The 57,671-nt window shown below is 42.5% G+C and carries 51 protein-coding genes and 1 riboswitch (1 of these 52 only partly in view); of the genes, 12 read left to right on the top strand and 39 right to left on the bottom strand.

Features of this window, described 5'->3' with window-relative positions; genetic code table 11:
• Positions 1 to 464: 464 nt before the first annotated feature.
• Complete coding sequence (locus tag E4K67_RS00525; RefSeq protein ID WP_420841510.1) at positions 465 to 1,223, bottom strand: hypothetical protein; 759 nt, start codon at positions 1,221 to 1,223, stop codon at positions 465 to 467.
• A 193-nt stretch (positions 1,224 to 1,416) separates the two neighbouring features.
• On the bottom strand, positions 1,417 to 2,304 hold the full coding sequence (gene galU / locus E4K67_RS00520) for a UTP--glucose-1-phosphate uridylyltransferase GalU (RefSeq protein WP_135544475.1): 888 nt from the start codon (positions 2,302 to 2,304) through the stop codon (positions 1,417 to 1,419).
• Positions 2,305 to 2,474: 170 nt separating this feature from the next.
• Here galU and E4K67_RS00515 point away from each other — a divergent pair, with 170 nt between their 5' ends.
• Positions 2,475 to 2,921, top strand: a complete 447-nt coding sequence (locus E4K67_RS00515) for a putative ABC transporter permease (protein ID WP_338031809.1) — start codon at positions 2,475 to 2,477, stop codon at positions 2,919 to 2,921.
• Positions 2,922 to 2,930: 9 nt separating this feature from the next.
• Here E4K67_RS00515 and E4K67_RS00510 read toward each other — a convergent pair whose 3' ends face one another.
• The gene (locus tag E4K67_RS00510) at positions 2,931 to 4,661 is read right to left on the bottom strand and encodes a methyl-accepting chemotaxis protein (RefSeq protein ID WP_243454284.1); all 1,731 of its coding nucleotides are present in this window, start codon (positions 4,659 to 4,661) and stop codon (positions 2,931 to 2,933) included.
• A 354-nt stretch (positions 4,662 to 5,015) separates the two neighbouring features.
• Entirely contained in the window at positions 5,016 to 5,633 is a 618-nt protein-coding gene (gene clpP / locus E4K67_RS00505) for an ATP-dependent Clp endopeptidase proteolytic subunit ClpP (RefSeq protein ID WP_135544472.1), read from the bottom strand.
• 342 nt (positions 5,634 to 5,975) lie between these two features.
• On the opposite strand from clpP, the gene E4K67_RS00500 reads away from it, so the two are divergent.
• Positions 5,976 to 6,599, top strand: a complete 624-nt coding sequence (locus E4K67_RS00500; protein ID WP_135544471.1) for an ion channel — start codon at positions 5,976 to 5,978, stop codon at positions 6,597 to 6,599.
• A gap of 190 nt (positions 6,600 to 6,789) precedes the next feature.
• Here the strand turns inward: E4K67_RS00500 and E4K67_RS30990 are convergent, their stop codons facing one another.
• From E4K67_RS30990 to E4K67_RS00480, 5 genes are all read right to left on the bottom strand, one after another.
• A complete protein-coding gene (locus tag E4K67_RS30990) occupies positions 6,790 to 6,912 on the bottom strand; it encodes a hypothetical protein (RefSeq protein WP_274594817.1) in 123 nt (40 codons plus the stop codon).
• 442 nt (positions 6,913 to 7,354) lie between these two features.
• Positions 7,355 to 7,693: a P-II family nitrogen regulator gene (locus E4K67_RS00495; RefSeq protein WP_135544470.1), complete on the bottom strand. Its 339-nt coding sequence runs from the start codon at positions 7,691 to 7,693 to the stop codon at positions 7,355 to 7,357.
• Positions 7,694 to 7,850: 157 nt separating this feature from the next.
• Positions 7,851 to 9,080: an ammonium transporter gene (locus E4K67_RS00490; RefSeq protein WP_135544469.1), complete on the bottom strand. Its 1,230-nt coding sequence runs from the start codon at positions 9,078 to 9,080 to the stop codon at positions 7,851 to 7,853.
• Between the two features lie 453 nt (positions 9,081 to 9,533).
• Positions 9,534 to 10,841 carry a DUF445 domain-containing protein gene (locus tag E4K67_RS00485; RefSeq protein WP_135544468.1) on the bottom strand — a complete coding sequence of 436 codons (1,308 nt, stop codon included), beginning with the start codon at positions 10,839 to 10,841 and terminating at the stop codon, positions 9,534 to 9,536.
• Positions 10,838 to 12,061, bottom strand: coding sequence for a DUF445 domain-containing protein (locus E4K67_RS00480; RefSeq protein ID WP_135544467.1), 1,224 nt, complete (start codon positions 12,059 to 12,061; stop codon positions 10,838 to 10,840). The genes E4K67_RS00485 and E4K67_RS00480 overlap by 4 nt, the downstream gene beginning before the upstream one ends.
• A gap of 342 nt (positions 12,062 to 12,403) precedes the next feature.
• On the opposite strand from E4K67_RS00480, the gene E4K67_RS00475 reads away from it, so the two are divergent.
• The 3 genes from E4K67_RS00475 to E4K67_RS00465 all read left to right on the top strand — a co-directional run bounded on the left by E4K67_RS00475 (position 12,404) and on the right by E4K67_RS00465 (position 16,657).
• Positions 12,404 to 12,892, top strand: a complete 489-nt coding sequence (locus E4K67_RS00475) for an NADH-quinone oxidoreductase subunit NuoE family protein (RefSeq protein WP_135544466.1) — start codon at positions 12,404 to 12,406, stop codon at positions 12,890 to 12,892.
• A 40-nt stretch (positions 12,893 to 12,932) separates the two neighbouring features.
• Entirely contained in the window at positions 12,933 to 14,819 is a 1,887-nt protein-coding gene (locus E4K67_RS00470) for an NADH-quinone oxidoreductase subunit NuoF (protein ID WP_135544465.1), read from the top strand.
• Positions 14,820 to 14,914: 95 nt separating this feature from the next.
• On the top strand, positions 14,915 to 16,657 hold the full coding sequence (locus E4K67_RS00465) for an NADH-dependent [FeFe] hydrogenase, group A6 (protein ID WP_135544464.1): 1,743 nt from the start codon (positions 14,915 to 14,917) through the stop codon (positions 16,655 to 16,657).
• Between the two features lie 123 nt (positions 16,658 to 16,780).
• Here E4K67_RS00465 and E4K67_RS00460 read toward each other — a convergent pair whose 3' ends face one another.
• Positions 16,781 to 17,398 (bottom strand): HD-GYP domain-containing protein, encoded by a 618-nt coding sequence (locus E4K67_RS00460; RefSeq protein WP_135544463.1) that lies wholly within the window; start codon positions 17,396 to 17,398, stop codon positions 16,781 to 16,783.
• Positions 17,399 to 17,417: 19 nt separating this feature from the next.
• Positions 17,418 to 17,771, bottom strand: coding sequence for a response regulator (locus tag E4K67_RS00455; protein WP_420841509.1), 354 nt, complete (start codon positions 17,769 to 17,771; stop codon positions 17,418 to 17,420).
• Between the two features lie 86 nt (positions 17,772 to 17,857).
• Positions 17,858 to 17,944: riboswitch (cyclic di-GMP riboswitch) on the bottom strand.
• Between the two features lie 288 nt (positions 17,945 to 18,232).
• On the opposite strand from E4K67_RS00455, the gene E4K67_RS00450 reads away from it, so the two are divergent.
• A complete protein-coding gene (locus tag E4K67_RS00450) occupies positions 18,233 to 19,006 on the top strand; it encodes a TetR/AcrR family transcriptional regulator (protein WP_135544462.1) in 774 nt (257 codons plus the stop codon).
• Between the two features lie 88 nt (positions 19,007 to 19,094).
• Positions 19,095 to 19,847, top strand: a complete 753-nt coding sequence (locus E4K67_RS00445; RefSeq protein WP_135544461.1) for a tRNA threonylcarbamoyladenosine dehydratase — start codon at positions 19,095 to 19,097, stop codon at positions 19,845 to 19,847.
• Between the two features lie 137 nt (positions 19,848 to 19,984).
• Here the strand turns inward: E4K67_RS00445 and E4K67_RS00440 are convergent, their stop codons facing one another.
• The 4 genes from E4K67_RS00440 to hcp form a co-directional block, all read right to left on the bottom strand.
• Entirely contained in the window at positions 19,985 to 20,554 is a 570-nt protein-coding gene (locus tag E4K67_RS00440; protein ID WP_135544460.1) for a DUF5317 domain-containing protein, read from the bottom strand.
• Between the two features lie 22 nt (positions 20,555 to 20,576).
• Positions 20,577 to 21,866 (bottom strand): HD-GYP domain-containing protein, encoded by a 1,290-nt coding sequence (locus E4K67_RS00435; RefSeq protein WP_135544459.1) that lies wholly within the window; start codon positions 21,864 to 21,866, stop codon positions 20,577 to 20,579.
• Positions 21,867 to 22,135: 269 nt separating this feature from the next.
• A complete protein-coding gene (locus tag E4K67_RS00430; protein WP_135544458.1) occupies positions 22,136 to 22,789 on the bottom strand; it encodes a hypothetical protein in 654 nt (217 codons plus the stop codon).
• A gap of 356 nt (positions 22,790 to 23,145) precedes the next feature.
• Positions 23,146 to 24,789, bottom strand: coding sequence for a hydroxylamine reductase (gene hcp, locus E4K67_RS00425; RefSeq protein WP_135544457.1), 1,644 nt, complete (start codon positions 24,787 to 24,789; stop codon positions 23,146 to 23,148).
• Between the two features lie 458 nt (positions 24,790 to 25,247).
• Between hcp and E4K67_RS00420 the strand changes: the two genes are divergently transcribed.
• Positions 25,248 to 25,796, top strand: coding sequence for a gamma carbonic anhydrase family protein (locus tag E4K67_RS00420; RefSeq protein WP_135544456.1), 549 nt, complete (start codon positions 25,248 to 25,250; stop codon positions 25,794 to 25,796).
• A 221-nt stretch (positions 25,797 to 26,017) separates the two neighbouring features.
• Here E4K67_RS00420 and E4K67_RS00415 read toward each other — a convergent pair whose 3' ends face one another.
• From E4K67_RS00415 to trpE, 10 genes are all read right to left on the bottom strand, one after another.
• Positions 26,018 to 26,602, bottom strand: a complete 585-nt coding sequence (locus E4K67_RS00415; RefSeq protein ID WP_135544455.1) for a hypothetical protein — start codon at positions 26,600 to 26,602, stop codon at positions 26,018 to 26,020.
• Between the two features lie 329 nt (positions 26,603 to 26,931).
• Positions 26,932 to 27,678 (bottom strand): MgtC/SapB family protein, encoded by a 747-nt coding sequence (locus E4K67_RS00410; protein ID WP_135544454.1) that lies wholly within the window; start codon positions 27,676 to 27,678, stop codon positions 26,932 to 26,934.
• A gap of 636 nt (positions 27,679 to 28,314) precedes the next feature.
• Complete coding sequence (gene aroF / locus E4K67_RS00405; protein WP_135544453.1) at positions 28,315 to 29,328, bottom strand: 3-deoxy-7-phosphoheptulonate synthase; 1,014 nt, start codon at positions 29,326 to 29,328, stop codon at positions 28,315 to 28,317.
• Between the two features lie 96 nt (positions 29,329 to 29,424).
• A complete protein-coding gene (gene trpA / locus E4K67_RS00400) occupies positions 29,425 to 30,204 on the bottom strand; it encodes a tryptophan synthase subunit alpha (protein ID WP_135544452.1) in 780 nt (259 codons plus the stop codon).
• A complete protein-coding gene (gene trpB / locus E4K67_RS00395) occupies positions 30,197 to 31,381 on the bottom strand; it encodes a tryptophan synthase subunit beta (protein WP_135544451.1) in 1,185 nt (394 codons plus the stop codon). The genes trpA and trpB overlap by 8 nt, the downstream gene beginning before the upstream one ends.
• Complete coding sequence (locus E4K67_RS00390) at positions 31,374 to 31,991, bottom strand: phosphoribosylanthranilate isomerase (RefSeq protein WP_135544450.1); 618 nt, start codon at positions 31,989 to 31,991, stop codon at positions 31,374 to 31,376. The genes trpB and E4K67_RS00390 overlap by 8 nt, the downstream gene beginning before the upstream one ends.
• A gap of 32 nt (positions 31,992 to 32,023) precedes the next feature.
• Positions 32,024 to 32,833 (bottom strand): indole-3-glycerol phosphate synthase TrpC, encoded by an 810-nt coding sequence (gene trpC / locus E4K67_RS00385; RefSeq protein ID WP_135544449.1) that lies wholly within the window; start codon positions 32,831 to 32,833, stop codon positions 32,024 to 32,026.
• Positions 32,830 to 33,852: an anthranilate phosphoribosyltransferase gene (gene trpD, locus E4K67_RS00380; protein ID WP_135544448.1), complete on the bottom strand. Its 1,023-nt coding sequence runs from the start codon at positions 33,850 to 33,852 to the stop codon at positions 32,830 to 32,832. Before trpD ends, trpC begins: the two co-directional genes overlap by 4 nt.
• On the bottom strand, positions 33,842 to 34,423 hold the full coding sequence (locus E4K67_RS00375; RefSeq protein WP_135544447.1) for an anthranilate synthase component II: 582 nt from the start codon (positions 34,421 to 34,423) through the stop codon (positions 33,842 to 33,844). Before E4K67_RS00375 ends, trpD begins: the two co-directional genes overlap by 11 nt.
• Positions 34,423 to 35,889, bottom strand: a complete 1,467-nt coding sequence (gene trpE, locus E4K67_RS00370) for an anthranilate synthase component I (RefSeq protein WP_135544446.1) — start codon at positions 35,887 to 35,889, stop codon at positions 34,423 to 34,425. Before trpE ends, E4K67_RS00375 begins: the two co-directional genes overlap by 1 nt.
• An 872-nt stretch (positions 35,890 to 36,761) precedes the next feature.
• Here trpE and E4K67_RS00365 point away from each other — a divergent pair.
• Positions 36,762 to 38,393, top strand: coding sequence for a hypothetical protein (locus tag E4K67_RS00365; RefSeq protein WP_135544445.1), 1,632 nt, complete (start codon positions 36,762 to 36,764; stop codon positions 38,391 to 38,393).
• Positions 38,394 to 38,523: 130 nt separating this feature from the next.
• Here E4K67_RS00365 and E4K67_RS00360 read toward each other — a convergent pair whose 3' ends face one another.
• The 5 genes from E4K67_RS00360 to E4K67_RS00340 form a co-directional block, all read right to left on the bottom strand.
• The gene (locus E4K67_RS00360; RefSeq protein WP_135544444.1) at positions 38,524 to 40,587 is read right to left on the bottom strand and encodes a methyl-accepting chemotaxis protein; all 2,064 of its coding nucleotides are present in this window, start codon (positions 40,585 to 40,587) and stop codon (positions 38,524 to 38,526) included.
• Between the two features lie 379 nt (positions 40,588 to 40,966).
• Complete coding sequence (locus tag E4K67_RS00355) at positions 40,967 to 42,181, bottom strand: FAD-dependent oxidoreductase (RefSeq protein ID WP_135544443.1); 1,215 nt, start codon at positions 42,179 to 42,181, stop codon at positions 40,967 to 40,969.
• Between the two features lie 26 nt (positions 42,182 to 42,207).
• Positions 42,208 to 42,534, bottom strand: a complete 327-nt coding sequence (locus E4K67_RS00350) for a thioredoxin family protein (protein ID WP_135544442.1) — start codon at positions 42,532 to 42,534, stop codon at positions 42,208 to 42,210.
• Between the two features lie 153 nt (positions 42,535 to 42,687).
• Complete coding sequence (locus E4K67_RS00345; RefSeq protein WP_135544441.1) at positions 42,688 to 44,736, bottom strand: alkaline phosphatase family protein; 2,049 nt, start codon at positions 44,734 to 44,736, stop codon at positions 42,688 to 42,690.
• A gap of 429 nt (positions 44,737 to 45,165) precedes the next feature.
• Positions 45,166 to 46,731 (bottom strand): BCCT family transporter, encoded by a 1,566-nt coding sequence (locus E4K67_RS00340; RefSeq protein ID WP_135544440.1) that lies wholly within the window; start codon positions 46,729 to 46,731, stop codon positions 45,166 to 45,168.
• A 433-nt stretch (positions 46,732 to 47,164) separates the two neighbouring features.
• On the opposite strand from E4K67_RS00340, the gene E4K67_RS00335 reads away from it, so the two are divergent.
• From E4K67_RS00335 to E4K67_RS00325, 3 genes are all read left to right on the top strand, one after another.
• Positions 47,165 to 48,067: a LysR family transcriptional regulator gene (locus E4K67_RS00335; protein ID WP_135544439.1), complete on the top strand. Its 903-nt coding sequence runs from the start codon at positions 47,165 to 47,167 to the stop codon at positions 48,065 to 48,067.
• Between the two features lie 342 nt (positions 48,068 to 48,409).
• Positions 48,410 to 49,405 (top strand): DMT family transporter, encoded by a 996-nt coding sequence (locus E4K67_RS00330; protein WP_135544438.1) that lies wholly within the window; start codon positions 48,410 to 48,412, stop codon positions 49,403 to 49,405.
• 16 nt (positions 49,406 to 49,421) lie between these two features.
• Entirely contained in the window at positions 49,422 to 49,694 is a 273-nt protein-coding gene (locus E4K67_RS00325; RefSeq protein ID WP_135544437.1) for a hypothetical protein, read from the top strand.
• Between the two features lie 282 nt (positions 49,695 to 49,976).
• On the opposite strand, the gene E4K67_RS00320 is transcribed toward E4K67_RS00325, so the two are convergent.
• From E4K67_RS00320 to E4K67_RS00280, 9 genes are all read right to left on the bottom strand, one after another.
• A complete protein-coding gene (locus tag E4K67_RS00320) occupies positions 49,977 to 50,738 on the bottom strand; it encodes a response regulator transcription factor (RefSeq protein ID WP_135544436.1) in 762 nt (253 codons plus the stop codon).
• Positions 50,739 to 50,740: 2 nt separating this feature from the next.
• Entirely contained in the window at positions 50,741 to 51,934 is a 1,194-nt protein-coding gene (locus E4K67_RS00315; RefSeq protein WP_135544435.1) for a histidine kinase, read from the bottom strand.
• A gap of 409 nt (positions 51,935 to 52,343) precedes the next feature.
• A complete protein-coding gene (eutM, locus tag E4K67_RS00310) occupies positions 52,344 to 52,634 on the bottom strand; it encodes an ethanolamine utilization microcompartment protein EutM (RefSeq protein ID WP_135544434.1) in 291 nt (96 codons plus the stop codon).
• Between the two features lie 20 nt (positions 52,635 to 52,654).
• The gene (locus E4K67_RS00305; RefSeq protein ID WP_135544433.1) at positions 52,655 to 53,293 is read right to left on the bottom strand and encodes a phosphate propanoyltransferase; all 639 of its coding nucleotides are present in this window, start codon (positions 53,291 to 53,293) and stop codon (positions 52,655 to 52,657) included.
• 2 nt (positions 53,294 to 53,295) lie between these two features.
• On the bottom strand, positions 53,296 to 54,780 hold the full coding sequence (locus E4K67_RS00300) for an acetaldehyde dehydrogenase (acetylating) (RefSeq protein WP_135544432.1): 1,485 nt from the start codon (positions 54,778 to 54,780) through the stop codon (positions 53,296 to 53,298).
• An 82-nt stretch (positions 54,781 to 54,862) separates the two neighbouring features.
• Positions 54,863 to 55,519, bottom strand: a complete 657-nt coding sequence (locus E4K67_RS00295) for a BMC domain-containing protein (protein ID WP_135544431.1) — start codon at positions 55,517 to 55,519, stop codon at positions 54,863 to 54,865.
• Between the two features lie 11 nt (positions 55,520 to 55,530).
• Positions 55,531 to 56,211 carry a cupin domain-containing protein gene (locus E4K67_RS00290; RefSeq protein ID WP_135544430.1) on the bottom strand — a complete coding sequence of 227 codons (681 nt, stop codon included), beginning with the start codon at positions 56,209 to 56,211 and terminating at the stop codon, positions 55,531 to 55,533.
• Between the two features lie 49 nt (positions 56,212 to 56,260).
• Entirely contained in the window at positions 56,261 to 56,809 is a 549-nt protein-coding gene (locus E4K67_RS00285) for a BMC domain-containing protein (protein ID WP_135544429.1), read from the bottom strand.
• Positions 56,802 to 57,671, bottom strand: partial view of a 4Fe-4S dicluster domain-containing protein gene (locus tag E4K67_RS00280; RefSeq protein ID WP_135544428.1) — the 3' portion only. Its footprint extends 468 nt past the window's final position; 870 of the gene's 1,338 nt are visible here — the last part of the coding sequence; its start codon lies beyond the right edge, outside the window; the stop codon is at positions 56,802 to 56,804. The genes E4K67_RS00285 and E4K67_RS00280 overlap by 8 nt, the downstream gene beginning before the upstream one ends.

The following is a 57,671-nucleotide window of genomic DNA, read 5'->3' as shown; positions in this document are numbered from 1 at the left end:
GAATTATTGAAACCTATTTTGGGCATGCTTCCAAAAAGTATTGTAACTGAAAGTTATACTTTCTGACGAGTATAAAAAAGATCGAGGCCTGTCCCAATAGGGCAGGCCTCGATCTTTTTATTCAGTTTTTCTAGACGAGAAACACAACAACTAAATTATTATTCGACCTTGATACATACAAGGTCTCATATTCACCTTAACATAGTTGCCTATTCAGTTATCCGAGACTTTTAATCCATACCATCATTCCTCAAATTTCACATTGGGAATTTATTTTAAATCTAGGGAATTTATGCTCTAGCTAAGCAATATTTTCGCTGATTGTCTAATTATTCCAACGTTCAATAAGTACAAGAGCCATCGTGCACCTGGGAAACAATTCAGTGTGAATAAATTGCGCAAATAATACTCCATCTTAACTTCGTTTCATTCCTACGCTCAATGCATTAGTATAATAAACTGAATTATGTCCGTTTGGTTGCAAACGGCGTCGCTCCGTATATTTTTGAACTCAGATCATTACGCATAAGGTGCGTATCAAAATCATGAATCCCTTGGTGGAATTGTTCAATCCGCGTTTTATCCTTTGAGTCAAAGGCGTCGCTTCCGCTGTTCAAAAGCACATCCAGGTAACTTGTGAATGTGACTGCTTTGGAAGCATTCGTTTCATTCTTCAACTGCTTGTCCAAGAGCGTTTTATGAAACACAATATACTTTTTAATGTCCTGCTCGTTCATCTGCGGACCCGCGGCTGGTCCATAGAGATAACCGTCTACGTATTGGTGAATGTTCCAAGCACTACCAAAGACTAATGATTTGGCATCATTGCTTAAGGCGGTCTCACCAAAGAACATTGCAACAGACGGTGCCATGTCTAATAGCTTCTCATCTGGTTCCCTATATTTACTTTTGGAACCAGTGTCTCCTTGTGGAGGTGCAGTAATGGTAGTGGCTGGAGTAACTGCTGTCTTAACTGTTCCAGTTGTCTCAGGTGGAGCTATACCGTTTGGCACCGTGCCATTTGCTCCGTTGATCACGGTGGCTCCGCTCGGATCAACGGGTGGGGATTGAATGACTACCTGGTCAGTGATGGCACTTTGTTGCCTAAAAACCTTCCAGACGCTTGGGCCATAGACCCCAGCAGCAACGACAGCACCGGCCAGTACTAACGTCCCTGCTAAAGTCACAATCCTCTTTTTGTCCATAGGTATCAGTGGTTTCATTGGTCTCTTCCCTCCTTAAATTTTATTTATGCTACGTTAGCATTTTACCAATTTTTAGGAGAAAAGAGTGTCGTATTTGCTGTAAGGCTTAGATCATTTTCCGTCATCTGTTTTCGAGATATGCTATAACAAGCTTTCAGTCCATGAATTTCGCGAAGATAAAACAGCATGTCCAAAATATATTTCGGTCATTCTAGCTCTTTGTTTCAGAATTCCGGACCAATACCTGCAGATAATTCATGAGTTTCTCAGAAAGATCTCCCCGGCGCAGGGCATATTCGATGGTCGCTTCTACAAATCCCAACTTGTCTCCGACATCATACCTACGACCTTCGAATTCATACGCAAGAATTTCCTGATACAGACCAAGCTCCTTAATTCCATCGGTGAGTTGAATTTCTCCACCTTTTCCTGGCGGAAGGACGCTCAAAATATCAAATATGTCTGGATTTAAAATATAACGTCCCATTATAGCTAAGTGAGTTTTTGGAGCATCTTCTGGACGGGGTTTCTCCACCATATTCTTGGCACGATAAAGCCGATCAGCAAACTTTTCGCCATCCACAATCCCGTATTTAGATGTATCCTTCAAAGGGACTTCCTGAACCCCTACAATACTGGCTCCATAGCGCTCGTATTGATTCATCATTTGACGCAATGCTGGCACTTCAGAGTAGATGACATCATCCCCTAAGAGAACTGCAAACGGCTCATCTCCAATAAATTTCCGGGCACTATAGATCGCATGCCCCAAGCCTAATGCTTCTTTTTGCCTGACATAATATATATCCGCCATCCTGGCAATATCCTGTACTAAATCTAGCAGTTCGTCTTTGGCATTTTTCTCTAAGAAGGCTTCTAGTTCCATCGAGCGGTCAAAGTGGTCTTCGATAGCCCGCTTATTGCGACCTGTAACAATGATAATGTCCTCGATGCCAGATTTAATCGCCTCTTCCACGATATATTGAATCGTTGGTTTATCGACGATAGGCAACATCTCTTTAGGTTGAGCCTTTGTTGCTGGCAAAAAACGAGTGCCCAGGCCCGCGGCCGGAATCACAGCTTTACGGATTTTACGCATTCCTTTTCTCCCTTCTAACAATAATTAAAGACTTCTATAGCCACCTTATTATTCTGTACTTTACTGGATCTATGCAAAATTGCTAAATTTAATTCTATAATAAATGTAATAAATTTGCAAAAAAGCAAGGGTAATATGCCCTTGCTTTCCATAATATCCCTGTCTTCAAAATGTATCTTCTAGTTTCGTATAACCATACTAAAGCCATGAAAACATTCAAACGCTTCTTAATCTACGGTATTCTTGGCCTTATCCTTGAGGTCATATATACGGGTTTGGCCTCCCTCCTCAAAGGAGATTTCAGAATGCAAGGGTTTACATTCTTGGTGATGATGCCCATTTATGGGCTATCAATCTTTCTTGAACCCTTACATAACTACTTACGGCCTTTCCCTTGGTGGACTCGAGGCCTAGTATATTTAGCCACGATCTGGATGATTGAATATTCTAGTGGTGTTATTTTGGCGGAAGCCTTAGGTGATTGTCCCTGGCAGTACTGTGACAGATTAAGCATTAGTGGGTATATTACCCTGCGTATGGCCCCCGAATGGTTCCTAGCGGGCTTAGGTTTTGAAGTCCTTCATGATTTCTTAGACGAGTTGCCTTTCGAAATTTGATTCGGTAGTTCACAGTTTAAAGTGGTCGACTAACTCCTTCAGATTTCTCGCTAATACATTTAAGTTTTCGGCGGAGGCAAATAATTCTTCGATCGAGGCGTTTTGTTCCTCTGCTGCAGCAGCTGTGGTTTGTGTGCCAGCAGAAGTAGATTCAGCCTGATGCACAACGGTTTGCATGCCAACTTTTATTTGTTCTCCGTCCCGCTGTACTTTCTGTATGGTGTTTTCAATGTCAATAGCTAATCCAGCACTTTCTTCGACAGACTCAAGGATTATGTTAAATTGATGGGAAATCTCTTTTAAGTGAGCACTGCCTTGATTGACACTCTCCACACTAGTTTTCATCTCTCGATGCGCACTCCTAGAAGCCTGTTGCATTTCCTCCACTCTTTGGGAAATATTAATTAAGCTTGTTTGGACTTGTTCCGCAAGCTTGCGGACTTCTTCGGCCACCACCGCAAACCCTCGTCCGCTCTCTCCAGCACGCGCGGCCTCAATCGCCGCGTTTAACGCTAAGAGATTTGTTTGTTGGGCAATGTTATCAATGATTTGAACTGTTTGAGCGATCTCTTCTGACTTTTCATCCACATCTCCAATTACTTTGCTTAGACTGTGAACGTGACTCTCTATTTCATCCATTTGTTTGACCACTTGTCCGAGTGCCACATTACCACTTAGAGAAAGCTCAGCAGAGTTCTTCGAGGCAAGACTTACTTTTTCCGCACGTTGTTCAGTTTGGTTCAGCTGATCAATCACCTGACTCATTCGATCATAGTTTCTTGTCATTTCCTGAACTTGCAATTGAGCATCCGTCGCAATAGCACTGGCAGATGTAGCTACTTGTTCAGAGGATTGTGACGATTGTTCGGCGCCAAGACGCATTTCTTGAGCAGTTCGGACCAATCTATCTGACGTTTCGGCTACGTTCGTCATGATATCTCTCAAGGAAACTACCATGTCACTAAAGGCCTTCTGCAACTCGACTCCTTCACGGTTCCAAGCTTTCCAAGGGGCTTTTTTCTTGCGAGCAATATCCCCTGAGGCAATTTCGTTGGCATTGAGCACTGTATCATACATCATCTTGCTGAGAGCTCGACTCAAAAGCCAGCCGATGAGGACGCTGACTAGCATATCAATCACAACAAGAATGATCGAAAGTTTTGAAGCCTTGGTAAAGATTTGGTTTGTTTTTTCCGTGCTGTTAATCTGTACCTTCTCCATTTTAGAGTCAACCATCTTTTGGAGTATGTCCCCTGCTAACTGGTTTTTGGTCCCAGCTAAGCCGTACATATTAGACAAGGATTCGTCCATGCGACCATCTTCCGCGTTTTGAATTGTTATTTGAGAGGCCACCACATAGTCATTCCAGGCAACTTTAAACTCTTTCCAGTCGGCATCTTCTTCAACTGATCTCTGTATTGCTTCAAATCTGCCCATATGCACGATCATGGCATCCTTTTTTTGTTCAATTTGAGCCATAAAGGTCTGACGTTCTTCAGGAGTACGTGCACTAACTGCTAATACAACATTTGACCTATAGGCCTGGGAATCAAAATGCATTTGTGAGAGTTGATTCATAGGTATCACATCTTGTTGATAAACCTGATTCGAGGTGTCATGCATCTGAGACATCCCATAGATCCCGATGGCTCCGACAAAGCCCGCTGCCAAGGCAATGAACAGCATCAAGGCCGTGACTTGTAATTTAAGGCTCCAATTTTTCAAACTCAACTCTTTCACTCCTCGCCATGTGGAATCTATCTGAATTTACATTATTCTACATAAAAATTAAATTTCCTGTATAAAATTATCTGTTTATAAAATAAACAGCCTTTTCCCCGACGGTCAGCAGAAAGAAGGAAACTCAATATATTCCCATCATGTACACTTATCTGAAAGTGAACTGGTTCATTTAATAATTAGTATCTCTCCATTTGTAGAAGTGGGAATCTCCCGCTTGGAATTAGGACTATACTCCTAAATCTTAAACCTGGGATATTTGAGCTCAAAACAAAAAAAGTGGTATAACAAACTTATAAGTTTGTTATACCACTTTTATCATGTTGCCCAAGGACTGGACCAATCTCATTTATCTTACTTCTTGGTTTCCTTAGTTTGTTCGGATTTTTCTAAAACCTGATCAACTAAACCATATTCTTTTGCCTCTTCGGCAGTCATATAGTAGTCGCGTTCAGTGTCTTTCTCAATTTTCTCTAATGGTTGACCAGTTCTCTCAGAAAGGATTTTGTTCATCTTAGCCTTGGTACGGAGCAATTGTCTAGCGTGAATCTCGATCTCAGTTGCTTGCCCGGAGAGCCCGTGCCCACCGATTAATGGCTGATGAATCAAGACTTCCGAATTTGGCAGAGCGACTCGCTTCCCTTTTGTACCAGAGGCAAGGAGGAAGGCCCCCATGCTGGCTGCCATCCCGACACAAATCGTACGAACATCCGAGCGAATTAACTGCATGGTGTCATAAATAGCCATTCCAGCTGTGATCGAACCGCCAGGACTGTTAATGTACAGATTAATATCTTTTTCAGGATCTTCCGCTTCGAGGAAGAGCAATTGTGCTACGATTAGATTGGATACATCATCATCGATTGCACCGCCGAGGAAAATAATTCTGTCTTTTAGAAGACGTGAGTATATATCGTAGGAACGCTCCCCACGACTTGTTTGCTCCACAACCATTGGGACGAGATAACCCATTTATAATTCCCCCTATTCATCTTTATTAAATAATACTGCATTAAACCTATTATATTCTGACCGATTAGCTTTATTTTATTACAAAGGTCAGGTAAGGTCAAATTATTTAGCATAAATATTTTAAAGTTATTTCACCTAAATCGTATCGCGAACTCCCACTTCCCCAAGTATGATGTTCAACTTTGGTGAACGAGCACTAATTCTCTACTATTTCTCAAAATCCTTCTTTTGATCTATAAACGTAATTAAACAACTTTCTTAGGCGTTCTAAATTTCTTAACCTATGGCCACTATCTGGAATATATTGTTATTATCCATCCACGGAAAGGTGGTCGTTGAAACGTGGATTATTATGGAACCTATCCCTTAAAACCTAGTATTATTCGCGGATATAAGCCTCCTTTTCCAAACTCCCAAAATTGTCCGCCTCCCAGTAACCAGCTCCTTCCCTTGAACCCTTCACTCAAACTTGGCTATTGGGAGTTATTATCTCCTGCCCTAGTAGGAGCTGCTGGAGCACTGTTCTTAAGCTTATTTTCGGACAGTGGCGATGTAACAGAACGCTGTGAGGACAGACTTTTTAAACTCGCTATCGTTTGGTATGGTATTGGTGCTACAGTTTCTGTTTCCTTCGCAGTAACTAATCTCTTAGCGAATCATAAAGCTCCTTCCGAACAGCTACTTTATCCAATTGCAGGAGCCCTTGTCTCAATCATCTTACTTTTTGGCGCAGAATTTCTTCTTCTCTACCGATTTTTCCCTTCCAGTTTTAAGGGAGATGTAGGGGACGATGTATGGACACAATTCTTCTCGTTTATATATTTAAGTATTACTACTTTGGCCACTGCCGATTTAGGGGACATTCTGCCTGCAAATATAACTGCACGGGCCTTAATCGCCACAGAAATAACATTTAACCTCTTTATAATCGCATCAGCAATTCAAATTCTCCTGTCTTCAAAGTAGGGACACGATCAATCCACCGTGTCCCTAGTAGTAATATGACGCAAATGGCACAGTAAACTCGTTCAGCTCAAGTTCAAGGGAATCTTACAATTGGATTAAATCAACAGCAAAAATGGGCACGAGGCATCGTGTCTTTACTCATGAAAATGAGGCCCCAGATAGGGACCTCACCTTGGCACAATATTTTCTCTTAGAAGATAACTCCCAAAGCAATCAAGATCAAAATCGCAATCGCAATGATCCCTACGCCTACACCCGTACCAACAACGGGGGCAACAGGGCGACAACAACAAGCACCACCATATCCGTACATTTTGTTAAACCTCCTTCAAATTCAGGTTATTGAGCACGTGACGTTGACAGTTTAGAATACAATACCCAATGCGATGAGAAGCAAAATTATTACAACTACAATCGCAATACCAGTTCCTACACCACCGCAACCGCAACCACAACCATGTCCACCAGCTCCGAGCATTTTGAATCCCCCTTTCATCGTTTGTACATCATACGCTTATTCACATTTATTTGTTCCATATTTTACCAAAATGACGGGGAGCTTACTCCCCCCTTTCTTTGACATCTTGTCAAAGAAGGCAAAGAAAGCCAGTTACTCCTTTCATAAGAGTAACTGACTTTCTATTTCGAATTATTTTGCCGAGCTCTAACTGGCTTCGCTCGGTAGATTCAGTAGGAGAGAGTTCTAAATATACTGTACCTGAATTCCTCCTACTCAGAGGAGCACTTGGTTAAACTTATAAGGCTTGTTCTCCGGTGGCTCCCGTTCTTATGGTGAAGGCATCTTCCACGGCAGACACAAAGATCTTTCCGTCACCGATCTCCCCAGTTCGAGCTTCTTTGGTAATAACCTGGATAATGTCTTCCACGAATTTATCCATAACGACGACTTCGATCTTCACCTTGGGAATAAGATGTACTGTGTACTCCACACCCCGGTAGATCTGGGTATTCCCCTTTTGTTTACCACAGCCGATTACTTGGGTGACTGTCAAGCCGTTGACCCCGTGATTGCTCAACGCATCTTTTACGCAGTCTAGCTTTCCGGGACGAATAATCGCTTCAATTTTCTTCATATTTAAACACTCCTATGCAATTTGAATTGACAACCTTTTCAAAGAAATAGAGATATTGTCTTAACTGCTCGAGTTCCTGACTTGATTTCTCGACGTTGTGCAAGTTCAAATCGAGCCGTCCCCAGCTTGCCTATTATACGCTCATGTCTAGCGAGCTTTAGACGAATTCCGAATAAGCTCTCTCTCCGTGCAAGGATAGATCCAAACCATTTGATTCCTCTTCCTCGCTAACACGAAGTTTCATCACCAGACCAATTGCTTTCAAAATGATGAACGTCGCCGTCACGGTAAAGGCTATCGTAATTCCAACACTCATAACCTGGATTCCCAAGAGTGACGAATTTCCGTAAAATAAACCATCCGCGCCGGCTGGATTAATAGTCGTGGTAGCAAAGATCCCTGTTGCCAAAGCACCCCAAGTTCCACCAATCCCGTGGCAACCAAACGCGTCTAAGGCATCGTCATAGCCAAATTTCGCTTTCATTACACTAATTGCCAGATAACAGATTGTTCCGCCGATTAGACCGATAAATATTGAGGAAAGCGGAGTTACAAAACCTGCACCTGGAGTTATCGCTACTAATCCAGCCACTGCACCGCTAGCGGCACCGAGCATGGTGGGTTTTCCTCTGTGCAGGCGCTCCACAATTACCCAGGCAATAGCTGCTGCTGCTCCTGCTGTGTTTGTATTCACAAAGGCCATAGCCGCTAAACCATTCGCACCTAAGGCACTGCCTGCATTAAACGCAAACCAACCAAACCATAGGAAACCTGCACCTAAAACAGTCATCGGAACGTGATGCGGCGCCATTGAGTCTTTACCAAATCCTTTGCGTTTACCGAGCACCAGGGCTGCTATCAAGGCGGAGTAGCCAGAACTAATATGCACGACGTTACCTCCGGCAAAGTCCAACGCTCCTAGTTCTCTTAGAAAGCCACCGACACCCCAGACCATATGGGCCAAAGGATCGTATACAAAGGTCGCCCACAACAGCATGAAGAGAATAAAGGCTGGAAAACGCATCCGTTCTGCAATTGAACCACTTATTAAAGCGGGGGTGATTACTGCAAACATCATTTGAAAGGCCATAAATAGAATTGCTGGAATGGTGGCTGCATAATCAGGGTTGGGCTCCATACCAACTCCATTCAACCCCAGCCAGTCTAAGCCTCCAATTAAACCGTAATTGTCTGGCCCAAAAGCCAATGTATATCCCACCAAGATCCACTGCAAAGACATAATACCAATGACGATCCAACTATGCATGAGGGTACTAAGCACATTCTTTTTACGTACCATGCCCCCATAAAAAAGCGCTAAACCAGGTGTCATAAGAAAAACGAGTGCTGTGCAAATCATAATAAAGCCTGTATCCCCTGTATCCATAATCTTTCCTCCTCATCTTCTGTGTTATTAGCGAAACTTAGTTAGCCTGGTCGTGCTGACCATGACTCGAACAAAACGTTCGAAATTAGAGCATCCCATTTATGGTTAGATCCACGATAGTCGAGATCCCTGTTACCTGATGACGGGAAGGGACCTTGCTGAATTGCACTGCAGTGCAACTCAAAATGGCGCTTTGAGCTACTCTTACGAGTATCCTCAAAGCGCCATTGCTTTGCATTAATTTTTTCCTAACCGAGTTGTTTCGGCTGTGCACACCTTATGTTTGATATTCTAGCACAGATGCGAACTGTCTTGCAACACTTTTTCCTAATGAATCTTGTATACCTAACAGGGGTCAGAAGCCAGAATTCAGAACCCGAGATTAGGAGTCAGCCATCTGAGATTCAGATAGGCTAACCGCTATTTCAATATCCTATGTTTGACTTAGAGACTTCATCGGAAATAGTTCATTAAAGTAGGCAAAATAGGGTTATAGACAAACTCTAAAAATAGAAACAAGAAGAGCCCAACGATCCCACCAATCATCGATCCATTAATCCGGATCCATTGGAGGTCGTTACCTGCCTTCTCCTCAACAAATCGGTTGAGATCCTGATCAGTGTAAGCGGTCAAGGTCTCCCTGACCATGCCACCGATTAGGTCATGTTCATTTTGAATTATCCTGCATAAGGTATCCACAAGGAACGAGTTGATCTTTGCCTGAAGTCCCGAGTTATGCTGTACGCTAACCCAGTATTTTTCGACGTAAGGATGAATCGTACGATACAGGGCATTCGGATCCGATGGTGTAGAAGGTGATGCGGCAACCTTGAGGGCTTCCCCAAGTACAGATTCCAGAAATCTGCTAAATACAGCATCGCCCAACAAGTCTTCCTTCCATTGCTCGATTTGAGCGCTAAACCGGGTATCAGACTCTAATTCTTCTGCCCTATTTAGAAGGGTATCCTTTAGGCTGATACGCAAAGGATCTAGCGGGTCTCTAATTTTGCGTAAGGTGAGGAGCAGCTCCACCTGAAGTGCATCGGCGGCTTCGTCGAGGTTTAACCCATCTGACATTTCAACAAAACCTAGCAATGTGCGGAATATTGACCCCCCATTGCCTACTTTTTCTTCTTTAATCTCCTCTAGGTAACGGAGAATAGTCTTACGCGTTTCTCCATCGGAGGCTTTTTCCCAGAGCCCTTCGGCTAAGCGATCCAATCCTAGATCAATAAATCCATGTTTTAACGCCCACCCGCTTAGGCCCTGTATCCTTGGCGCTAAGTTCCAAGTCTTTGCAGTGCTACGGATAAACACGGCTAGTTTCTCTGCTAGTTGGGCCGGTTCCTGTTTTTGAGCATAACGCCGAAGATAGGTCAGAATCGTATCAGTTAGGTATCCTGTTCCACCTGCTTTTTCGACAATCAATAGAAGTCCTTTACTAAATGGAATCCCCTCAATCTTCTTACGAATTAAATTCATGTTTAGTAACTCTGTCTGCACGATTGAGGCAACAGCTACAATCACCTTCTCGCGGTTTCGTGGAATCAGTGCGGTATGATAGCCCCAACCTAGTGGTTTTTTGAAAATCGCTGTTACCGCAAACCAATCGGCAATTCCACCCACTAAGGCTGCTTCCGAGACGAAAAACGTCAACCTGATTGCGAAGTTACTTGGATTGAAATGTTCTAACACCGCAGTACCCATGAAGAAGAGGAAAACGGCGACCAACGTAATATTTGCCTTTCTGTGATAATTCATTTCAACACCATCCCAAGCACGTAGATCAACATTCCGGCCAGACCGCCGACTACCGACCCGTTAATTCGTATCATTTGCAAGTCATTACCCGCTTTGTCCTCAATCAATTCAACAAGCTTGTCATCCGTCAGAGGATCCAACCCTTCACGAACCATGCGTCCTATTGTCTTGTGGTGGAGTCCAATCTGTTTTTCAAGGAGAAGCTTGACCCTCTCATCCACTTTCAATCTAAGGGATTGATTGCCCTCTAATATCCCAAGGTACCCATCCCAATTGTTCGAAAGATTACCCCTCAAGTGTTCAATCACTGCTATTAAAGTCGCATCTTTTTTCTTAAACGCTGAGTTTTCAGGGTTCTGGTCAAGAATGGTATAGATAAACTTGTTAATACTTTCCTGAAGCGAGGATTTTGTCTTAAGTTCTAACACAAAGTGGAGCAAAGAGTCCTTAAGCCACCGCTCAACTGTCCCGTCCTGTAGCGCGGTTTTGACCTTCTCTTGAAGACCATGAGCCAGAACAGCGGGTGCAGGAAGGAACTTTACGACCATTTTACGGGTAGCATTATTGTCACCGTACCTTATTAGGGCGGCATCCATCGTATTTATTAGGGCTGCCTTGACCTCAGGTTGCTCTACATACTCGTTGATTGCTCGACAAATAACCCCCAGAACTTCCGCGAAACCTCCGTGGTCTAATGAAAATTCGATGACTTCTGCCAGAGTTTGCGAGAGATTCATGCTACCCATATTTTCCTGGAGTAAGCCCTGCATACCCTGTGTGAATTCGCCTTGTCCCATATGCCTAACGACATCCTCTGCCAAATTCGTTAGTAAGGGTTCGATGGAAAGCTTAACCTCCGGCTTACTCAAGATCCGTATAAGCACGCCTGAAAAATCCCAAGCGGATAATTTGCGTTGGAGTACATCTTGCGAAAGTAATTCATCTTGTACCATATCTGCTAAGGCCACAAAAATCCGTTCTCGGTTCTGCGGAATTATCTCTGTGCGAATTATTTTGCCCGGTCGAATTCCCAAGGGACGTCGAAAAAGCGCCGTTACAGCAAACCAATCGGCAAGCCCCCCGATCATTCCCGCGCTACATCCACTAGCGATGAGTCCACCAACGAAGCCCCCATGAAACGGATAACTTAGTAAAAATCCAAGGGTAATCCCACCTAGGGTGAGGTTAGCCTTCTTGGTATTATTTATTCTCTTTGTCATTCTTTCTTTCACCTACATTAAACATTATGCGGAAGTGTCTTGGCATTCTACGACGATATGTGTCGTGCAATTCATTTCCATTTATCTATCTTAATCTATTTTTTGTTCTAACACCAGAATGCAAGTCAAAAACCGGGGGTTCCACCAAATTCGACATCCCTCTCTCAGTTGTTCTTCTGAACATCACGAGGGTTACCCTCTTGGAGAGTTTACCAGTCCCTTATTATAATTCCTATAAATATTTTATGTCAATTAGTTCATAGCTCCTTCAAATTTCTAAGTCTAAATTTTGAAGCAATGGGAACACTGAACGTTAGAATCAATACTATAAGGAGGATTTGTATGTGTGACAACACTTCGAGCGATGATAACTATCACCGGCTGGATGACTATATCGACAGCCTCCCCTACAAAAAGGAAAACTTAATTGGGATCCTGCATCAAGCCCAGGAACTCTTCGGCTTCCTGTCCGACAAGTTACAGTTACATATCGCCCAGAAACTTGACATTCCTGCGGCCAAAGTCTACGGGGTCGTGAGTTTCTACTCCTTTTTCACCATGAAACCTCGGGGACAACACACTGCCAACATTTGCATGGGTACAGCTTGTTTTGTGCGAGGTGCAGAGAAGTTACAAAAAGAAGTAGAAAAACAGATGGGGATTAAAACTGGGCAAACCACCGAAGACAATCTCTTTTCATTAGATTCTCTGCGCTGTATTGGAGCGTGTGGTCTTGCCCCAGTCATGATGGTGGATGGGAAAGTCTATGGCCGAATACATGAACCAGAGGAAGTTAGACAGGTCCTTGAAAACTACCGCCCGGAAGATTAGAGTCCGAAAATTTAATGTATTGAAGGAAGGGAAGCCATCGATGAAACTCGAAAATGCTGATGCGCTGAATGCGCTTAAGGCACAAAACCTCAGTCTCCTAAAAAACCGACGCATATCCAACCCTGTCACAATTAAAGATGCACAAGGCCAGCACAGGGACGTTTTGATCTGCGGGGGACCTGGTTGTCACTCTTCAGGCAGTCCTGGAATCGCTGACTTTCTCAAGGAGGAACTAAGTCGACGCGGATTATCTGAACAGGTTCAGATTTTCCAACCTGGCTGTTTTGGTTTTTGCGAAAGAGGCCCGATGATCGAGATTCACCCCGATAACACTACCTATTGTGAGGTTTCCGTTGGGGACGTAGAAACCATTGTAGAAGAACACTTCGTTAAAGGAAACCAAGTAGAACGCCTTCTCTATAAAGATCCGATTACAAAAGAACGATTTGCATCCAACCTCCCCTTTTATAAGGGTCAGCTTCGCATCGCCCTGCGCAATGTCGGTTTTATCGCCCCTGAAAATATTTTAGAATATATCGCTGCGGACGGCTATCAGGCCTTAGTTAAGGTACTCTTCCACATGACTCCACTTGAAGTTATCGAGGTGATCAAAAATAGCGGGCTCCGTGGGCGTGGCGGTGGTGGCTTTTCCACTGGTTTGAAGTGGGAACTCACACGCAAGAGCGAGGCCGAGCAACGATACATTATTTGCAATGCTGACGAAGGAGATCCCGGGGCCTTTATGGACCGTTCTGTCTTAGAAGGTGACCCTCACAGTGTTTTAGAAGCTATGCTCATTGCGGGCTCGGCGATCGGAGCTAGTCATGGTTTTATCTATGTCCGCGCAGAATATCCTGCAGCTATTCATCGGTTAGAAGTTGCTATTGTACAAGCTCGGGAATACGGTTTACTTGGCAAAGGAATTTTAGGTAGCGATTTTTGCTTTGATATTGAGCTCAAATACGGTGCCGGAGCCTTTGTCTGTGGTGAAGAAACAGCACTGATTCATTCCATCGAAGGAGCTAGAGGAGAACCTTCTGTCAAACCTCCGTTCCCTGCCCAAAAGGGGTTATGGGGTAAACCCACCTGTGTTAATAACGTGGAGACTCTTGCCAACATCCCTCCAATTATTTTAAAGGGAGCAGATTGGTTTGCTGGAATCGGTACGGAGAAAAGCAAAGGAACCAAAGTATTTGCACTCGCTGGAAAGGTTCGAAATGTAGGACTTGTGGAAGTCCCCATGGGAACAACCCTGCGTGAAATTATCTTTAACATGGGCGGGGGAATCAAAAACCATAAAACGTTTAAGGCCGCACAAACGGGAGGCCCCTCAGGAGGATGTATTCCAGCCAAATATTTAGATACTCCTATTGATTATGAATCCTTAGCCGCCATTGGATCTATGATGGGATCCGGAGGGCTCATAGTCATGGATGAATACGATTGTATGGTCAATATTGCTAAATTCTTTCTTGAATTTTCTGTAGACGAATCCTGTGGTCGCTGTACTGCTTGTCGTGTCGGTACCAAACGCCTTCATGAAATCCTAACTAAAATTACAGAAGGCAAAGGGACTGAAGATGATTTAGACAAACTTGTTCAGCTCGGAAAAATCGTGAAAACCTCTTCCCTTTGTGGACTGGGACAGACCGCTCCAAACCCAATCCTCTCCACGATCGAGTATTTCCGAGACGAATACCTTGCCCATATCGTCGATAAAACCTGCCCTGCGGGTGTATGTAAGAGCTTGTTGAAGTATCGCATTACCGAAAAGTGCGTAGGATGTACCCTCTGCACAAAACACTGCCCGGCTAATTGCATCACTGGCTCAGGCAAGGAGCGCCACGTCATTGATGAAGAACGTTGCCTAAAATGCGGGGCATGCATGGAGCAATGCCGTGTTGCCGGTGCTATCACCCGTCACTAAACTCGTATCAACTAAAGTTGACCATCGTACCATTCCCGCTTGTAGAAGTGGGAGTCTCACGATTGGATAAAGAACCCCTTGAAGGAGGAACTCCGATGGATATACAGATGACCATTAACGATATCCCTATTACCGTACCAAAAGGCATGTCCATCTTAGATGCTGCCCGCACTATAAACATCGATATCCCAACCTTATGCTACCTTAACCTGCATGAAATGAACATCAATAATCACATTGCTTCCTGCCGAGTGTGTTTGGTCGATATCGAGGGGCGACGAAATCTGGCCCCCTCCTGTTCAACCCCTGTACAAAATGGCATGGTCGTTAAAACAGATACGCCTCTAGCTATCCAGGCTAGACGTACCATGGTTGAACTCCTCCTTTCTGACCATCCAAAATCATGTTTAACCTGTGCCAAGAACCTAGACTGTGACCTCCAATCTCTCGCGGCAGATTTAGGCGTGCGTAATATCAGCTATGAAGGAGAAGAATGTGAGTTTGAGATTGATAAATCTAGTTTAGCCATTATCCGCGACCCCAACAAATGCATTCGCTGCCGCCGGTGTGAAACGATGTGCAACGAGGTTCAGACTGTTGGCGTTTACTCTGCTGTGGGTCGCGGTTTCGAAACTGTGGTTAAAACCGCCTTCGATTTACCTCAACACGACACCTCTTGCACGTTCTGTGGACAATGTGTTGCGGTATGCCCCACTGGTGCTTTGATGGAACTGGATCAAGTCGACAAGGTCTGGAAGGCACTTAACGATCCTACACGCTTTGTCGTCGTGCAAACAGCACCCGCCGTACGGGTTGCTCTTGGGGAGGGATTCGGTTTAGAACCAGGGACGATTGTCACCGGCAAAATGGTTTCGGCATTACGGCGACTTGGTTTCGACCGCGTCTTTGATACAGATTTTGCGGCGGATGTAACGATTATGGAGGAGGCGTCCGAGCTGGTTCACCGCCTAAAAAACGGCGGACGATTACCTATTCTCACCAGTTGCTGTCCAGCCTGGGTCAAATTCTTTGAACATCAATTTCCGGATTTGCTGGACATTCCTTCGACCTGCAAATCTCCCCATGAAATGTTAGGGGTCTTAACCAAAAGCTATTATGCAGAGACCTATGGGATCGATCCTAAGAAAATTACTGTTGTCTCAATCATGCCTTGCATAGCCAAAAAATATGAAGCAGCCCGCCCCGAATTGGGGCAAAGCCAGGTCATGCCGGATGTGGACATCGTCATAACTACCCGAGAACTATCACGTATGATTCGAGAAGCGGGCATTCATTTTGAACATCTCAAAGATGAAGAATTTGATGACCTCCTAGGAGAATCGACTGGCGCTTCCGTGATTTTCGGGACGACAGGTGGAGTCCTCGAAGCAGCCCTGCGGACCGCCTATGAGTGGATAACCGGTGAAACTCTGGAGAAAGTGGAGTTTGAAGCTCTCCGGGGAATGGATGGAATTAAGGAAGCGATCATCCCGATCGCTGGGCGCGATTATCGGGTTGCGGTCACGCACGGTCTAGGACATGCCCGCTATATTCTTGAAAAAATACAAACTGGGGAAGCCCATTATGATGTAATTGAGATTATGGCCTGCCCTGGTGGATGCATCGGTGGAGGAGGGCAACCCTATCACCATGGCAATGTTGAACTTCTTAAAGCCCGTGCCAACGCCATTTATGAAGAAGACCGCTCCAAGCCTTTGCGAAAGTCGCACGAAAATCCAGCAGTTCTCGCTCTCTATAAGGATTACATCGGCGAACCTTATGGAGAAAGGGCGCATCAATTGCTCCACACCAGCTTCACAAAACGCAGGAAAATATAGGGGAGATGGAACGATTCTCACTCCCAGAAAGACAGTTCTTTTTCATACATGCGGAGAGGGAGGAGGACCGGTTCTTGCTTGTACGAACAAGAACCGGTCCCTCCTCCCTCTTCACTTTGATATTTAACAGAAACACTTAATTATTTCAGGATCAAATTGACTCTCACTGCAGTTTCTTAATTCACGATATGCATCTTCCTTATCTACTGAGCTGCGATAAACTCGGCGTGAAGTCATGGCATCATAAGCATCTGCAACAGCTATAATTCGCCCTCCATGGTGAATTTCTGTCCCTTTCTTGCCCACTGGGTAGCCTGAGCCATCCCAACGTTCGTGGTGGTCAGCAATCATTGGGATTACATCCTTAAATCTTTCCGTGTTTCGCAATATATTGACTCCATATTCGACATGTCTTTTAATTTGAATGAACTCTTCGTTTGTTAGCTTTCCTGGTTTTTGCAAAATACTTGCTGGTACCGCGATCTTACCAATGTCATGCAATAGACCTGCAATATACACAGTCTCGACCAGGTTCCGCGAAAACCCCATCTGCCTTGCAGCCTTTCGGGCATAAGTGGCAACCCGCAACGAATGCCCCCTATTATATTCATCGTTATATTCTACAGCAGCGGAAAGAGTGTGGATAAGCTGGATATTTATTTTCGACTGATTAGTATTTGCTTTCAAATTTTTTAAAAACCCTCTATCGAAAAAAAACTCCGAGATATTTGCCTTCAACATTCGCCACTCTCTTTCCTTCTTAAGATATGTTCGTAATTTCCTTTAATAATAAATCCGCTTTAAAAGGTTTTATGATAAAGCCTTTTGCTCCGTACCTAATACATTCCTCGATCATACTTTCTTGTCCCATTGCTGAACACATTAATACTTTTGCATCCGGCGCATAGCGGAGAATTTCTTTTAATGATTCCATACCGCCCAATACTGGCATGGTAATATCCATTATTACCAATTCAGGTTTTAAGTCCCTATATTGGCTGATGGCGTCTTGACCATTTGAAGCCTCACCGATAACTTGATGTCCTCCTCTTTCTAGCACTGACCGAACTACCTTCCTCATAAATATCGAATCATCCACAACCAAAATCTGCATGATATTATCTTCCCTCACTTCCAGGATACAATAGACTAACTGTTATAAAAAAAAACCATACCCAACGGGTATAGCTTAGCAGCACCCTTGGTAGCCCGGCGATCATTACTTTTCAAGGTAGAAGATCCGTGGCTTTGCGTCCTTAGCTTTCGCTAAGTTTGCCTTTTTCAAGCTATATATTAGTTTGGGGCATGAACGACGAAGGTTAAGCTGATATAATTAAAGCTGTATAAACTCGTTCAACTAAATTTGAATATCTGTATAAACATTTCCAAAAATGGCCATTTATACTAGTCTGCTTTTTACAATGTTTTCAGGTAATGGTACTTATTGCAACACAGTGTTCAGTATATTACCATCATTATGTAACTGTCAATATCGTATAATAATTATGTGGTGTTGAACTTGGATTTGCTGCTTTTCTACAGTACTAGATTTTTTCATTGAAGGGGTTGTAGCTATTGGACAGGAAACAATTAAATAGAGATAAGATCCTCGTATGTTCCAAAGATATTATCGAAAGTGAAGGAATACATAACCTGACCATATTAAATATAGTTAAAAAATGCAATATCAGTAAGAGGACCTTTTATGAAATATTTCCATCAAAAAAAATTCTAATTAACGAACTAAAACAAGGAGGTAATGGCCTACAAATCATTGATGAGCGGGAGGACATTATTAAAAAGGCCCGGGAAAGCTTTAGTAAGAAAGGCTACAACAGAATTGACATGGATGAGATAGCGAAAGCAGCTGGGATCCGGCGAACGACGTTATACAAATACTTCAAATCTAAAGAGGAGCTTTTAGAATACTGTGTCAAATATGAAACCGAAATGATCAAACGAGTGGCAGGGAAAACATTATTAAATATTGAAAATCCTGCAGAGGTATTGGAAAAATATATTACAGGTTTTTGTAAATATATAGAAAAGCCTTATCCGAGCACTTTATTTTCAGAAGCCTATAACTACAATAAGAAAATAGATGGGTACTCAAAAGACTTACATCACTTTTTTGTTAATAGTTTAATAAATGTTCTCGAATCTGGCGTCAAAAAAGGTATTTTCCACAGAGATCTGGATGTGGAGGGTATAGCGGTAGTCGTGTTGGCAGCCCTGAGTGGTCTTGATTACTTTAGTAAGATTAACCCTTCACTTGATATTAATGGTAGAATAAAAAATAACGTGCTCGCTCTTTTATTTAATACAATATTGATAAAACAGGAATCATGAACTTGATTAGATGCCTTTTCCTGCTTATATGGTGAATAAGCAGGTTATGTTATGATAAACTAAACACTTAAAATAGGTGGAGGGCAATATGCAACACGAATTCTCAAGAACTGAACTGCTTATTGGAAGCAGGGGTTTAGAAAAGCTCCGTAAAAGTACAATCATGATTTTGGGAATTGGGGGGGTTGGCTCATTTGCAGTTGAAGCTCTGGCCCGTGCAGCTGTGGGACATTTAATCTTAGTTGACTATGATGATATTTGTCTAACGAATATTAATCGCCAACTACATGCTCTCCACTCTACTGTAGGGGAAGCCAAAGTCGAGGTCATGAAACGTCGAATTCTGGAAATCAATCCGGAGGCTAATGTCGAAACGATCAAGGAGTTCTATTCTGACAAGGATGCCGACCGCATGCTTGGACGTAAGCTAGATTATGTGGTTGATGCTATTGATACTGTGTCCAGTAAAGTGAGTCTGGTCAAAGAATGTTTGCACCGTAAAATCCCGTTAATCTCAAGCATGGGGGCTGGAAACCGCCTTACTGCGGCTAACTACAAGGTAACAGACATCTCCAAAACCAGCGGGGATCCGCTTGCCAAGGCGGTACGCAAATTGTCACGCAAAGAAGGTATTACAAAAGGGCTTAAGGTCGTATCGACTACAGATCTACCACTGACTCCGATCTCCTCGCAAGCTGATTGCACAAATAACTGTATCTGTCCTAGTGGGGATGCTCATTGTGCAGAAAAACGCCAAATCCCCGGAAGTATTTCCTTCGTTACATCTGTTGTTGGACTGCTGATTGCTGGGGAAGTTGTGAGGGATTTATTGATAGATTAGCTCCTCAACTTATGACTGAAGCCCGCCCTTTCGGGCAGGCTCGAATTAGTGCGTCATTTTTTTGTCTGTACGTTAAATGTTTCAGGGCAACCCAGTATTGACCTGCTTTTTCCTAACCAGTTTCTTTATCATGGATTTCACGTTGTTTTTCTACATGCAATAGGTCCGATCTCTCGAGGTTGCTGTTGCGTCTTAAACACTAGGATAAAAATACCTATATCAATAAGAACATCCCCGACGCTGAACACTTGTTTTCTTAGTCCCAACACATCGAAATAAAATCGATCCGCCAAAAAGCTAAGATGCGTTGACGAAGTCATCAACCCATGAGTTCCTTGTCCCTCTTGCAAGACATTACGACTTGTCTCAGAAAGAAAAATTGGATCAACTGGCATTAACCCTCCATTCAACCCAATTACAAGGGTGTTCAGCAAAATTCCCAAGGTGATGTAACGCATCCCAGGCAGTGGTCTATTACGCAACGTGAAAATTAGCAATAAAAAATAGGACCCTGTATCAAGCATTGGACTTACCCAACTTGGTCCTAACTTAATTCCTTGAACAGCTGCCCAATATACGCCACTCTGTATCAAGAGAGCTAAAGGGACCAGCCAAAACCCCCGTAGAACGAGCTCTCCTAAGCGACTTAATTTTCCTCCACTTATAAGGCTTACGAGTAAAGCTAGAATCAAAGTTTCTATGAGCATATTTCACCTCTAAAAAGCCGTCCTAATATGTTAAAGCAGTTTGTAATTGGTCAGAACCGACCGTTCGCGCTGTCATTTCACTCGTGACCACTTTGCAAAATATTCCCACGATCTCCGGATCCAATTGAGATCCAGCGACTCTCTTAAGTTCAACAATGGCTTCGTCATGTGTACTGCCTTTGCGATAACTCCGATCCGTAGTAATCGCATCATAAGTATCTGCAACAGCAATGATCCGGGATTCTAATGGGATTTCTTCTCCTTTAATTCCATCTGGATAGCCCTTCCCATCATAACGCTCGTGGTGATGACGTACAACTTCTCCTATATCAAACATAAATTTTATGCCTTTAATAATTGTTTGACCAATAACTGGGTGACTGCGGATAGATTCCCACTCTGAATCCAGTAATTTACCTTCTTTATTCAGAATTAATTCGCTTACCCCAATCTTGCCTACATCATGCAACACAGCTGCGTATTTTAGTGACTGAATCTTTTCCTCACTCATTTTAATTTCTTCTGCGATAGCAACGGCGAGTTTCCCGACTCTGGCAGAATGTCCACTAGTGTAGGTATCTTTAGCTTCCAGCGCCTGGACTAAAGCTTCAACTGTGCTAAGATAATTTTCTCGCATGTCGATGTAAAGTTGGAAAGCGTGTCGAGAAATTAACAGTGGTATAAAGAGCAGTAGCAGCCCCATCGGACCATAATTATTATAAATTAAAGCCAATAAAAAGCCGAGAGGAACGAGTGCCATAAAGTTAGGCACAGACCAACGGATATTACTGACCCATATTGCCGAAGGAGATTTGCCGAACATCATTCCTAAGGCGACTGATACGATGGTAATATTTATTACCAAAAAAACTGAGGCAACTATTAAATAAAGTAGTAACGATAACCAATCAAATCGAAAAGAAGAAGGATTAATAAAATTCATTACTTCATGTGCGATCGCTAAAGACAAGACAAATTGCGATGCATTAAAAACACGTTTAAAAAGAGGCTGTTCTGACCCAGCCTTGCCAAACACAAAGAGTCCAGCCAAAGCCATAGCCGTCAGAGTTACTCCTAAGGGAAACAAAATCAGCGAAGAAAGGAAAATAGCATAACTGACCGTTACGTACCCACCTTTTGGTAGGGCAACAGGTAAAGATTCACTGGTGATTCCTAGAAAAGCAAAGATTAATAGCTGAATTAACAGGGCCATACTCCAATCCGTATGAAGAATGTTCCAACCTAGAATCAGTGTGGCAGAGATAGTTACAAAAGTAAAAAAGATTTTAAATTTCTTCGGTAAACCTTCCATTCGCCACTCCAACCCCTTATATAATCTGGCCGACTACTTTACAATTAGATCTTATACATTGCGCCACCGGCAAGAACGAGAGTAACGAGAACAGTAATAGCTTTGAATAATTTGCTCATTTGCGGTAAACCTCCTTGATCTTTTTTATCAAAGGGACAGTTTAACCGCTTCGCTCGTTTTCCGTTCCGCTGTTTTTTCCGCTCCGCTATGTAGGGAATTAACACAGAGTTCAAATCTAATTGTTAGGTAAGTCGGCCAAAGTTAGCAAGTTAATCGTTTCTAAGAAACCGTAGTTTTCGATTGACAGCATCAAGAGTTGCCTTTACGACTGCTTCACGATCATCGTTTCTGACCAAGGCGCATCCGGTAAGGGATTGTTCCCCTGCGGAGGTGATCATGGTTATAGATACCAGAGCAATCTGTTGTTTAGCAAGTTGCGTAACTCCAACATCCTCAGTGACGAAAATAAATTTATCTAAAGTGAGAGGGGAAAGCGCTTTCAGAGTGGCTTCAACGAACAGACGCAACTTATTATGAGCCGAAGATGGTCCCTGGGCGATTCCTTCAATAATCTTGTCGCCTGTTAACATTTCCACCTTAACTTCAGCCATTCCATTGACAGTTCTGAGTGTCACGCCAATCAATTTGGGACGCGTTGACTCTATAATAGCGAGGGTTACGTCTTCATCATCTTCCACTTGTGCTACGCTGATTTTCTTATGATCAATTTGCAAATCAAATTGAGCTACCAAAATAGATTCTACATCCCTGACGATCTGTTTAGGGACACGTCCTGCGCTGGCTAGTATGTGAACCTCTTCGATTTCGCCTTGATAATTGACTTTAATCCGAGCTGCTATAACAGACTTGATTTGCTTTATTGCCTGCTCCCAGTCTTGAGTTGGACAAGACATCTCTGACATGATAACACTCCTCGGTAATCTAAATTATTTTTTCCATTTACTCTGTAAAGATGTATTTTCGACGTTCGTCTGATTATTCCTCCCTCGTTTTTGTCAAAAGTGGCAAAACCTTCGTCTTTTTCTTATTTAGAACACGTCAGACCAAAAACTTTGATTTTTCGTCCACAATTACTGTTATGTAACATGAAAAATAACTCACATTCCTAAGCAGGTATGCCAGAGAAGTTTAAAGAACCGGCCCCCAACTTGTACTAAGCAGATTGCAAGAGGTACAAGTATGAAGAATCGTCCCCTAACTTACATCAAAAAGCCCCCCTTTACTGAGTTCAGTAAAGGGGGGCTTTCTGGGTGTACTATTAAGCCATGAACATTTTGAGATCCTCTTCAACGCTAGAGATACCTGCAATACCGAAGTTCTCAACTAAGACATTTACGACATTGGGGGACAAGAAGCCTGGTAGCGTCGGTCCTAAGTGAATATTTTTTACGCCTAGGGAGAGTAGCGCTAGTAAGACGATGACCGCTTTTTGCTCATACCAAGCGATGTTATAGGAGATTGGAAGTTGATTGATGTCTTCCAGTCCAAATACTTCTTTCAGTTTAAGGGCGATCACTGCCAAGGAATAGGAGTCATTGCATTGTCCGGCATCGAGGACTCTTGGAATGCCGCCGATGTCTCCGAGGTCCAGTTTATTGTACTGGTATTTTGCACACCCTGCCGTGAGAATCACGGTGTCATTCGGTAGTGCTTTCGCGAAATCTGCATAATAGTTACGACTCTTCATACGTCCGTCACAGCCAGCCATGACGAAGAAACGCTTAATGGCTCCCGTTTTGACGGCATCGACAACTTTGTCAGCGAGTGCCATGACTTGATTGTGGGCAAATCCCCCGATGATTTCTCCCGTCTCGATTTCTGTCGGTGCTGGGCAATTCTTGGCATGGGCGATAAGTTCGGCGAAATCTTTAGGCTTTCCGTCTACGCGCTCTGCGATGTGTTTAACGCCCTCGAAGCCGACCACTCCGGTGGTGTAGACACGATCCTTATACGAATCTTTCGGTGGTACGAGGCAGTTGGTGGTTAAAAAGATTGGGCCGTTGAAAGACTCAAATTCTGTCACTTGTTTATGCCAAGCATTTCCGTAGTTACCTACGAAATTGTCATATTTCTTAAAGGCTGGGTAGTAGTGGGCAGGAAGCATTTCCCCGTGTGTATAGACATCCACGCCAGACCCTTGCGTCTGGATCAGTAATTCTTCGAGGTCCTTCAGATCGTGACCGCTGATCAGAATGGCTGGGTTACTTCTAACTCCGATGTTAACTTTGGTGAGTTCAGGGTTACCGTAGGAAGTAGTATTCGCTTTATCGAGTAAGGCCATCACGTCAACCCCATATTTCCCTGCTTCCAAGACGAGGGCGACGAGATCACCAACGGCGAGCGTATCATCGAGTGTGGCGGCCAAAGCTTTTTCGATGAAGGCGAAGATTCCCGCTTCTTTGTACTCCAGAGTATATGCATGTTCAGCATATGCAGCAATCCCTTTTAGGCCGTAGGTGAGCAGTTCTCTGAGTGAGCGAACGTCTTCATTTTCTGTTGCTAAGACGCCAACTAGTGCGGCCTTCGCTTCGAACTCAGCGGCAGGTGCTGTCCAAGTTGCTGCATCGTGCAAGTTCGCTGGAATTTTACCGCCCACTCTAAGGACTGCTTGTTTAAGATCTTCGCGGAGTTCAAGCCCCTCTTTGATTCGATCTACGAAACGACTTGAATCGAAATTAGCATTTGTAATCGTACTGAAGAGGCTCTCCATGATAAATTTATCGACATCTTTACGGATAAGATGGCGTTCACGCGCTTGAACCGCGTAAACAGAGATCCCTTTTAAAGTGTAGATCAGAAGGTCTTGTAATTTGGCAACATTTTCAGGTTTTCCACAAACTCCTTTAATCGTACAACCGGTTCCTTTGGCTGTTTCCTGACACTGATAACAAAACATACTCATTCTTGTTTCCCCCTAAATTTTATTTAAATTTTCTGTAACTCGACTTGAACTTGACTAAGGTTAGTATAAATCAATCCCGCTCGTGATTCTGTGATTGCAGCGGTTCTTTTGGTGTGAGATAAATCACACTGAGCTTATCTTGGCGATTATTTCCCGATACACCAATACTCCAATAAATTAAGCTTAAAACCAAAAAAGCACGCCGATGGCGCACTGGTTAAACTACTCAAATACAATTTTATAGATCTTAAACCTACATACTAAAAAATGATTCAAAAGCAACTATCTCAGTTACAAACGCAGAGTCTTCTCTGGAGGACTAGAAGAGTGCATATTTAAGTCCTCAATTGCAACTGCTGTATAGGCTACAGTATAATGGAGATTATTAAGAGAGCATTATTAGATACCAAACATCTAACTGAATGGTAACAATAAACCATTAAACGGAGGAATAAGCAATGCTTAATGACCCAACTAGGACACCCAAAATTGCCAGAAGTGTATTTCTTGCTGATGGCTGTAAAATAATTGGAGATGTAACGATCGATGAACAATCCAGCGTATGGTATAACTCAGTCATTCGAGGTGATTTAGCGTTAATCAGTATTGGAAAAAATACCAACATCCAAGATCTGGTAGCTATTCATGTCAGCGAAAATCAACCTGTAATAATTGAGGATTTTGTGACGATTGGTCATTCCGCTATTCTCCACGGATGTAAAATTGGTAAAGGTTCACTTGTCGGAATGGGAGCAATCGTTCTTGATGGTGCCATAATAAATGAGGAAACCTCTATTGCTGCAGGTGCCCTTGTTCCTGGTAACATATCCTATCCACCGCGCGTTATGCTGATGGGAGTACCTGCACGAGTGGTAAGAGAGCTTACTGAGGCGGAAGTATCAGCGATGTTCGCAACTGCTGAACGATATGTGAGCAAAGCAAACGATGCTATGCGAGGTTTGCTCAATGATTCGTTGGTTAAAAAGTTCACTTTATTTTTGTCTTGACCTTGTGATGAAAATAAAAAAAAGGCCTACTAATATATAGATTGCGCCTTGACTCAGACGCTGGGTCGCGAGAAAGTAGGTACCTGCCACTATAAATGCGCCCGCAGCAATGTAATCCCAAATACTTCGATTCGAATTCTTTTTATCGGGACTCTTGTTAGTTTTCTTCATATTTATAATAATTCCCCTCCTTTCATTATTTAAAAGCCACTTGTTACTTTCTACTTTATCCAGATATCTAAATCATCCTTATTTTCAATAATTCTTTCGGCGATGTTTACTCCAACATAATTGAAATAATTTTCACCAGCATTCCGACAGAAATAATTGTGAGCTTCTATATAATTACCACTCGTAATAACTCGTCGGAGTAAAGGAATCCTATTTGTGGTGTTTATATCAAAGGTCTCAATTGACTTTCTAAATTCGTCTCCTAAGATAGCAGTCCCCCAATGCTTAGGCCCTTTTTTAGGTTTGGTCTTGTAAACACGCCTTATAAATTCAAAAGCAAATGCACCAAAGGTTATAAGAATCTTTGGATTATATTCAAGAGCAATTTCCCTAAATACTCCTATTTCTGAGACTACTTCTTCTGCCCACCAATTTAAGGTATTAGGAACTAGCAAACTATTACTAATTGCATTTCTAATCAGTATTTTAGAAGTATCTACTCTTCTATGGGTTTCCCTATATACTTTGTCCTGTACTTCATCTAATATTGGTGTCCATATGTCATGGCGTACCGGATGTCTTGGATCAAATAATAACCATATTGGATAAGTTCTTTCCCCCGACTCCATCTCCATCTCTATCTTCTCCTTAATGTTCTTATCTTAAGTTCCAGATTTCACATAACTCTGCAAAATAGGAAGTGGGCAATACATCCTCACAATAGAAGATTAGCATTGTGCTTATCCCAAGTCAACATGACCATAATTAATATATCTAATAATTGATTTTTTAATTATGGTACGTACTGGATTTCCAGAACATCCAGAGGGTTTATGGAAATTGGGTATTACCCATTTTCATAAACCCTCTGTTTATGATGAGTGTATCATATTATGAGACTTCCACTTCTACAAGCGGGAGTGGCACCTCGAAGAACGAATACAGTATTTTCTTCGTATCTAACCTACATAGAGGGAGGATCTTTAGGTTTTTTACTAAATGGCCATCGTTGATGAGTGAGGAAGGAAAACCGTGACGAACTTCTAGCGTTACCCTCTTGTTCAGCAGAGTATATTCCGTCAATTTCATTGATATCTTCGATAATATTCTCCATATTTATCTTACGGAAGGGAGTTCTTAGGTTATATTCGATGATGGTTCTGCTGTTTTCCTCTGTTAACAAAGTCATAGAGATATTTTGAGGAATTATACCGTGTAATTCCAAAAGGCGGTTTATTTCTTTAACTTTACAAGTCCCATTTACGGCAACTACTTTTAATGTTTGCTTATTTCTGAAGAAATAAGTTTCGACAGAGCGCTCTAGAGTAAGGAAAACTAAAGCTGTCACAAAAAAGGCCGAAAAATAGAATCCTGCTCCTGCAGCTAGTCCAATCGCTGCAACAACCCAAAGTGAGGCGGCAGTTGTTAATCCTTTAATGGATGTATTGTCTCTTAAAATAGTCCCCGCTCCTAAAAATCCGATACCAGAAACGACTTGAGCGGCTAGTCGGGCGGGGTCTTTATTGACTGAATTGAAATCATTAAATCCATACATAGATAGGACCATAATTAAAGCAGAACCCAGGGATACTAAAATATGCGTTCTAAATCCTGCCGGACTATCCTGTCGTTCTCTTTCGAAGCCTACTACCCCTCCAAAAACACAAGCCAAAAGTAATCTTAAAGCAATCTCATATTCCGTAATATGCATTCTGTTTCACATCTTTCTCAATAATTTAAACTGTGTAGTCGTTAAGTTCTTCTTGATGAAACGTACAAATTATTTGTTAAAGATGAGTATTTTAGACATATTAATTAGTCATATTCTATTATTCGATAAATCAAATAATAATCCTTTTTTATACCTATTATAAGGCTATATCCTTCATGCGTTCATACTTTATTCTTATTATGGTAAAATCTCCTCTCATTTTCTAATTAGCAAAACCTTCGAAACCTGTTGAATCCAATTTACTATTTATATGGTTACATTGTTGACTTAAAATGCAATTAGCCAGAAATTTAATGACTTCTGCTAACTGATCAGTGCTCAAACTTCGAAAGAAACATAGGTTTTCCTTAAACATAAAAAGTTGCTGAAGTTATAGCTAAACAGATTGGTTCTTAACGCAAAAAGAGCAAAATACAACAAACAGTCCTATATGGACTGTTTGTTGTATTTTGGTAAATATGATAGAGGCGAACAACACATTTTCTACAGTTTTTAAGCTTACAAGGCCATTGTAGTATATAGGAATAAAGTGTGAATCACAACGTTTTGCTAATTATATAAACACATATAGATTGACTTTATACTTAGTTTAATAGTGTAACTGCCACTTCGTCATCACATCATTTTACCTTCAAATAAGGCTCTTCTCTTTAAATCGACCATTAGTTCTTCAAACTGTTTTAAATCCAGAGACTGGGCACCGTCGCACAGGGCCCTTGATGGGTCATTATGGGCTTCAATCATTAGCCCGTCGGCCCCTACAGCCATGGCTGCTTTGGCAAGGGGTGCAACGAGGCTACGTATTCCTGCCGCATGACTGGGGTCCACGATCACCGGAAGGTGCGACTTCTGCTTGAGCAGCGGAATTGCGGATAAGTCTAAGGTATTTCTCGTCATCGTCTCAAAAGTGCGGATACCTCGCTCGCAAAGGATGACTTGTTCATTGCCTTCGGACATAATATATTCTGCACTCATCAGCAGCTCTTCGATCGTGTTGGCTAGCCCTCGTTTAAGGAGGATCGGTTTTCTACATTTGCCCACTTCTTTAAGCAGGTCAAAGTTCTGCATATTCCTAGCTCCGATCTGGATAATATCAACTTCTTCTAGCAACGGGATCTGGGTTTGATTCATGATTTCTGTGATAATGGGAAGTCCTGTCGCCTTTTTTGCAGCCAAAAGCATCTTTAAGCCTTCTTCTTGTAACCCCTGAAAGGCGTAGGGAGAGGTGCGTGGTTTGAATACGCCACCGCGCATGATGGTTGCACCGCTGAGTTGCACGGATTTGGCGATCTCAAGGATTTGCTCTGTACTCTCCACTGAGCAAGGACCAGCGATAACCGTAAAGTACCCTTCTCCAATGCTAACATTACCCACCCTTACGGTGGTATTTTCAGGGTGAACGATTCTGTTAACCGCTTTATAGGGCTCTGTTACGCGTTTGCCATATTCAACAATGTCATTGGTATGGACAATATGGTCTACATCCACCTTAGCTGTGTTACCGATCAGACAGACCACGGTGTGTTCTGTTCCAGTGCTCAGGATTGTGGAAAAGCCCTCTGCTTCAAATTTATAAATGAAGGCATTAATCTGATCCTTCGTTACGTTTGGTTTTAGTACAAATACCATATGCCCTCACTCCTCGTATGTCAATTTGATTCCTGATCAGTGAACTCGCTTAAGCTAAAGCTGAACATCGATACTTAGGTCGGGGAGTCTCAAAATTCAATCCTGTTCCCTTACAGCGTTCTTCATGCTTCTGACATATTCATAAATATACGAGCCAGCATTTTCGCCGTGCTTCTCAATTATTTTGACGATTGCGCTCCCAACAATCACTCCATCCGCAATTTTGGCTATCTCCCCGGCCTGAAGAGGTGTGTTAATCCCGAAGCCAACGGCGGTGGGAATAGTACTCGATTCCTTGATAACCTCTAATATCGCCGACAGATCAGTTTTAATCTCACTTCTCATCCCCGTAACACCCATGGAGGAAACCACGTAGATGAAGCCGGTTGCCTCCTTGGCAATCTGTTGAATGCGCTGTTCCGAGGTGGGCGCAATCAAGGAAATAACGTCGACTCCAAAACCTGCGGCAACTTCAGCCAGTTCACCCTTTTCCTCATAGGGCAAATCAGGGATGATAATGCCATCAACCCCCAACTCAGCGCAGCGGGCGAAAAACCGAGGGTAACCGTAGTTAAACACGGGATTTAAATAAGTCATAAAAACGAGCGGCACTTCTGTCTTTTGGCGCACAGAGGCCACCAGGTCAAAAATCTTGTCAACGGTTGCACCCGCAGATAGTGCGCGGATATCTGCTTCTTGAATGACCAAGCCCTCGGCCATCGGATCTGAGAACGGAATGCCGATTTCTACCAAATCAGCGCCCCCCCGGATCATCTCTAAAATAAACTCCTCGCTCTTTTCCATGGATGGATCTCCAGCCGTGACAAATCCAATAAACGCTTTTCCGTTTTTAAAAGCCTGTGCAATTTTACTCATCGATACATACCCCCTTGTAGCGCGCAATGGCGGCAACATCCTTATCCCCTCGTCCTGACAAACATACGATAATGATTTGGTCCTTGCTCATGGTCCCAGCAATTTTCTGTACATGGGCGATAGCGTGGGCACTCTCAATGGCACAGATAATACCCTCAGTTCGTGCCAAATATTCGAAGGCTTCTACAGACTCGTCATCGCTTACGGGCACATACTCTGCCCGGCCTGTATCGTGAAGGTTAGCGTGTTCCGGTCCGATCCCCGGATAGTCAAGGCCGGCCGAGATTGAGTACACAGGCGAAATTTGTCCATACTCGTCCTGACAGAAATAAGACTTCATGCCATGGAATACGCCTAATCTTCCCTTAGCAATAGTTGCGGCATGCTTTTCGGTATGAAGACCATGTCCCGCTGCCTCGCAGCCTATTAAGCGTACCGCTTGATCACCGATAAAGTTATAAAACATTCCTATTGAGTTGCTGCCACCCCCTACACAGGCAACCACAGCATCTGGGAGTTTACCCTCGAGTTTCAGAATCTGCTCTCTCGCTTCTAAGCTAATCACACTCTGAAAATCGCGGACCATCATCGGAAATGGATGGGGGCCCATCACAGAACCTAAAACATAATGGGTGTCATGAACACGAGCTGTCCATTCCCGAAACGTTTCGTTAACCGCATCCTTCAAGGTCATGGTACCGCTAGTGACCGTGTTAACTTTGGAGCCTAAAAGCTGCATACGGTAGACGTTTAAGGCCTGTCTGTCCGTATCTTCCTTGCCCATAAAAATCTCACATTCTAAACCAAGAAGCGCCGCCGCCGTGGCAGTAGCAACACCGTGCTGACCGGCACCTGTTTCGGCAATGACGCGTGTTTTGCCCATTTTCTTGGCCATCAGGACCTGTCCCAGTACGTTATTGATTTTGTGAGAGCCGGTATGGTTTAGGTCTTCACGCTTTAAATAGATTTTAGCGCCTCCTAAATCCTTAGTCATTTTCTCCGCATAATAGAGCAGAGACGGTCTGCCTGCATATTCACTCAACAACTTGTTCAACTCTGCGTTGAACTCTGGATCGGTTTTAAATTGCTCATAGGATTTTTCTAGGTTAATGATTTCATTCATCAGGCTCTCTGGAATGTATTGGCCCCCGTGAATGCCGTATCTGCCTTTAGCCATTGTGCATTCTCCTTACTATTTCTAAAATTTTAGCTCGGTCTTTCAGGCCGTCCGTTTCCACCCCGCTGCTTAAATCTACAGCATATGGACTTGTAGCTAGGATCGCCTGTTCAAGATTGTCTGCCATTAACCCACCGGCCAGGAAAAAGGGTTTCTGATTCTGTTCTTGATTCTTCACCTGGCTGACTAGACTCCAATCAAAACTCTCACCCGTTCCACCAGCTCCGTTGTCGAGCAACAGAAAGTCGGCAACGGTATGCTGCCCACTTACTATATCCTCCTCGGATAAAACGCGGACTGCCTTGATGATGGGCTTATTGGTCAGTGTTTTTAATTCTCGGATATAATTTTCATTCTCATCCCCATGAAGTTGGGCCATTTCGATAGTGTTATCATTTAAGAGTTTGGCCACCTTCTCCAACGACTCATTGACAAATACCCCCACCGGCGTGATCTCTGACTTGAGCCTAGGACGCATAGCTTCTGCCCAAACCACGCTCACCTGGCGACGACTTTTAGCGAAAACAAAGCCGATAAAGTCTGGCCTAGCCTCATTAACGTAGTCGATGTCGCAGTCCCGAAACAATCCACAAATTTTTATTTTCCTCAAACACAATCACCTCTCATAGTGCCATGTTCACTTCATACGATTTCATGTTCTCCTCGCAGAATAGCTAACTGCTCTTTTTTATTCTCGCTGCGCATTAAGCTTTCCCCGATGAGTACAGCGTCGGTCATGTTCGCTTTAAGCCTTGCCACATCCTCGGGAGATTTAATGCCGCTTTCCGAGATGAAGAGGATGTCCTCCGGCACCAAGGCGCGAAGCCTTAGGCTGGTGGTAATGTCAACCTCGAAAGTCTTCAGGTTACGGTTATTGACCCCGATCATTCTGGCCCCTGCAGCTAAAGCTGATTTGACCTCCTCCTCCGTATGCGCTTCCACAAGGACAGACAGTCCCAAGCTGTGGGCGATATCCAGGTATTCCTTCAAGGTATCGGTGTTCAGCAGGGCACAAATCAGAAGAATCGCTGAGGCCCTTATGATCTTCGACTCATAAATTTGATAGCTGTCCACGATAAAATCCTTACGAAGGAGAGGAAGACTTACCTCTTGCTTGATCTCTGTGAGATACCGATCTTGTCCATGAAACCAATAGGGTTCCGTGAGAACTGAAATCGCCGCAGCGCCTGCCTCTTCATACTCCTTAGCAATTTTCAGATAGGGAAAATCTTGAGCAATGATGCCTTGCGAGGGTGAAGCCTTTTTTAGCTCGCAGATGAAGGATAAACCCTCTGCTTTTAGAGCTTTTTCAAAAGGAAAGCCGGTAGTTGTGTCTAAGCTGGTATTGGAGACTAAGGCTTTTGCCTCTGAGATGACCTGCTCCAGGGATTTTCGTTGTTTCAGTTCAGCAACCCGTTCAACGGTTCGGGCTGCTATTTTTTCCAGGATCATACCCCCACCTCATTGGAAAGTCTCGCGAAGTCTTCAAGTTTCTTACTAGCCAGGCCACTGGTGATTAGGTCCAGGGCAAGAGGGATTGCACTCTCGATGGTCGCTGCCTTCCCGGCCAGATACAGACACAGTGCTGCGTTGAGAACGACAACATCGCGCTTAGCACCCTGCTCGGTTCCGTTTAAAATACTGCGGGTAATTTTGGCGTTCTCCTCGGCGTCGCCCCCGATCAGCTCAGCCAAGGTACAACGTTTCAGCCCCAACTCCTCTGGGTCAAGGTAATAGCTTTTTAAAACCCCCTCTTCTATTTCGCAGACCTTCGTCCTAGTTGTGAGAGTTGCCTCGTCCAAACCGTCGCAACCATGGACCACCATGCCACGCTTAACACCGAGATTGGAGAGTACCTGGGCCAAAGGCTCCACAAGGTTTTCGTCATAAACACCCATCAACTGCATATTCGCCCCGGCGGGGTTGGCCAGAGGTCCCAAAATATTAAAGATTGTGCGGACGCCCAATTCCCGTCGCACGGGAGCACAGTGTTTCATCGAGCTGTGATAGGTTTGGGCAAACATAAAGCATAGATTGATTTCCATTAAAATCTTCCTACTATGCTCAGCAGTAATGGCGATATTAATCCCCAACTTTTCCAAGACATCCGCCGCACCGCTTTTACTGGATACACTGCGGTTGCCATGCTTGGCTACAGGAACACCGCCGGCCGCAACGACAAAAGCAGTTGTGGTGGAGATGTTAAAGGTTCCCACCTCATCCCCACCGGTGCCCACAATATCCATGACATCATGAACCTCCTGATTAAGGGATATGGCCTTTTCGCGCATTGCCATAGCGCTGCCGGTAATCTCATCAATACTCTCACCCTTCATCCGCAGTGCCGTGAGAAAAGCTCCCATTTGCCCATGAGTAGCGGTCCCGTCCATCATTTCTCCCATAACCGCCTTTGCCGCCTCATAATCTAAGTCTTCTCCTTTAATGACCTTGTATATTGCTTCAACGATCATGTGTATCTCCTCCTAAAAAATTCTCCATGATGATTCTGCCCTGCGGTGTTAGGATAGACTCCGGATGAAATTGAACCCCATATACTTCATAATCTCTGTGTTTAACGGCCATGATCTCCCCATCATCCGTACGGGCGATTATCTTGAGTTCACTGGGTATGGTGTCTTCGATTGCGGCCAGTGAATGATACCGCGCACCTTGGATAGTTTTGGGCAATCCGGCAAAAAGGGAATAGTCGGTATCAATGGTTATTTGCGATTGCTTACCGTGCATGAGCTCCTTGGCATAAGATACGGTGGCCCCAAACCCCTCGCAAATGGACTGATGCCCCAGGCAGACCCCCAACACGGGAATTCTTCCTGCGAAATGTCTGGCACTCTCGACACATACTCCCGCATCCTCCGGTCTACCAGGACCAGGGGAGAGGATAATCGCCTCAGGAGCCAAAGCCTCAATTTCTGGAACACTTAACTCATCGTTGCGGATGACCTTAATATCCGGATTGATGGAGCCGATGAGTTGATATAGGTTATAGGAAAAACTGTCATAGTTATCAATTAAAAGAATCATTAGTCGATCCCCTCCTCAGACAGTTTTAACGCGTTCATAACCGCTTGGGCTTTGTTAATACATTCCTGATACTCGTTTTCCGGCACGCTGTCGGCAACAATACCAGCGCCGGAGCGAATAAATACCTTGCCATTTTTCTTAAAGGCAATACGAATTGCAATGCAGGTATCCAGGTTACCAGTAAAATCAATATACCCGATCGCACCACCGTAAATGCCTCGCTTATTGTTTTCAAGTTCGTTGATAATCTCACAGGCTCGGATTTTAGGTGCGCCGGAGAGAGTTCCTGCAGGCAGTACTGCGTCTAAAGCATCCAAGGCGTTTTTATCGTCCCGTATCTCTCCCCGAACCGTGGATCCGATGTGCATAACATGAGAGAAACGCTCGATGGACATATACTTTTCCACCTTTACCGTTCCGAATTTACTGATTCTACCTAGGTCGTTTCTACCCAAATCTACTAACATATTGTGTTCGGCCAATTCTTTCGGGTCGGAGAGTAAATCCTTTTCGTTCTCAAGATCCTCCTCCTCCGTCTTCCCTCTTGGCTTTGTGCCTGCCAGTGGGAAAGTATGGAGGCTGCCGCTTTGGAGTTTTACGAGGGTTTCCGGGGAAGCACCAGCAATTTCAAGATCATCGCTGGAGATATAGAACATGTAGGGCGACGGATTTGATGTTCTTAAAACACGATAGGCATTGAGGAGGCTACCTTCAAAATCCGCTTCAAAACGGTTGGATAGCACAACCTGAAAGATATCCCCTTCCCTAATATAATGCTTCGCCCTGTTCACCATAGCGCAATACTCAGTCTCCTTAAATAACGGTCGGAATTCAGAGGTTATTTTAGCGGGGGAGGTCTCTTGATAAACACCATGTTTAATGAGGTTTACCATGCTTTCAATTTCCAGGACGGCCTTGTTATAGCCTGAATCCAGTTCATCGGTTTTTACATTGGCAATAAGAATAATTTTCTGCCTCAGATGGTCAAAGGCGATCACTTTGTCAAAAAGCATCAGGTCTACGTCCTTAAAACCTTCCTGATCGTCAGCGTCTAGTTTTAGTGACGGCTCATTGTATTTGATGTAATCATACGAGAAATAGCCTACAAGACCGCCAGTGAAGGGCGGCAGGTACTCAAAGCGTGGACTTTTGTTCTCGTCTAGGATCTGTTGGATATACTCACGGGGGTGTTTTGTATAAACAATAGTTTTTGTACCCGAATTGATGTTGAGCACTCCGTTTGTACAAGCCAGCTCTAGTTTCGGGTCAAAACCCAAAAATGTGTAGCGTCCCCACTTTTCAGCACTCTCCAGACTCTCTAACAAAAAACAATGACGGCTGACGTTCTTGAGGATTTTCAGCACCTCAATTGGAGTCCTGACATCAGAATATATCTCACGGCTGACTGGAATCATTTTATATTCCGTGGCAATTCCCTTGGCTTCATTTAAGCTTGGTCTATACATAATTACCCTCCTTATGGTCGCAAAAAACCCGCCCTTGACTATATAGTCAAGGACGGGTTTGAATAAACAAATCTCCGCGGTGCCACCTTGCTTTGCGGAAAAATCCGCACGCTTATCAGAATACTATCATATTCCTGGCAACTGACGTATGCCTTCTCGTCGCGAAATACTCAGCTATTGCCTTTGATCGCGCCCTCCGTGGTCCATTTAACAATCTGCGTCCTGCCGGGTTCACAGCGGCTCCGGCTCTCTGAAAGTGCACGATTTGTTTTTATCTCCACATCAACGGTTTATTGTAGCTATTGAATTATTATTTATAATATGCGTATTAATCCTGTTTGTCAACTATTTTACTAAAAGCCTACAAACTCCGCTATGAAAACAAAAATCTAAAATAAGATGTATAATGACAGGGACCCTCCCCACCAAAGAAAGCTAAGCAGCTAATTGGTAGAGAAGGTCACAAAGGCGGAGACCAAAAGATTATCTCCTAAATAATCGTGCCCAAAAGCTGCGATTTTCAAGTTTTTCAAAATTACGTTTTTCCTGATTGACAGAGTTTTTTAGATCTACCTTGGCCCAAACCAATTTGATAATAATCATTCCTTTCTTCTCTATTACTTATAATATATCCACGCTTGTACTTTTTTAAACATGTAAGCTTTGATCCCACTATTGAGCTCGGACTCGCGCAGTTAATCTTCAAGATTACTCGCTCTTCGCTCTCAACGATTAATTCAGTTGGTGGCCCCCTGATAATCTAGTCTACGGTCGTATTAACGAGTGAGGAAGATTAGTTAAATACTGATGAATAGGCAAAATCCTTAATTTATAGTTAGTACCTGTTTAAGCGAACTAAAGGAGGAGAAAACGTGAAGTGTACCTGCGACCATGAAGTTGGAACTAACGACTATTGCCCTAACTGCGGGAGACCCGTTGAGTTGGACAATACACTCCCAACATCAGAAGATGAAGCACATAAAGTTGAAAACGGTGAAGTTAAGAAAATCACCATAAGTCCCCAAATAAGCTCTAGAAAACCGAAAGAGATTAAGGTTGCCATTTTCTCAATCATAGCTGTTTGCCTAGTCATAGTCGGGTGCAGTTACTACTGGTTTACAACAATTTATCAACCAAACCGAAGCCTATCGATAGCCACTACGCTTTTAAATATTGATAAGAAAACTGAAGCTGATGAGGTTTTCCGATCCTTCATCTCGGATTACCCACAGCACGCCAAAGTTTCTTTTGCGTATGGAAAGCTATTTGAGCTTAATTTTAGTGACGAGACCAGATCTGGCGATATATTAAAAATACTACAAGAGAAATATCCTGCATCTGAAGAATATGCCCATAGCTTAGCCAAATCAGCTGCCCGCGAGATCGATACTTTCACACCTCTTTTCGATAACTACTATAATACTGGGCTTGGGAAAGATAAATATTACTCTAAAGGTAAAAGTCTTCTTAAGCAGCTTAATGAGCTTAGCAATTCAAGTGCCTTTATTACGGCGGGTGGCGATGATCTCATTACCACGCTAAACAATATAGTAAACCCTCCTTTCGGAGCTATCGAGTTTCAGCTAGCCTTAAGCGACTACATTAACATTGAGTCTGTAACATCTGCTGACAAACCAGAGGTCAAACTAACCAAGAGTGATGGAACGTCTGCTAAGGTTCAATACGACAAGGATACCAGAATTGTTAGCTCGTATGAACTAACTCCGGGGAACTATAAATTGGATATCAATATGATAAGAACCTCTGGAGCCCGCCGCAGCAACTATTTTGGTGGGGAATCACTTACCATCATCCCTGGGCGCAAATACAAAGACACTACGTACCTGTTTACAAAAAACGCGTCCAGCTCAAGTTCTAATAATATAGATCCCCGATATTTGGCCCTAGACAACAATACGCAGAGCATTGTTGCTAAACAAATAACTGCCTCCTCGGATTCCCCTGTACCAGCAGAAATTACTGGAGCGGTTCTACCTCCGGGATACAGCATTCCTGATAATGATCATTATCTCTTCGACTTAGATAATGATATGAAAAACGAGCTTATCGCCTACTACCATGAAACGCATTCGCTTGCGGTCTTACATTGGAATGGCAAAGCATTTGAAGAGCAAGCTACATTCAATATTGGAAGTAATGATTCAAATCTTAACTTTTCTATGTATCCAATAAGCATTAAATTATATAACTTTGCAGGGATTTCGTTCCCTGTCTTGGGCCTAATAACGACAAGCGGTGAGAGCGGAAGTTATCCGGAATTAACGCTTTTAAATTGGAATGGCAAAGACGGATACAACATCATTTGGGACGCTACGGCTGGAGAAGATGGTGATTGGCAAATATCTAAAAATGGGATCGTTATGAGTCAAGACAACTTCAATGTCAAAGCACATGCTAATGCCAAGACTAGATTTACCCAAGAGTATGAATACAATGGCACTTCCTTTATTTTGTCCAACGAGTATTCATCTCCAATAAGGTAGGAAAAGCTGGGACAATTTCTTAGGAAGTGAATCTATCGTTGTAACAACACAAATAATCCGCTAGACTAATGTCCCAGGACATCAGACTAGCGGATCATTTTAAAATCGGGTTAATCCCTCAAGCTAACGATTAAACTTTGAATCTCTTGATATCTTCTTGTAATTTATTAGCACTTTCTTTAGCCCGTAGAATCTGTTCCTTAACTTCATATGATTTGTGGTTAACCTCAGTCGCCCGATTTGCGATATCTGTCGTTCCACTTGCACCTTGATTCGCGGCTTGGGCCACCCCATCAATTGCAAAGGAAATGCTTTGTATTGACGCCAGAAGTTCTTCAGATGTAGCACTAAAATCGGCTACAAGCTCATCTACGAAGTTGGCATCTTCACTGTATTTCTCTGCCACGTCCAACATAACCTGATAATCATTATTTACATCGACAGACACAAAAGACAGCAACCCATTAGAATTTCGGGAGAGATTATCGACTGCGCTTGTTACTTTCGTTGTAACCTCCTGTATTTGCATAACTGCCCCTTTTGATTGCTCTGCAAGTTTTCGTATCTCTTCTGAAACAACCGAAAACCCTCTCCCGGCTTCACCCGCTCTAGCCGCTTCAATCGCGGCATTTAAGGCCAACAAGTTGGTTTGTTCTGTGATTTGCATAATGGCTTCCGTCAATAAATTGATTTGGCTGACGACCTTAGATTCTATAATCGCCTTTTCCAGTTTTTCTCGAGTTTCGAAAAATATATCCAAGGCTTTCTTTTGAGCCGCATTGACAGTTTTCTTAGTATCTTCCGCTCGCTTGGTGATTTCCCTTGACGAGGCTGCACCTTGTTGAGACTTTGCGGCGATTAATTGAACCGCTTTTTCTATTTCCTGAGTCGTTGCTGACATTTCTTCAGACGTTGCAGAAGTTTCTTCCATGTTTGCAGCCAACTCTTCAGTTGTAGCAGAGATCTCTTCCAGACTCGTGGTTAAAGTAATCACGTTGTCCATGACATCGTGTACTTCTTCTTCGATCGCTGAAGATTCATTCTTAATACTATTGACCAACTGCTTGATTGAATTTTTCATATCATTGATAGCGTTCGTAATTGAACCAATCTCATCTTTTCGGGCCAGAAATTTGGGGTCGATCTCTTGTAAAAAATCTCCTCCAGCAATAATCTTTAAATACTGGGACGATTTAATGATTGGTGTCGTAATTTTCTTTGTAGCAATCGTAATGAATAAAATTGTGATCAGTAGCATGATGACTGAAACACTTAGAACCATAAGGGATATACTTCTTGCCCCTTCGGTTAACTCGTTCTCGGACATAAAGGATGCTAAAATCCAGTCTGTTCCAGCTACTTTATAGGGATTAACTATGTACTTTACTCCTGCAATTGTTACATCAAAGGGTTGTAAAGCTTTGGACACTAGCTTGTCTAGTCCGGCTATCTCAATTTCTTCTAGTTTTTTAAAATTATTTTCTGGATTGTTTCCATCCGCTAAAACTACGCCTGTATTATGAACGATCATCGAAAATCCTGTTTTTCCGGTCTTCATAGAACTTAACATATCACTAATGACGGACTGCTGCACATCAATTCCTATAGTACCGATCAACTTTCCAGTTGAATCCACAAAAGACCTTACATTGCTTGTAATCATAACATTAGAAATACCATCGACGTAGGGCTCTGTTCTCACAATAGCCCCACTTCCACTCAAGCCAGTTTTATACCATCCTTTTTCAGGAGGATTGAATTTCTCAGGTATATTGGTTTCGGGCCACTGTAGATAAGCACCATTTTCTGTGCCAAAATATACGTACATCGTACCTGGATGATTTTTTACATAGTGATTAAAAACGTCATAAATCTGTTGCTCTAATCCTCCATTTTTTGAAGGTGTCATTTGAACTTTTTCAGTATTGGAAGCATAGGACGTAATACCACCGCTACTTGCCTCCATAACCAATGGATTTGTAGCCATCATATTGATATCTTTATCGATCTGATCATAAAAGATTGTAATTGACTTTTCAGCGATTTTCATCTGTTCGTTTGAATTGCTAAAATAATCGCTTTTAGCTTGCTGGTTTACCTGGTAACTCGCAATACCACCAACAGCTACTAGGGTAATTAAAATAATTACTACAGAAATTATTAAAAACTGAGTTTGAATACTTTTAAATTTCATCCATTAAGCCCCCCACCATAAATAAAATCTGAGTTGACCACAAACAAGTGCACACTTATAGATCGGATAATATGACAAATTTCTACAATGCAATTTTAGTGTCTTTCCATTTGCCAAGGGTCTGTAACTAAACTTGTTTTCCAGTTTGTTACAGACCCTTTTTTGTTCGAGAATTGCCGTTATTTTCGAGGATTATTCATCATTTCATAGGTGTATAATCCTTTTTTTGGGGGATAGCGCACCACCACTCAGAAAATTTTCCAAGTTTTGTTACGCCCCCAGCAGAATTGAACCTGTGCCTCTACTCCCTTAACTGATTTCCCTGGTTGACTAATTACCTTGCAGTTACTGTGGTGGATGTAGTGGATGTCGCTGAGGACTAGGATAATTGAGATTTAAGTTTTTCTTTATCCATGCTACATTCCAGCCTCTTGATTTCTTCTCCGTTAGCCAATACAACAACTGCGGGTACTTTTTCGATTTCATATTTACCAGCAAGATTCTTCTTTGTTGCCATATCAACTTTAAATATTTTATATTCATCACCATTTTCACTAATGAGTCGTTCTAATAAGGTGCAGAATTCTATGCTTTCATTGACTACGGCATTAAAAAATAATAATAATACCTTTTTATCGTTTTGAAGAATATTCGCATTGCAATAATTGACTTCTTCGATATATCGCTCAGCTGCTACGGCTGCTGTTGCACCATCACCTGCTGCGGAGACAACTTGTCTTAAATATTTCACTCTATTGTCACCGACCGCATAGATCCCTTCAAGGTTTGTTTCCATACCTTCATTGACGGGGATATACCCTGTTTTGTCCATTACAAGTCCGCTCTCTTTAAGAAAATGGGTTGACGGAATCATACCGACGAAAAAGAATACACCCTGACAGGAAAGTTCAGATGAGCTGCCTGTTTTTAGATTCTTAATTTTTACCCCTTGCACATTTTCTTCTCCAAGAACTTCTTCAATCGTTGAGTTCCAGATAAAATTCATTTTTTCGTTACTAAACGCTCTTTCAGCACTTACTTTATTGCAATCTAAGATTCCTTCATCATGTAAAACGATCACGGTCACTTTGCGGGCAAACTTGGTGATGTACATGCCTTCTTCAATAGCCTGATCACCACTTCCAACGACGACAACATCTTCCCCTTCAAAGAACTCTGCATCACAGGTCGCACAGTACGCCACGCCACTCCCCCGAAGTGTTTTTTCACCAGGGATATTTAGAATTCTCGGCTCGCTGCCACACGCGAGAATAACGGCTTTAGCAGAGAGTTGCTTACCTTTTTTTGTTTTAATTATTTTTTCTTCTTGGGAAAAATCGACACTGATTACCTCTTCTTTTAAAAATTCGACGTTAAAATGCTCGGCATGCTTCTTAAAATCTTTCATGAGATCCGGTCCGCTGACTTGGATATAGCCAGGATAATTGACTATTTCCCTCGTTGTATCCGCTAAGCCACCGATCGTCCCTTTATTAATAACTAGGGTCTTAAGCTTGGCTCTACCCCCATAAATGGCAGCAGAAAGTCCAGCAGGGCCACCCCCAATAATAATCAAATCATAACTAGTAATCATGTCTTCTACATCCCCTTTAAATTTGGTTACGCTCCAAGGACTTCTGCAATTTTCTCTTCAACTGTTTCATCCTCAACTTTACCAGCGAGTTTCCCCTGATACTTACCATCTTTGAAGAAGAGGATCTGCGGAACACCTTTTAATGAAAATCGTTGAAATAAATTCTTGTCTTCTTCAACGTCAACATAATAAAAACTGAATTTTCCTTCATATTGAGGTTTCAATTCTTCTAACATTGGAACGACTACTTTACATACATGACATTCTTTTTTTGAAAATATAACCAAACAGGGCTCACAATTATCATAGATAATTTCTTCGAAACGGGTTGAGTTTAATTGTTGCAAAGACATTTTCTCCACTCCTTAAAAATAACATTGTATTTTAATCAACTATATTCATGCCTAATAGGTTTTACAGTTTTGATTTAAATATGGGAGCCTTGCCCTCTATTTAAAAAGCAGCTATCAGAGTGCTGCTTCTGATAGCTGCCATATAGCACTTTGTTAAATATCTTCGGAGAATATCTGATAAATTGGAGCGCCTTCACATTGTGCAGGGTAGCGCAGGCCGAGCAGTACTGCGACTGAAGGTGCGACATCAACTTGTCTGATCATACGCTCTGTTGTGAATCCTGTCTTAATACCAGAACCCGCCGCTACAAAGATTGGTGACACGGATGTATCAAAATATCCCTCTGAAGTTGAAAGACTGTCGCCATGCAATCGATTGTATTGTTCTTCAACTGAGAAGAAAATATCGCCACATTCTGGTCCATTAGCCCCAATTAACACAGCATCCTTGTTTCTAAGGCAGATGCCGATAATACGTTTACCTGTCGTAGCATCTCTGTAATTATATAGATCGGAAATTATTTGTTCTTCCAAATCATATTGATCCTTCGGATCCACAATACCGTATTGGTCACGTCCTTTGAGATTGATATAAATATAGTTACTACGGATTTGTACGGCCCTTGTCTTTTCCCAATCAACTTCTCTTATAGAATTGCCATTCTCGTCTTTTTTCAGGACTGTATAGCCCAGTTCTTCCATGACCTTTGTATTGAGACCGCCATATTCCCCAATAATAGGAGGTACGTTCTCCCCAACAATGAGACCGTGATCACTTACTAATAACACAGTCCAATCTTCATCCAACAAATGCATGAATTCCCCAAGATATTTATCTGTTTGGACGTAGAATTTTTCAATAAACTCTTGGTATACTTTTTCATCTGTGTGATCCCATGCTGGCAGTGTCTTAGCAAGATGCCACAACTGATGACCTGCACAATCAATATTGTGGAGATGGGAAAATACTACATCATAGCCTTTTTCCTTAATGCAATAATTCATACTATCAGCTTGCCATTTACAGTAAATATCCCAAGAAGGTGTAAAGATTTCACGCACTAATTCATCATTTTCCCCGCCGATTAAACTGACAGGTGGAACTTGTCCAATATTTTCAATGACATCTTTATAGAGAGATTTTTGATGCCATAATTGGTCATTAGAAATATCAAGAGCATTACTAATCCAAACTCTAACTTTATCACCTGCTGGATCGAGTTCTAGAATCTTCATAGAACGGCAGCCTGGCTTAGTGACTTCTTTTTTCGTAACATCATCAATAATACCAGATACCATTTTACCCTTTTCTAAGATAACAATCGGCTCTTCTGCTTTCTTATTCTTATAAATAGCCACTCGATCATATTCGCCAGCTTCATTTTTAAGAATTAAGGCAGGTCGTCTCATAACCCCACCAGAAGTTAAGATTGTGAACTCTTTAGCACCTTCTGGAGCATTTGCCCAACCTGTAGCATCTTTGAGTGGGGAGTTAATAATATCATAAGCAACCTTACTACCGATGACAACTTCTGTATCTTCATCTTCCATAATGTAGGTGCGAATTTCGCCACCTTGACGAGCTGTATCGCCCCACCAAAGCTCCATAAGTTCATCATCGACATCACCACCGATAGTGGATTCCAAATCCGTAATTATGCACCCAACACCGGCTTGTTGCTCAACCCTAGGTGCATAACGCACTTCTTTAATTTCAGGTGACGCCATGATAACTTTTTCCCAGTCAAGCTGCGCAACGCCCATATTGACCGAACCTGGTTGCGTACCATCTACAACACTTAGATTTTCACTATGGGAGGTTGGAGGCCAAGAACTCCCAGGCCAATGCCAGACGAGTGTTTTCAGGCCAGCTTCAGATGTGATATTCCAGATTTGTTCTGCGGTGCAATTACGTGAATCCATATTGTAAACAACTGCATCAAGACTATCAGGCGATTGTCTCCAATAACACGTGATGCCATGGGTTCCTGGATAAGCTCCTGTAGCAAGTGTCGTCCAACAGGGCGGTGTAATCGTTGGAATTGCTCCGAGTTGACGCAAGTCTTCTCTCGCAGATCCGCGTTCAATGAATTTCTTTAAGTTAGGCATTTTACCTTCTGCCAAGAATTTCTTACTAATTCTTGGATCCATCCCATCGACACCTAATACCAATAATTTATGGGTAAGTGCTGTTCTCTTCATAATACTTACCAACTCCTTTTTTAATTTAGACTCAAGTTCTATCACAATCCTCCGACTTAAAGCGGGAGAAAAATTGACTTTCTCAAAGGGTGTAATCCACAATTGTTAAGTTAGTTATTTCATTCACTTTCAAATCGAATTATATGCAATCCATGTTTCTCTGTAAAATACCTAGTAATTATGCCCCGTATAGCTAACGTATTTATGGATCAATCTAAATTTCCTATCACTGGTCTTTTTGTGTCTCATTGCACATTCTACTTTTTTATAGTACCTTCCGGGATAACTGTAATATACTAAACACTTATACGGGATATAATTAGAGGTTCAGCGAGGCATGGCTTACATTTGACGGCAAAAGGCGGCTTCTGGCTGAAGCCGCCTTTTGCTATTTTCGGGGCTGGTCTTACTGCGACAGCCCAGTTATGATTAGTCTTCTTCCGGATAATCGACAACTTGCACTTTACTTTCGCCGCCGAAATCCTCCTTGAGCATCTTGAGTAGGGACAGCGATAAGATGATGATAATAACTATAATGGGTACGCTGGTGGCAACAGATGAAAGCTGCACTACCGATAATCCGCCCACCATCATGATAGCCACCCCGATCACAGCAAGGAGTACACACCAGAAAAGTCTTGTCCAGCGGGGAGATTCCTGATCATTCCTAACCTCTTTGCAAGCAATCATGGAGATAATATACGCATTGGAATCAATGGTAGTAGCTTGGAAAATAAGCATTACAAGTAAGAAATAGGGAATCACTATTTGGGTTAAGGGTAAGGTATGCAAGACTTGGGAAATCATTCCCGCGGCACCGGCATCCGCCAAAGTCTTATCAAGTGCTATCCCTTGATTAAGCAGAAGATCTACTGCATAGGTGCCGAACACTAAGAAGAACAGTGAACAGCCGATTGTCGTTACAACCATCATATTTACAATAACGTTTCTTATCGTTCTCCCCTTGGAGATCCTGGCAACAAATAATCCGAAATACATGGCCCATGCTGCCCACCAGGCCCAGTAAAATACTGTCCAGTCTTGAGGGAAACCGGATTTGGTAATCGGATCTGTATATAAACTCATCCGTAAAAAGTTAGTAGCCAAAACCCCTAGGCTGTCAACATAAAAGGATAACATAAACAAGGTGGGGCCAACAAGCATAACAAAACCTAATAATCCCATACATAACCAACTATTTAATTCTGACAATTTTTTAATTCCACTATTTATACCGGAGTAAGCACTATAGGTAAATACCGCTGCAACCACCAGTGAGACCGCAACTTTTAGCGTCATAGAATCCGCAATACCCAGCATATCGGCGGATACAGCCGACATCATAGGTATAACCGTTCCTAAGGTTGTTCCTAATCCACCTACCAGACCGATAATAACAAAGATATCGATAGCTTTGCCAAGCCATCCGTCTACCCGGTCCCCCAATATTCCCCTGCAAGCATAGCTTGGGTAGAAGAAGGGTTTTTTTCTTACGTGAATCATGTAGGCAAAGGCGATGGCCCCTGGGACAAATATAGACCAGGCCGTAACACCCCAGTGAAATATTCCATAAGCAATAGAGAATTGCGCAGCTTGTGCTGAAAATGGCTCATTCCAGAAAGGAGGAAACTTAAGATAAAAAATAGGCTCGGCCATGGACCAATAAACTAAACCTGCTCCAACACCGCCAGTGAACATCATCGATATCCAGCTGAAGTCTGAGAATTCAGGTTTATCATCTTTTCCGCCCAATTTTACATTACCATATCTGCCAAAAGCCAACCAAAGTGAAAACACTACACAACCCAAAGCAAATAATAACCATAACCAGTCCATTCTATAGGTTATAGCTTTTAATATGGTTGCAACATAGGGTTGCAGCTCTTTACCAAAAATAAGCATTGGCGCATATAACAAAACACATAAAATAGCACTGCCCCAGAAAACAACAGGATTAATACGAGCATGTATACTTTTAGACTTCTCTTGTGACAAGTTATTCACCCTTTCTTGAAACGATAATCAATTTTATTTGTCTGTCCAAGGGCTTGGGGGCATATTATGGCACCCCACTTATAAAAATTAATAAATCGAAATAAGACCGCTAACTTTTCCCCCTTCATAATCTAAGTTTTAATTGTGATTTCTATCACTTATCTGCAGATTATAAGGTAATATAGGTTTATCTGTAAAATACTTAGTGATTATGCCCCGTATAACTAACGCAATATTGCATTATTAATATTTCTTATCGACAACTCTTAATATTCCACTTTCTTCTATTAAATAGTTCCATATTACTTACCTTCTTATTTGTTATCTGAATCAGTCATAGTATAATACATAGAAGAAATATTAATAGTAGTATGATAAAGATAAGTTTGTACTTCTTTATTGAGGAAATATGCTATCAAGGATGGTTAGAAATATGCGCTTAGAACAATTGACCTATTTAATTGCTGTCCATGAATCTAAATCTATCTCTCTAGCAGCTGAGCGCACCCACATTTCACAACCTGCGCTTAGTTCTGCGATCAGCAAACTAGAAGATGAACTTGGTGTTGTTCTGTTAAAAAGAACCAACGTTGGTGCACATCTAACCGAAATTGGAGAACAAGTTATTATTATAGCCAAGGAAGTGCTCAATAAGGTTGATGAAATTAAATCCATCGCCCACGGTGACTCAATTGAGTTGAATGGAAATATCTCAATCGCAGTAGACCCAAGCATAAATATTACTGTAATGCCGGAGATATTAACAACGTTTAAATATAATCATCCTAAAGTTAATGCCCTTTTGAAAGTCGGTGAATCCAATAATATTTTACGAGATGTCCAAGCAGGTAAAGCCGATTTTGGTATTATCTTGAAAACGGATGCTTTTTGCAAATCAAAAGATATTAACTATAAAGAATTGTTCTCTGACGAATTCGTCATTATTTCTGGAATTCACTGCGAAATGACTATGGGATCGAGCACAATGACTCTCAATATGGCACTTTCTTTGCCTATTCTCTTGTACAACACTGAATACATCACTAATTGCGGAGTATCTAGTGTGTTGCAAAAGTATGGTGACCTTAACGTTTCTTATAGGGTTGATAACTTAGAAATGATGGAAAAAATCTTATCCCAAGGGAAAACCATTGCGTTCGTCCCTCAATTTATGGCAGATGAATATGTCAAATCTGGTATTATAAAAAAAATAACCCTAAGTGATACCCACTTAGAGGTTTCAGTTATTTTAATTTGGTTGAATCGCCACCACCTTTCCATGGTCGAAAAGGAATTTATCAAAGTCATTAAAGCCGTCTGCTCTAAGAGGATGTAAGTGAACTCGTTTAATCTAAAGTTGAACATCAGAGCCATCTGGCTCTTGAAATAGCCGTAGCTGGCATATGCATTGGCTAAATATAATAAGCATGCTACTTTTGCCGAGATAACTTTTTGTTATCTCGGCCTTTTGTCGATCACGCAAAACCTGAGTTGTTTTGTAACTTTAATTGTAGTTATGGGGGGCATATCTACTAAGTATTTTACTGTGGTTAGACATAATCTTATAATACAATCACCTGAGTTACGTGATTAGCAGTTCTTTGTTGAGCCATGTTAAATATTTCTCAAGAGTACAGCTACGGTGGGGAATTAGAAAAACAAGGAGCATTACATCCATATGGATCAGGACACACAGTTACTTTTACAAGGCAAAGATCTAACCTATGCGAAGAAGGGTATAGGCATTGGTTTATTAGCTGGCGCAGCTTGGGGCTTAGATGGGGTGTTGATGGGGATGGTGTTAGGTTTAGCACCCTTCACCAACAATATGAGTATCTTCGCCGCTCCTTTAGTAGGTGCCTGCCTACATGATGGTTTCTCCACATTATGGTTATTTATTCATAATGTCATTAACGGTAAATGGCGAGATTATGCGCGTACCTTAAAGACTCGACCAGCTAAGATGATCATCTTAGCAGCTATTTTGGGAGGTCCCATTGGAATGTCCGGCAATTTACTAGGAATTTATTTCGCAGGTGCCTCCTATACTGCAGCAATTACCGCTGCATATCCAGCTATAGGTGCAATTCTAGGCTCTATTTTTCTTAAAGAGAAGATATCTCGGCGGGTATGGGGTGGCATAATATTAGCTATTATTGGTTCGTTTATAGTAGGGATGGTCCCACCTGAAGGATCAGCCTATCCTCACTTTTATCTCGGAATTGGTTTAGCCGCGGTCGCCGCCGTTGGGTGGGCAATAGAAGGAGTTATGTCTACTTATGGGATGGATTTAGTAGATTCCGATATTGCTATTGGTATAAGGGAAGCTACCTCTTTTCTTGTTTATATTTTTGCCATACTCCCCTTGTTTGGAGGAGTTGCTTACCAGATCCTTTCCGATAGTTTTACAACCCCCTCTGGTTGGTACATTGCTTTGATCGGCTTGGTAGGTGCTACTTCCATCTTATCCTGGTATCGTGCAATGAATATGACTGGCGTAGGCCGGGCTATGGGCCTTAACGTCACCTTTGCTTTATGGTCAGTCTTCTTCGGCTGGTTGTTAAACAATTTGCAAGTAACACCAAACTTAATTATCGGAGTTGTCATCATTTCCCTGGGGACAATCTTTACAATAGGCAATCCCAAAGATTTAGTTAATCTAAGAAGTCGATAAGAAGGCGGTAGTAACTATGAGTCAGTTACCGGTAAAATTCAGAGTAGTTCAAATGATCTTCCAGAAGGAAGGATTCTCCAATCAAGAAATATTTGAATTGCTCAAGAAGGAATATCCACGAGATCGAAGTGTCAATGAAGAGGGCATCGATAACTACCTTCTTTCGTTGAAGGCTGTTGGCCTTATTAAGATAGTGAGTGCCTCCTCAGATAAGAATGGCAAGCTTAAACAGTGTTATACTATTACGGATTATGGTACAAGCCGCATGAAATATGTTGGTCAATATTAACTCTTCCTAACCCACTGGATAACAATCGTTAATTTCCGATTATAATCTAGAGCCATACTGAACCTTAAAATAGCTCTTTGACTTCTGATGAATTCAGAAGTCAAAGAGCTATTTTAAGTACCATCACGCATCACAAAACACAATCGCGAAATACGCAGAATGTATGCCTAAAATAAGCAAGACAGATGCTTCACTTGCCCATGATTTGGTCCACATACACCTTGTAAAGCTTTTGTAAGATGGTATCTCTATATAAAAATCCCTGGGATGGCAGCAACCGACTCAGTCCTTATCCTCGCTGTCACACAGGCATTTTCTTCTGTATGCTTTAGGGGGCATATTCATTTGCTGTACGAAAACACGATTAAAATAGGAGGGATCTGTAAAGCCACATTCGCTGGAAATGCGATAGGCTGGATAGTTGGTTGTTTCTAATAATTTACAGGCACACTCAATCTTTAATTTATTTACATAATCAATATAGGTAACCCCTACTTCTTTTTTAAAGATGCGGCTGAAATATTGGGGATTCAGAAATACATTGGACGAGACCAATTGCAGGGTTAATTTTTGTTTAAAGTTATCTTGAATATATTTTATTGATTTTTCAATACAATATATCTGATTGGTTTTTTGTTCCACGATTTCTTCGTCGGTCTGTACCTGGCACGTAGCGACCGTAGTCAACAGATCATGGAATATCTGTTTAAAAACGGACGGCTTGATGGGTTTCAGCAAGTATTCCTGAACGCGGAGGCGAATTGCAGTTTGCGCATAGGAAAAGTCTGAACAGGCCGATAAAATGATAACACATGCCTCGGGAAGGAATTTCTTTATCTCCTGAAGAGCCTGTAAGCCATCCATTTCAGGGATAAGTATATCCATCACTATGATGTCCGGTCGATACTGTTTTGCCAGCTTGACAGCCTGAATTCCACTTTCACAAGTGATTATCTTATCTTTAGGGAGAAGCTCTTCAGCCACAATCGATTTGAGAAATTCTAATTCGAGTAATTCATCTTCCACAATTAAAACTACGCTCATTACTATCGCCTCGCATTGGGTTTGGTAGGAATCGAGATGGTGACGGTACTTCCACTAAAGTCTGATTTTGCGATTTTCAACCCGTAATGTTCTCCGAAATATCGTTTCAAGCGCTTGTCAGTACTGCGAAAACCAATTCCTAGCTTATTTTCTGATTGCTGCAAACTTTGTAAGACTTCTTTAGGAAAACCATTCCCATTATCCATGACAGAAATATTGATGTCATTTTTGTATTTTTCTGCATAAATTTTTATTTTACCCCCGTCTCTCTTAGGGGTAATGCCATGGATAAGAGCATTCTCAACAATGGGCTGGATGATCATATTGGGTATTCTATGGGGTTTAATATGATCTGCAATGTCAATGTCATATTCCAGACGATTTTTAAATCGTATCTTCTGAATATAAAGGTATTTTTCGATATTATCCATTTCAGCTCCGATGGTGTGTAACTCATCGTCTTGCTTTAAGTTGTACCGCAATAAATCGGATAGACAGTATATGAGTTCTTCCGTTGTATGGGATTTTTCGAAATAGGCAATACGCGCTATAGAATTTAGGGTATTAAATAGGAAATGCGGGTTAATCACCAAAGACATATTTTTCGCTTCGAGGTCAATAATCTTTTTTTCCAGCATTTCTTTTTCGATAGACAATCTTGCTATAGCCTTATCCGTAGTATGGATGCTTTGAGAAAAGTCATAACTAATATTTTGAGTAATATGGTTGCAAATTTGTTCATGAATTTCAATTTTGTTTTCTTCAATGGTTTTTATCGTTGAAATTGATTTAGCAATAAATTCCAGTTCGAGTTGTTTATCCTTAGCTATGGCCGTTATATCAATCAGATATTTCTGATATTCACTATCTGTTGAATAAACCTGCGCTCCGACGACATAGCCTATGGTTTGGTCGTTAATGTCGACTGGTAAAAGAATGTTTTCCAGTCCGTACCGACAGATAAATCGCTCTCCCTTACCTAGCTTTAATCTAGAAATGTAGTCTGAACATATCCTCGTTTCATCTTCCTGGCAAATAAATTTGCAAAAATCAGGAGACGGGTTAAACTCAATGAGAATATTGCCACTGGTATCTATCAGCTGTAAAGAAATATTAGATAGGGCTAATAGCCCGCTATAGCGAGAATACAGATTAGAATCCACTAAATTTATTAATGTTTTGTCAGTCTTGTTCATGCTTTTCGCCAAAACTTCCTTTTCTATGATTGATTCTATTTTCTTAGTGGATTTATCAGGAAAATACCATTTCGAGGAGGTGTCTTCAGATTCCTGTTGCGCTAAGTTTTAATAATTTACCCTAAATAATAAAAAAGAATTAACCACTGTCTGTACAGTAGTTCAATTCCTAAACAAGTCAACCCAACATTCCATCAGCATGTATCATAAATGTTGTAAAGCCTTCTCAAAAAAGAAGGCTTCCGAGGGTACTTGACCGAGTTTTTCAAGTTGCTGAAACTAAAAGAAATAGACAGATTCGGATGCATTTAATTTTATAATACAACACCCATATAAAAATGTAAAGACGAAGGCCAAAACCTCCAAAAGGAGATTTTGACCTTTGCCATATGACCTGTCTAATGGTTCATTATACTTGTTTCTTGACTTGGGGGAGCATCATTTCTACGTCACCGTGTGGACGAGGAATGACATGAACAGAGATGAGTTCGCCAACTCGCTGAGCGGCAGTAGCGCCTGCATCAGTTGCAGCTTTTACAGCACCGACATCTCCTCTTACCATAACAGTTACCAGAGCACCGCCGACTTTTTCGTACCCAATTAGCTGAACGTTGGCAGCTTTAACCATGGCGTCTGCCGCTTCAATTGCTCCTACGAGACCTCTTGTTTCAATTAATCCTAACGCTTCTGATCTACTCATTTTTGTTGCCTCCTAAATTTTTATTTTATTATGGTTATTCTTGCGTCTGCGAGATGCATAGCATTCGCCTCTTCCGTGTCAATATGAAATTCAAGTGCCGAGGTGTTGTTGGCTCTGATGACGACATTCGAGTAAGTTCCTCCCCGAAGTCCATCTATTTGGATGGTTACCTGTTCTCCATCGGCTACACTAAAGTTTTTGGCATCTTCCAGGGTCATATGAATGTGCCGCTGGGCAATCACAAGGCCTTTGGAAAGAAGGATACTTCCTTTGGGGCCAATGAGAGTGATTCCTGGGGTTCCTTGCAGGTCTCCAGACAACCTTACCGGCGCTGTTATGCCAAGTTTAAAACAATCTGCCTGAAGTATTTCTATCTGCGATTCACTTCGCGTTGGCCCGAGGATACGAACTTTTTCAATAGCACCTTTGGGCCCGGCTATGATCAGGGTTTCCTTACAGGCATATTGCATGGGTTGGGACAAATCTTTAGTTTTTGTCAATTGGTATCCTGCACCAAACAGGGTTTCTAAATCTGCTTGGGAAAGATGAATATGACGGTTAGATATTCCCACGGGTATGGAGCTTAAGTCCTTTGTTAAATACCCCCCCTCTTTGATTGCTTCCAGCAGAAGCGCTGCTAAATCGTCATACTTTCCCACGTTTAGTTATCACCTCTTTTTTTAAGGAGCAAAATGACTTCATTCACAACATTCATAATCTGATCATCACTGATGGCACTGGGGCTACCGCTCTGTGCCACGCTCGCTGAATAGGAGGGAGTTGTGTTTTCGCTGAAGTCTTTGATTCCATAGGCAACACGTTTGATATTGATCAAGTGCATGGGGGTCACATTATCGGAGGTTGCACTTCCGCCCCAAGTACCACAACCCAGTGTAAATGACGGGGAGAGTCCGGTACTTGCGCCCACACCGCCATGGGTGGAGGGTGTGTTGACCAAGATCCTGAATACGGGTTTTTCTGCAAATTTCATGACCATTTCGTGATTTTCCGTATGAATGGAAAGGCTGTGCCCGACACCGCCATTATTCAAGAGTTTGATGCACAGCTCACAAGCTTCCTGCCAGTCTTTTACGGTATAGAAGGCCAGCACGGTAGTCAACTTTTCATAAGACAGGGGATATTCCTTACCCACGCCTTGTTGTTCACCCAACAGTACTTTTGTTCCTGGAGGAATGGCAATGCCGGCGCTGTCTGCGATGACTGCTGCGGATCTCCCTACCATTTTTCCACTCATGGCAAAACCGCCGACAAACAATTTTGCAGCAACTAGATTTGTTTCCGCGGGGGTCATGAAGTAACCACCTTGACGTCTGAACTCTTCCATAACCTGGTCACGCATGCATTCTTCAACAATAACCGATTGCTCGGATGCACATATAGTACCATTGTCAAATGTTTTACTGGCCATAATATTTTTGACTGCTTTCGGAATATCGGCAGTTCTTTCAATATAGGCCGGAACGTTGCCCGGACCTACACCCAAGGCCGGTTTCCCTGCACTATAGGCAGCCTTTACCATGGCAGAACCACCTGTCGCGATAATCATGGCTACTTCATCGCATTTCATGAGTTCATTGGTTGAATCCTTCGAGGGTTTTGAGATACAGCCAATGATATTGGCTGGAGCACCGGCAGCTACTGCAGCATCATTCATCAGTCTGGCTGCTTGCAGCGTGCATTTCAGTGCCGCAGGATGCGGGGAGAACACAATCCCGTTACGGGACTTAATGGCAATAATGGATTTGTATATGGCCGTGGATGTGGGATTAGTTGAGGGAATAATCCCCATGAGTAATCCCACTGGTTCGGCTATTTCGATGATTCTGTTGACTTTATCATCTTTGATGATTCCGATGGTTTGCATTGGTTTAATGAATTCATAGAGTTCTGCGGAAGCAAAATTATTTTTGAAGATTTTGTCTTCTACTTTGCCAAATCCCGTTTCTTCCACGGCCAGCTTAGCCAGAGATGCCGCATTTTCTCCTGCTACTTTCACCATATTGCGGATGATTTTATCAATCTGCTCGCTATTGAATTTTGCAAGTTGAGTTTGTGCCAGTTTGGCCTGGCGGGCAAGATTTCTGGTCTCTTGAACTGACTGTAAATCGTAATCAAAGTTATCCAATTTACTATTCCTCCCTCCAAGTCTCTACCTATTTAAATAGGTATAAAAGTTACACATACAATTTCAGGGCATAAGCCACTTTTTACTCTCTCTCGTAATATCCCTTCAGTTTCTGGATAAGCATTTCTTTGTTTGCTTTGGATATTGCTCTGCCTGCGACGCCAAGATCTTTGTATTCTCTTGCCAGATTGCGAAGTTTTACTACGGAAAGCGATTTTAGGATGTCTACGCTTTTTTCAAGGCCCAATTCCTCTACGAGAGCATCTACTTCCTCTTTACGGATTTGGCTGAGCATTATTTGCTCTGACTTAGTGCTTTCGAGTGTAGTCATAGGCGCTTCTGTGCCTGTTGTGGGGTCCTGCTTTGCTATAGGCTCGTTCAAGTTGGTGGTTGGAGCAGAGCCAGGAAGAATGCTTGATTTTTCCTGTTGTGGTGCAGATCTTGGTTGCTCCTCAACGGAAATTTCCCTAACAACGATCATGCTTTCAATCTCAGGATGCGGTCTGGGAATAACATGTTGAGAAACCACTAACAAGTCACCAATCTTTTTAACTGCTGTTACTCCTGCTTCCACGGCGGCTTTAACTGCTCCCACATCGCCGGTTACGGCAATTGTTACGAGGCCACCACCTACAAAGGTTCTCCCCAAAAGTTCTACTTGCGCCGTTTTGAGCATGACATCTGCACATTCAATAGCAGGAAGGAATCCTCGTGTCTCTATTAAGCCAAGAGCCTGCATAGCTTACCCTCCTAGTGTTGTGCCATAAGATCAGCCCAGTTTGCCGGGAAAGTTACATAAAAGAATTTTACATACTCAGAGGAACTCCAAGTTACTTTGGAACCTTTGGGTACGAAGAGGACATCTCCTTGATGAGCGTGATAAGTCTCGCCATTGATGGTTATGGACAGGCTTCCCTCGAGAATAATATCAATCTCTTCATAGCATAATTCCCACTCAAAGCTGGATTTTTCAATTGTTAAAAAACCTGCACTCATTTGAGAATCATCTTTACTGACCACTTCACGATAAGCTACGTTGGTGCTAGAATCACCCGTGTCAAAGCTCTCGAGTGTCACTGTCCTGCCGCGTACAATCTTCAGTCCGCTTTTCGAGTCACAATCTGCACGGAAAGGAGTTTCGTTGGATGGGGCAGAAACATTCGCCAGAAGACTGTTGGTCAATACCGCTTTTACAACTTGATAGATCATATCTCTGTCAATCGCTGTCTCGTGGTTATCTTTCTTCTGCAGACCGTTGTCTATCGCGATGTGATTTCCTGCAATCGATGAATCTAAGGTAAATTCCACACCCAGTTGTTTAGCCAGGTCCTTGGCTGACGGTGTAATGATCGTATTGCCGTCTACGCAGAATAGTTTTTGCCCCTTTTCTGCCGCTGCTTTTACCTCGTTTGCACAAACAAGTTTTTTCAAAGTCGCACCTCCTTTCAATCGTATAAGGCATAGAAATGTGATTCTAATGTTAGAATAGCGATGCCCACAGTCTGTCAGAAGGAGAAGGAATTACTTCTGCATCGACTAACAAGCCCTTTTCGATAGCGATTGTCTTCCCAGCTTCGATACCTGCCTGCACAGCGCCAACATCCCCGGTAAAGGTGAAGTAGGCTTTGCCGCCCAGTCCACTGCCCAACCGTAGTTCCAGAGCCTGTACATCAGCAGCCTTGAGTGTCGCATCAGCTGCAATGATCATGGACGCCAAGGAAAAGCATTCCATGATCCCCAGAGCCCCGATTCCATCGGGCATGGATGTGGCCGTGATGGCCGGGAAAACGCCCTGATGGACATTGGCGAGGATAAAGCTATCTACCAGATATTCTCCTGCCATTTCAACCCCTACGCTGATTGAGCTTTCTACGGCGGCAACGTCTCCTTTGATTATGGCAATATATTTTCCCGGACAGACAGGGGTTGCACTGACCACTTCAACGTAAGCTGTTTTAAGCATCAAGTCTGTAGCATAAATACCTCTAGCAATACTTGTAACCTCAATCATACCTATTGCACTATACATACGAACCCACCTTTATCACAATAGAATTATCGTTGATCTCGATCACAGTCCCATTGAGGCTAGAGTGAACGGTAGCTCCGAGACTGTTGTCCGGGATTTTAGCAATCAGTTGTCCCGTTTTCACCTGTTCGCCGATGGTGACAACAGGTAGTGCCGGTGCTCCAATGTGCTGTCGGAGAGCGATCTGGATGTATTCCGGGCGAAATTCAATTTGGGTCAGGGGTGCTGGTTTATCGAAGGCTGTTAAGCCGATTCTAATGACTAGACGTTTGCTTGGAATCAGGCGATATTCTCTGGCTGACCTCGCTTGAAAATCCATCTGGATGGGCTGATATTTAATCCCTTGTTCTGCCAGCTTTTGCTTATAAAATACATTGACGGATTTCGGATGGAGACCTACTGGACAAGAGAATAATTCGCAGGCATTGCATTCACAACATAATTGGGCAATTTGTTGTTCCAAGACGTCCTCTAGATTGTAGCTCAGGGCGCGCATGACTTTATGGGGTTGCATATTGTGTCCTAGGAGATAACGAGGACACAGGTCTGTACACATGCGACATTGTTCACAGGCGGTTTTGCCTATTATTCTAGCTCGATCAAGACTCACGGATTTCTTGCGAATCAAAAAGTGATCTTTTTTAAGCAGTACATAACCTTTGCTTTTTTTGGTGACATACCCATCGACATTGTTCATGATGGATCCCATCATCGGACCACCGTCGATTACGGCATAGTCATCTATATTTTCCATACCGCATTGTCCCAGGACATCTCGAATAGATATGCCCACAGGTACTTTAACAGTCATACGGCGAGGAATATCTCCGGCAATTGTGATGTACGTTTCTGTGACAGGGTT

The sequence above is a fragment of the Desulfosporosinus fructosivorans genome (assembly GCF_004766045.1).
Taxonomy (GTDB): Bacteria; Bacillota; Desulfitobacteriia; order Desulfitobacteriales; family Desulfitobacteriaceae; genus Desulfosporosinus; species Desulfosporosinus fructosivorans.
Note: the sequence above shows the minus strand (reverse complement) of the source record. Positions and strands in the feature narration are given on the sequence as shown.

What these genes read in the sequence shown, in the direction of transcription:
- E4K67_RS00525 (WP_420841510.1), bottom strand. Translation starts at nt 1,223, where the DNA reads ATGAAACCACTGATACCTATGGACAAAAAGAGGATTGTGACTTTAGCA.
- galU (WP_135544475.1), bottom strand. Translation starts at nt 2,304, where the DNA reads ATGCGTAAAATCCGTAAAGCTGTGATTCCGGCCGCGGGCCTGGGCACT.
- E4K67_RS00515 (WP_338031809.1), top strand. Translation starts at nt 2,475, where the DNA reads ATGTATCTTCTAGTTTCGTATAACCATACTAAAGCCATGAAAACATTC.
- clpP (WP_135544472.1), bottom strand. Translation starts at nt 5,633, where the DNA reads ATGGGTTATCTCGTCCCAATGGTTGTGGAGCAAACAAGTCGTGGGGAG.
- E4K67_RS30990 (WP_274594817.1), bottom strand. Translation starts at nt 6,912, where the DNA reads ATGTACGGATATGGTGGTGCTTGTTGTTGTCGCCCTGTTGCCCCCGTT.
- E4K67_RS00495 (WP_135544470.1), bottom strand. Translation starts at nt 7,693, where the DNA reads ATGAAGAAAATTGAAGCGATTATTCGTCCCGGAAAGCTAGACTGCGTA.
- E4K67_RS00490 (WP_135544469.1), bottom strand. Translation starts at nt 9,080, where the DNA reads ATGGATACAGGGGATACAGGCTTTATTATGATTTGCACAGCACTCGTT.
- E4K67_RS00485 (WP_135544468.1), bottom strand. Translation starts at nt 10,841, where the DNA reads ATGAATTATCACAGAAAGGCAAATATTACGTTGGTCGCCGTTTTCCTC.
- E4K67_RS00480 (WP_135544467.1), bottom strand. Translation starts at nt 12,061, where the DNA reads ATGACAAAGAGAATAAATAATACCAAGAAGGCTAACCTCACCCTAGGT.
- E4K67_RS00475 (WP_135544466.1), top strand. Translation starts at nt 12,404, where the DNA reads ATGTGTGACAACACTTCGAGCGATGATAACTATCACCGGCTGGATGAC.
- E4K67_RS00470 (WP_135544465.1), top strand. Translation starts at nt 12,933, where the DNA reads ATGAAACTCGAAAATGCTGATGCGCTGAATGCGCTTAAGGCACAAAAC.
- E4K67_RS00465 (WP_135544464.1), top strand. Translation starts at nt 14,915, where the DNA reads ATGGATATACAGATGACCATTAACGATATCCCTATTACCGTACCAAAA.
- E4K67_RS00460 (WP_135544463.1), bottom strand. Translation starts at nt 17,398, where the DNA reads ATGTTGAAGGCAAATATCTCGGAGTTTTTTTTCGATAGAGGGTTTTTA.
- E4K67_RS00455 (WP_420841509.1), bottom strand. Translation starts at nt 17,771, where the DNA reads ATGCAGATTTTGGTTGTGGATGATTCGATATTTATGAGGAAGGTAGTT.
- E4K67_RS00445 (WP_135544461.1), top strand. Translation starts at nt 19,095, where the DNA reads ATGCAACACGAATTCTCAAGAACTGAACTGCTTATTGGAAGCAGGGGT.
- E4K67_RS00440 (WP_135544460.1), bottom strand. Translation starts at nt 20,554, where the DNA reads ATGCTCATAGAAACTTTGATTCTAGCTTTACTCGTAAGCCTTATAAGT.
- E4K67_RS00435 (WP_135544459.1), bottom strand. Translation starts at nt 21,866, where the DNA reads ATGGAAGGTTTACCGAAGAAATTTAAAATCTTTTTTACTTTTGTAACT.
- E4K67_RS00430 (WP_135544458.1), bottom strand. Translation starts at nt 22,789, where the DNA reads ATGTCAGAGATGTCTTGTCCAACTCAAGACTGGGAGCAGGCAATAAAG.
- hcp (WP_135544457.1), bottom strand. Translation starts at nt 24,789, where the DNA reads ATGAGTATGTTTTGTTATCAGTGTCAGGAAACAGCCAAAGGAACCGGT.
- E4K67_RS00420 (WP_135544456.1), top strand. Translation starts at nt 25,248, where the DNA reads ATGCTTAATGACCCAACTAGGACACCCAAAATTGCCAGAAGTGTATTT.
- E4K67_RS00415 (WP_135544455.1), bottom strand. Translation starts at nt 26,602, where the DNA reads ATGGAGATGGAGTCGGGGGAAAGAACTTATCCAATATGGTTATTATTT.
- E4K67_RS00410 (WP_135544454.1), bottom strand. Translation starts at nt 27,678, where the DNA reads ATGCATATTACGGAATATGAGATTGCTTTAAGATTACTTTTGGCTTGT.
- aroF (WP_135544453.1), bottom strand. Translation starts at nt 29,328, where the DNA reads ATGGTATTTGTACTAAAACCAAACGTAACGAAGGATCAGATTAATGCC.
- trpA (WP_135544452.1), bottom strand. Translation starts at nt 30,204, where the DNA reads ATGAGTAAAATTGCACAGGCTTTTAAAAACGGAAAAGCGTTTATTGGA.
- trpB (WP_135544451.1), bottom strand. Translation starts at nt 31,381, where the DNA reads ATGGCTAAAGGCAGATACGGCATTCACGGGGGCCAATACATTCCAGAG.
- trpC (WP_135544449.1), bottom strand. Translation starts at nt 32,833, where the DNA reads ATGATCCTGGAAAAAATAGCAGCCCGAACCGTTGAACGGGTTGCTGAA.
- trpD (WP_135544448.1), bottom strand. Translation starts at nt 33,852, where the DNA reads ATGATCGTTGAAGCAATATACAAGGTCATTAAAGGAGAAGACTTAGAT.
- E4K67_RS00375 (WP_135544447.1), bottom strand. Translation starts at nt 34,423, where the DNA reads ATGATTCTTTTAATTGATAACTATGACAGTTTTTCCTATAACCTATAT.
- trpE (WP_135544446.1), bottom strand. Translation starts at nt 35,889, where the DNA reads ATGTATAGACCAAGCTTAAATGAAGCCAAGGGAATTGCCACGGAATAT.
- E4K67_RS00360 (WP_135544444.1), bottom strand. Translation starts at nt 40,587, where the DNA reads ATGAAATTTAAAAGTATTCAAACTCAGTTTTTAATAATTTCTGTAGTA.
- E4K67_RS00355 (WP_135544443.1), bottom strand. Translation starts at nt 42,181, where the DNA reads ATGATTACTAGTTATGATTTGATTATTATTGGGGGTGGCCCTGCTGGA.
- E4K67_RS00350 (WP_135544442.1), bottom strand. Translation starts at nt 42,534, where the DNA reads ATGTCTTTGCAACAATTAAACTCAACCCGTTTCGAAGAAATTATCTAT.
- E4K67_RS00345 (WP_135544441.1), bottom strand. Translation starts at nt 44,736, where the DNA reads ATGAAGAGAACAGCACTTACCCATAAATTATTGGTATTAGGTGTCGAT.
- E4K67_RS00335 (WP_135544439.1), top strand. Translation starts at nt 47,165, where the DNA reads ATGCGCTTAGAACAATTGACCTATTTAATTGCTGTCCATGAATCTAAA.
- E4K67_RS00330 (WP_135544438.1), top strand. Translation starts at nt 48,410, where the DNA reads ATGGATCAGGACACACAGTTACTTTTACAAGGCAAAGATCTAACCTAT.
- E4K67_RS00325 (WP_135544437.1), top strand. Translation starts at nt 49,422, where the DNA reads ATGAGTCAGTTACCGGTAAAATTCAGAGTAGTTCAAATGATCTTCCAG.
- E4K67_RS00320 (WP_135544436.1), bottom strand. Translation starts at nt 50,738, where the DNA reads ATGAGCGTAGTTTTAATTGTGGAAGATGAATTACTCGAATTAGAATTT.
- E4K67_RS00315 (WP_135544435.1), bottom strand. Translation starts at nt 51,934, where the DNA reads ATGAACAAGACTGACAAAACATTAATAAATTTAGTGGATTCTAATCTG.
- eutM (WP_135544434.1), bottom strand. Translation starts at nt 52,634, where the DNA reads ATGAGTAGATCAGAAGCGTTAGGATTAATTGAAACAAGAGGTCTCGTA.
- E4K67_RS00295 (WP_135544431.1), bottom strand. Translation starts at nt 55,519, where the DNA reads ATGCAGGCTCTTGGCTTAATAGAGACACGAGGATTCCTTCCTGCTATT.
- E4K67_RS00285 (WP_135544429.1), bottom strand. Translation starts at nt 56,809, where the DNA reads ATGTATAGTGCAATAGGTATGATTGAGGTTACAAGTATTGCTAGAGGT.